The sequence below is a fragment of the Streptomyces sp. NPDC048606 genome, assembly GCF_040650855.1.
Classification (GTDB): Bacteria; Actinomycetota; Actinomycetes; order Streptomycetales; family Streptomycetaceae; genus Streptomyces.
The window spans coordinates 55,234-107,665 of sequence record NZ_JBEZIB010000033.1 but is presented as its reverse complement, the minus strand read 5'-3'; the positions used below and the strand labels follow the sequence as shown (position 1 = coordinate 107,665).

General features: G+C 73.8%; 52 protein-coding genes (1 of these 52 cut by a window edge). 29 read left to right on the top strand and 23 right to left on the bottom strand.

Annotation, left to right across the window (positions count from 1 at the left end):
* Positions 1-369: carbohydrate-binding protein (locus AB0D01_RS30220; RefSeq protein WP_363060775.1), on the top strand; the 369-nt coding region annotated here is incomplete at its 5' end.
* Between the two features lie 140 nt (positions 370-509).
* On the top strand, positions 510-1,637 hold the full coding sequence (locus AB0D01_RS30215) for a C40 family peptidase (RefSeq protein ID WP_363060773.1): 1,128 nt from the start codon (positions 510-512) through the stop codon (positions 1,635-1,637).
* On the opposite strand, the gene AB0D01_RS30210 is transcribed toward AB0D01_RS30215, so the two are convergent.
* Positions 1,627-2,223: an SMI1/KNR4 family protein gene (locus AB0D01_RS30210; RefSeq protein WP_363060771.1), complete on the bottom strand. Its 597-nt coding sequence runs from the start codon at positions 2,221-2,223 to the stop codon at positions 1,627-1,629. The two genes, AB0D01_RS30215 and AB0D01_RS30210, sit on opposite strands and share 11 nt — an antisense overlap.
* Positions 2,224-2,457: 234 nt before the next feature.
* On the opposite strand from AB0D01_RS30210, the gene AB0D01_RS30205 reads away from it, so the two are divergent.
* Positions 2,458-3,009, top strand: coding sequence for a hypothetical protein (locus tag AB0D01_RS30205; protein WP_363060769.1), 552 nt, complete (start codon positions 2,458-2,460; stop codon positions 3,007-3,009).
* A 166-nt stretch (positions 3,010-3,175) separates the two neighbouring features.
* Complete coding sequence (locus AB0D01_RS30200) at positions 3,176-4,639, top strand: M1 family metallopeptidase (RefSeq protein ID WP_363060767.1); 1,464 nt, start codon at positions 3,176-3,178, stop codon at positions 4,637-4,639.
* A 66-nt stretch (positions 4,640-4,705) separates the two neighbouring features.
* On the opposite strand, the gene AB0D01_RS30195 is transcribed toward AB0D01_RS30200, so the two are convergent.
* Complete coding sequence (locus AB0D01_RS30195) at positions 4,706-5,398, bottom strand: peptidoglycan recognition family protein (RefSeq protein WP_363060765.1); 693 nt, start codon at positions 5,396-5,398, stop codon at positions 4,706-4,708.
* Positions 5,399-5,615: 217 nt separating this feature from the next.
* Between AB0D01_RS30195 and AB0D01_RS30190 the strand changes: the two genes are divergently transcribed.
* Both AB0D01_RS30190 and AB0D01_RS30185 read left to right on the top strand, forming a co-directional pair.
* Complete coding sequence (locus AB0D01_RS30190) at positions 5,616-6,197, top strand: hypothetical protein (RefSeq protein ID WP_363060763.1); 582 nt, start codon at positions 5,616-5,618, stop codon at positions 6,195-6,197.
* Positions 6,198-6,325: 128 nt separating this feature from the next.
* Positions 6,326-6,859 (top strand): EF-hand domain-containing protein, encoded by a 534-nt coding sequence (locus AB0D01_RS30185; RefSeq protein ID WP_363060762.1) that lies wholly within the window; start codon positions 6,326-6,328, stop codon positions 6,857-6,859.
* A 61-nt stretch (positions 6,860-6,920) separates the two neighbouring features.
* Here the strand turns inward: AB0D01_RS30185 and AB0D01_RS30180 are convergent, their stop codons facing one another.
* Positions 6,921-7,769 (bottom strand): MurR/RpiR family transcriptional regulator, encoded by an 849-nt coding sequence (locus AB0D01_RS30180; protein WP_363060760.1) that lies wholly within the window; start codon positions 7,767-7,769, stop codon positions 6,921-6,923.
* A gap of 54 nt (positions 7,770-7,823) precedes the next feature.
* On the opposite strand from AB0D01_RS30180, the gene AB0D01_RS30175 reads away from it, so the two are divergent.
* A complete protein-coding gene (locus AB0D01_RS30175; RefSeq protein ID WP_363060758.1) occupies positions 7,824-8,702 on the top strand; it encodes a DMT family transporter in 879 nt (292 codons plus the stop codon).
* Between the two features lie 17 nt (positions 8,703-8,719).
* On the opposite strand, the gene AB0D01_RS30170 is transcribed toward AB0D01_RS30175, so the two are convergent.
* The gene (locus AB0D01_RS30170; RefSeq protein WP_363060756.1) at positions 8,720-9,358 is read right to left on the bottom strand and encodes a PadR family transcriptional regulator; all 639 of its coding nucleotides are present in this window, start codon (positions 9,356-9,358) and stop codon (positions 8,720-8,722) included.
* A gap of 143 nt (positions 9,359-9,501) precedes the next feature.
* On the opposite strand from AB0D01_RS30170, the gene AB0D01_RS30165 reads away from it, so the two are divergent.
* The 7 genes from AB0D01_RS30165 to AB0D01_RS30135 all read left to right on the top strand — a co-directional run bounded on the left by AB0D01_RS30165 (position 9,502) and on the right by AB0D01_RS30135 (position 16,690).
* Positions 9,502-10,443 carry an ATP-binding cassette domain-containing protein gene (locus tag AB0D01_RS30165; RefSeq protein WP_363060754.1) on the top strand — a complete coding sequence of 314 codons (942 nt, stop codon included), beginning with the start codon at positions 9,502-9,504 and terminating at the stop codon, positions 10,441-10,443.
* A gap of 74 nt (positions 10,444-10,517) precedes the next feature.
* Positions 10,518-11,264, top strand: a complete 747-nt coding sequence (locus AB0D01_RS30160) for an ABC transporter permease (RefSeq protein ID WP_363060787.1) — start codon at positions 10,518-10,520, stop codon at positions 11,262-11,264.
* Between the two features lie 122 nt (positions 11,265-11,386).
* Positions 11,387-12,070 (top strand): DUF5701 family protein, encoded by a 684-nt coding sequence (locus AB0D01_RS30155; RefSeq protein WP_363060752.1) that lies wholly within the window; start codon positions 11,387-11,389, stop codon positions 12,068-12,070.
* Positions 12,071-12,121: 51 nt separating this feature from the next.
* Positions 12,122-13,495 (top strand): mycothione reductase, encoded by a 1,374-nt coding sequence (locus tag AB0D01_RS30150; RefSeq protein ID WP_363060750.1) that lies wholly within the window; start codon positions 12,122-12,124, stop codon positions 13,493-13,495.
* Between the two features lie 196 nt (positions 13,496-13,691).
* Positions 13,692-14,504: a DUF4328 domain-containing protein gene (locus AB0D01_RS30145; RefSeq protein WP_363060748.1), complete on the top strand. Its 813-nt coding sequence runs from the start codon at positions 13,692-13,694 to the stop codon at positions 14,502-14,504.
* Between the two features lie 181 nt (positions 14,505-14,685).
* The gene (locus tag AB0D01_RS30140; protein ID WP_363060746.1) at positions 14,686-15,918 is read left to right on the top strand and encodes a hypothetical protein; all 1,233 of its coding nucleotides are present in this window, start codon (positions 14,686-14,688) and stop codon (positions 15,916-15,918) included.
* Positions 15,902-16,690: a hypothetical protein gene (locus AB0D01_RS30135; RefSeq protein WP_363060744.1), complete on the top strand. Its 789-nt coding sequence runs from the start codon at positions 15,902-15,904 to the stop codon at positions 16,688-16,690. The genes AB0D01_RS30140 and AB0D01_RS30135 overlap by 17 nt, the downstream gene beginning before the upstream one ends.
* Positions 16,691-16,767: 77 nt before the next feature.
* Here AB0D01_RS30135 and AB0D01_RS30130 read toward each other — a convergent pair whose 3' ends face one another.
* From AB0D01_RS30130 to AB0D01_RS30115, 4 genes are all read right to left on the bottom strand, one after another.
* A complete protein-coding gene (locus AB0D01_RS30130) occupies positions 16,768-17,751 on the bottom strand; it encodes a hypothetical protein (protein ID WP_363060742.1) in 984 nt (327 codons plus the stop codon).
* Positions 17,748-19,067 (bottom strand): MFS transporter, encoded by a 1,320-nt coding sequence (locus tag AB0D01_RS30125; protein WP_363060740.1) that lies wholly within the window; start codon positions 19,065-19,067, stop codon positions 17,748-17,750. The genes AB0D01_RS30130 and AB0D01_RS30125 overlap by 4 nt, the downstream gene beginning before the upstream one ends.
* A complete protein-coding gene (locus AB0D01_RS30120; protein WP_363060738.1) occupies positions 19,067-20,416 on the bottom strand; it encodes a discoidin domain-containing protein in 1,350 nt (449 codons plus the stop codon). The genes AB0D01_RS30125 and AB0D01_RS30120 overlap by 1 nt, the downstream gene beginning before the upstream one ends.
* 272 nt (positions 20,417-20,688) lie before the next feature.
* Complete coding sequence (locus AB0D01_RS30115; RefSeq protein WP_363060736.1) at positions 20,689-21,807, bottom strand: serine hydrolase domain-containing protein; 1,119 nt, start codon at positions 21,805-21,807, stop codon at positions 20,689-20,691.
* A gap of 177 nt (positions 21,808-21,984) precedes the next feature.
* Between AB0D01_RS30115 and AB0D01_RS30110 the strand changes: the two genes are divergently transcribed.
* The gene (locus AB0D01_RS30110) at positions 21,985-22,644 is read left to right on the top strand and encodes a TetR/AcrR family transcriptional regulator (RefSeq protein WP_363060734.1); all 660 of its coding nucleotides are present in this window, start codon (positions 21,985-21,987) and stop codon (positions 22,642-22,644) included.
* Between the two features lie 245 nt (positions 22,645-22,889).
* Here the strand turns inward: AB0D01_RS30110 and AB0D01_RS30105 are convergent, their stop codons facing one another.
* Complete coding sequence (locus tag AB0D01_RS30105) at positions 22,890-23,102, bottom strand: hypothetical protein (protein ID WP_363060732.1); 213 nt, start codon at positions 23,100-23,102, stop codon at positions 22,890-22,892.
* Between the two features lie 416 nt (positions 23,103-23,518).
* Here AB0D01_RS30105 and AB0D01_RS30100 point away from each other — a divergent pair, with 416 nt between their 5' ends.
* The 3 genes from AB0D01_RS30100 to AB0D01_RS30090 all read left to right on the top strand — a co-directional run bounded on the left by AB0D01_RS30100 (position 23,519) and on the right by AB0D01_RS30090 (position 27,010).
* Complete coding sequence (locus AB0D01_RS30100) at positions 23,519-24,973, top strand: basic amino acid/polyamine antiporter (RefSeq protein WP_363060730.1); 1,455 nt, start codon at positions 23,519-23,521, stop codon at positions 24,971-24,973.
* Between the two features lie 50 nt (positions 24,974-25,023).
* The gene (locus tag AB0D01_RS30095) at positions 25,024-26,283 is read left to right on the top strand and encodes an arginine deiminase (RefSeq protein WP_363060728.1); all 1,260 of its coding nucleotides are present in this window, start codon (positions 25,024-25,026) and stop codon (positions 26,281-26,283) included.
* 97 nt (positions 26,284-26,380) lie between these two features.
* The gene (locus AB0D01_RS30090) at positions 26,381-27,010 is read left to right on the top strand and encodes a class I SAM-dependent methyltransferase (RefSeq protein ID WP_363060726.1); all 630 of its coding nucleotides are present in this window, start codon (positions 26,381-26,383) and stop codon (positions 27,008-27,010) included.
* A gap of 22 nt (positions 27,011-27,032) precedes the next feature.
* Here AB0D01_RS30090 and AB0D01_RS30085 read toward each other — a convergent pair whose 3' ends face one another.
* From AB0D01_RS30085 to AB0D01_RS30070, 4 genes are all read right to left on the bottom strand, one after another.
* Positions 27,033-28,760, bottom strand: coding sequence for a BCCT family transporter (locus AB0D01_RS30085; RefSeq protein ID WP_363060785.1), 1,728 nt, complete (start codon positions 28,758-28,760; stop codon positions 27,033-27,035).
* Positions 28,761-28,901: 141 nt separating this feature from the next.
* The gene (locus AB0D01_RS30080; protein ID WP_363060724.1) at positions 28,902-29,201 is read right to left on the bottom strand and encodes a DUF3253 domain-containing protein; all 300 of its coding nucleotides are present in this window, start codon (positions 29,199-29,201) and stop codon (positions 28,902-28,904) included.
* 72 nt (positions 29,202-29,273) lie between these two features.
* The gene (locus tag AB0D01_RS30075) at positions 29,274-29,702 is read right to left on the bottom strand and encodes an ATP-binding protein (protein WP_363060722.1); all 429 of its coding nucleotides are present in this window, start codon (positions 29,700-29,702) and stop codon (positions 29,274-29,276) included.
* Positions 29,703-29,769: 67 nt separating this feature from the next.
* The gene (locus tag AB0D01_RS30070; RefSeq protein WP_363060720.1) at positions 29,770-30,117 is read right to left on the bottom strand and encodes an STAS domain-containing protein; all 348 of its coding nucleotides are present in this window, start codon (positions 30,115-30,117) and stop codon (positions 29,770-29,772) included.
* 314 nt (positions 30,118-30,431) lie between these two features.
* Here AB0D01_RS30070 and AB0D01_RS30065 point away from each other — a divergent pair, with 314 nt between their 5' ends.
* From AB0D01_RS30065 to AB0D01_RS30055, 3 genes are all read left to right on the top strand, one after another.
* Positions 30,432-32,009, top strand: coding sequence for a PP2C family protein-serine/threonine phosphatase (locus AB0D01_RS30065; RefSeq protein ID WP_363060783.1), 1,578 nt, complete (start codon positions 30,432-30,434; stop codon positions 32,007-32,009).
* A 125-nt stretch (positions 32,010-32,134) separates the two neighbouring features.
* Positions 32,135-33,220, top strand: coding sequence for a cobalamin-dependent protein (locus tag AB0D01_RS30060; protein WP_363060781.1), 1,086 nt, complete (start codon positions 32,135-32,137; stop codon positions 33,218-33,220).
* A complete protein-coding gene (locus tag AB0D01_RS30055; protein WP_363060718.1) occupies positions 33,217-33,594 on the top strand; it encodes an STAS domain-containing protein in 378 nt (125 codons plus the stop codon). The genes AB0D01_RS30060 and AB0D01_RS30055 overlap by 4 nt, the downstream gene beginning before the upstream one ends.
* A 76-nt stretch (positions 33,595-33,670) precedes the next feature.
* Here AB0D01_RS30055 and AB0D01_RS30050 read toward each other — a convergent pair whose 3' ends face one another.
* The 3 genes from AB0D01_RS30050 to AB0D01_RS30040 all read right to left on the bottom strand — a co-directional run bounded on the left by AB0D01_RS30050 (position 33,671) and on the right by AB0D01_RS30040 (position 37,940).
* Complete coding sequence (locus AB0D01_RS30050) at positions 33,671-36,058, bottom strand: bifunctional serine/threonine-protein kinase/ABC transporter substrate-binding protein (RefSeq protein WP_363060716.1); 2,388 nt, start codon at positions 36,056-36,058, stop codon at positions 33,671-33,673.
* A 118-nt stretch (positions 36,059-36,176) separates the two neighbouring features.
* On the bottom strand, positions 36,177-36,950 hold the full coding sequence (locus AB0D01_RS30045; protein WP_363060714.1) for an ATP-grasp domain-containing protein: 774 nt from the start codon (positions 36,948-36,950) through the stop codon (positions 36,177-36,179).
* A gap of 192 nt (positions 36,951-37,142) precedes the next feature.
* Positions 37,143-37,940, bottom strand: coding sequence for a helix-turn-helix transcriptional regulator (locus AB0D01_RS30040; protein WP_363060712.1), 798 nt, complete (start codon positions 37,938-37,940; stop codon positions 37,143-37,145).
* Positions 37,941-38,059: 119 nt separating this feature from the next.
* Here AB0D01_RS30040 and AB0D01_RS30035 point away from each other — a divergent pair, with 119 nt between their 5' ends.
* Positions 38,060-38,797, top strand: coding sequence for an SDR family oxidoreductase (locus AB0D01_RS30035; RefSeq protein ID WP_363060710.1), 738 nt, complete (start codon positions 38,060-38,062; stop codon positions 38,795-38,797).
* 51 nt (positions 38,798-38,848) lie between these two features.
* On the opposite strand, the gene AB0D01_RS30030 is transcribed toward AB0D01_RS30035, so the two are convergent.
* Entirely contained in the window at positions 38,849-39,400 is a 552-nt protein-coding gene (locus AB0D01_RS30030; RefSeq protein WP_363060708.1) for a winged helix-turn-helix domain-containing protein, read from the bottom strand.
* Positions 39,401-39,457: 57 nt separating this feature from the next.
* Between AB0D01_RS30030 and AB0D01_RS30025 the strand changes: the two genes are divergently transcribed.
* Positions 39,458-40,363 carry a S41 family peptidase gene (locus AB0D01_RS30025; protein ID WP_363060706.1) on the top strand — a complete coding sequence of 302 codons (906 nt, stop codon included), beginning with the start codon at positions 39,458-39,460 and terminating at the stop codon, positions 40,361-40,363.
* A 44-nt stretch (positions 40,364-40,407) separates the two neighbouring features.
* On the opposite strand, the gene AB0D01_RS30020 is transcribed toward AB0D01_RS30025, so the two are convergent.
* The 3 genes from AB0D01_RS30020 to AB0D01_RS30010 all read right to left on the bottom strand — a co-directional run bounded on the left by AB0D01_RS30020 (position 40,408) and on the right by AB0D01_RS30010 (position 42,702).
* Positions 40,408-40,848, bottom strand: coding sequence for a VOC family protein (locus AB0D01_RS30020; protein ID WP_363060704.1), 441 nt, complete (start codon positions 40,846-40,848; stop codon positions 40,408-40,410).
* 103 nt (positions 40,849-40,951) lie between these two features.
* Positions 40,952-41,554, bottom strand: coding sequence for a TetR family transcriptional regulator (locus AB0D01_RS30015; protein WP_363060702.1), 603 nt, complete (start codon positions 41,552-41,554; stop codon positions 40,952-40,954).
* The gene (locus tag AB0D01_RS30010) at positions 41,551-42,702 is read right to left on the bottom strand and encodes a saccharopine dehydrogenase (RefSeq protein WP_363060700.1); all 1,152 of its coding nucleotides are present in this window, start codon (positions 42,700-42,702) and stop codon (positions 41,551-41,553) included. The genes AB0D01_RS30015 and AB0D01_RS30010 overlap by 4 nt, the downstream gene beginning before the upstream one ends.
* Positions 42,703-43,479: 777 nt before the next feature.
* Here AB0D01_RS30010 and lanL point away from each other — a divergent pair.
* The 4 genes from lanL to AB0D01_RS29990 all read left to right on the top strand — a co-directional run bounded on the left by lanL (position 43,480) and on the right by AB0D01_RS29990 (position 48,529).
* The gene (lanL, locus tag AB0D01_RS30005) at positions 43,480-46,158 is read left to right on the top strand and encodes a class IV lanthionine synthetase LanL (protein ID WP_363060698.1); all 2,679 of its coding nucleotides are present in this window, start codon (positions 43,480-43,482) and stop codon (positions 46,156-46,158) included.
* A gap of 49 nt (positions 46,159-46,207) precedes the next feature.
* A complete protein-coding gene (locus AB0D01_RS30000) occupies positions 46,208-46,363 on the top strand; it encodes a VenA family class IV lanthipeptide (protein WP_363060696.1) in 156 nt (51 codons plus the stop codon).
* A 184-nt stretch (positions 46,364-46,547) separates the two neighbouring features.
* Positions 46,548-47,651 carry an ATP-binding cassette domain-containing protein gene (locus AB0D01_RS29995; protein ID WP_363060694.1) on the top strand — a complete coding sequence of 368 codons (1,104 nt, stop codon included), beginning with the start codon at positions 46,548-46,550 and terminating at the stop codon, positions 47,649-47,651.
* Positions 47,652-47,731: 80 nt separating this feature from the next.
* Positions 47,732-48,529, top strand: coding sequence for an ABC transporter permease (locus tag AB0D01_RS29990; protein ID WP_363060779.1), 798 nt, complete (start codon positions 47,732-47,734; stop codon positions 48,527-48,529).
* Positions 48,530-48,584: 55 nt separating this feature from the next.
* Here the strand turns inward: AB0D01_RS29990 and AB0D01_RS29985 are convergent, their stop codons facing one another.
* Positions 48,585-49,094, bottom strand: coding sequence for a GNAT family N-acetyltransferase (locus AB0D01_RS29985; RefSeq protein ID WP_363060692.1), 510 nt, complete (start codon positions 49,092-49,094; stop codon positions 48,585-48,587).
* 52 nt (positions 49,095-49,146) lie between these two features.
* Positions 49,147-49,668: a GNAT family N-acetyltransferase gene (locus AB0D01_RS29980; RefSeq protein WP_363060690.1), complete on the bottom strand. Its 522-nt coding sequence runs from the start codon at positions 49,666-49,668 to the stop codon at positions 49,147-49,149.
* A 148-nt stretch (positions 49,669-49,816) separates the two neighbouring features.
* Between AB0D01_RS29980 and AB0D01_RS29975 the strand changes: the two genes are divergently transcribed.
* Entirely contained in the window at positions 49,817-51,319 is a 1,503-nt protein-coding gene (locus AB0D01_RS29975; protein ID WP_363060688.1) for a cryptochrome/photolyase family protein, read from the top strand.
* 45 nt (positions 51,320-51,364) lie between these two features.
* Here AB0D01_RS29975 and AB0D01_RS29970 read toward each other — a convergent pair whose 3' ends face one another.
* Positions 51,365-51,496 (bottom strand): hypothetical protein, encoded by a 132-nt coding sequence (locus AB0D01_RS29970; protein ID WP_363060686.1) that lies wholly within the window; start codon positions 51,494-51,496, stop codon positions 51,365-51,367.
* A 128-nt stretch (positions 51,497-51,624) separates the two neighbouring features.
* On the opposite strand from AB0D01_RS29970, the gene AB0D01_RS29965 reads away from it, so the two are divergent.
* Positions 51,625-52,432, top strand: partial view of an NAD(P)-dependent oxidoreductase gene (locus tag AB0D01_RS29965; RefSeq protein WP_363060684.1) — the 5' portion only. Its footprint extends 98 nt past the window's final position; only the first 808 of its 906 coding nucleotides appear in the window; the start codon lies at positions 51,625-51,627; its stop codon lies beyond the right edge, outside the window.

Below are 52,432 nucleotides of genomic sequence, written 5' to 3'. Positions count from 1 at the left end.
GTCAAACTCCAGGCACCCGGGCGCCGGGTGGTCACCACCCAGCTGTACTTCCCGGGCGAACCGCGCAACAACACCGACTCCCTCTTCGACAGCCGGCTGCTGATGAACGTCCGCCAGTCCGGACCCGGCCACGAAGGCACCTTCGACTTCGTCCTGGACGTGCCCCAGGACCCGACCACCCCGCCCACCACTCCCCCGCCGACGCCTTCGCCGACGACCCCGCCCACGGGCACCTGGACCCCCGGACGGGCGTACCGCGCCGGCGAAGGGGTGACGTACGCGGGATCCTCCTACCGGTGCCTCCAGGCACACACCGCGGTCGCGGGCTGGGAGCCGCCGAACGTGCCGGCGCTCTGGCAGCGCGGGTGAGGACCGCCCGGCCCGCACCCGACCGGGGCGGGCCGGGGCGTCCGTCGCCACCGGGAACCCACGCGCACCACCGCCCCCGGGGCCCGGGCCGGCCGGATCGGAGGGGTTCGCCGGGGCGCCGTCCTGGACAGGATCGACGCATGTATTCCGTGAAGACCGTCCTGGCGGCCACCGCCGCAGCGCTCCTCGCCCTCACCGCCCCGACCCTCACCGCTCCGGCCGTCGCCGCCCCCGCGGCGCCCGCCGCCGCGCCACGCTCCGCCTCGTCCGCCGCGCCACGCCCGTGCGAAGGCTCCCCGACCTGTTGGGTCGACGTGACGGTCGCCCAGGTCTGGGTCAGTCCCGACCAGGTCCGCCCGGTGGACGCTCCGGCGACCACCAACCCCGCCGACGTACGCGGCTGGCTGGCCGGCATGTCCCTGGACGAGCGGCGCGAGGTCGCCGGGGAGACCCAGGCCCTGCACGGCGTCCGGGTGACCGTCGACCGCAGCGAGTGGCGCGACGGTGTGCTCTGGGACCACGTGTGGGTGCACGGCCAGCCCACCCCCAGGGACCAGGCCGGGCGGGGCGCCTACCCCGGCTGGATCCCCGACCGGCAACTGACCTCGGAGCGGCGCCGCCCGCCCGCCGGCACGCACGAGGAACGGGTCGCCCGCACCACGGCCCGGGGCTTCTCCACCGCCCGGGCGGCGCTCGCCGGCGGCGGATCCGGGCAGATCGCCGAGTACTCGTACAACACCTCGTTCCCCGTGGAGGCCGGGCCGGTGCCCGGAGTCGTCACCGCGCACTCCACCGGCGGCGGCCGGGTGTACTTCCGGGCCGACGACCTGGCGAGGGTGCCGTCCACCCGCGGCGGCGCGGACGTGGTCGCCGCGGCACGCGCCTTCCTGGGCCTGCCCTACCTGTGGTCGGGCACCTCCGGATTCGGCTACGACTGCTCCGGTCTCACCAGCCAGGTCTACTCCGCGCTCGGCGTGACCATCCCCCGGGACGCCCAACCGCAGTTCGACGCGGGCGGCGTACAGGTCCCCGCGGGATCGGCCGCGGGGGTGCGGATCACCGGTACGGCGGACCTCCGCCCCGGTGACATCGTCGCCTTCCGCCCCGCGACCGGCACCGGGGTCACCCACGTCGGCATCTATTCGGGGACGCGGAACGGCGAACCCATGATGATCAATTCGCCTCGAACGGGCGACCCGGTCACGGAGGAGCCCATCGCCTCCAGCGGCCGCGTCTACGTCGGCGCCACCCGCTTCCTCACCCGCTGACCCGCGCACCGGGACCGTCCGCCGCGGTGCGGGCGCCGGCGGACGACAGTCGGGCCGCGGCCTGCTCCCAGGGTCGCGGTTCGGCCACGTCGTCCCGGTCGTACGCGTCCTCCTCGAACCAACCGGTTCCGGCCAGCCAGGTCTCCAGCCACTCCGCCAGGCCGACGGAGTCGAGGAACCAGCACCCGTCCCACGCTCCGCCGTCGTGGGCGTTCGGCTCGAAGAGGAGGACCCGGCCCCGGGGGTCGAGGCAGTCGACGCCCGCGTACATGCCGCAACCCCAGTGGAGGATCGGCACGACGCCTTCGGGCCACACCGGGTGCTCCGCCTCCGGCGACTCCGCGCGCGACGCGAGGTAGTCGGCGACGACGCCGCCCGGTCCCAGCAGCGGCAACAGGTGGTAATCGGGGCCGAATCCGCCGTCGGCGACCTCGCGGTAGAGGCGTCCGAGCAAGGGGTGCAGGGTGAGTCCCAGCAGGGACTGCGCCCGCGCGATCCGCTCGTCGTCCACGGGGGCCGGAAGGTTCCCGTTGTCGGCCGCCGCCCGGATGGCGACGCGTCGGAGGAGGTCGTCGAATTCGTTCATGGCGTGATGGTGCCAGGGCCCGCTGACACGTCGACGCGGTCGACGGGCCGGGCCCCCGCGCGGCGCGAGGCGGCCACGCCGGCCCGTCCCCTGACGCACCCTCCGCCGCGATCGTCCGAATCTGAGACGCGTGTGCAACTTTGACACGGATATGCCAACATGACGGCGCCCCTGCCGCACCGCGCCGCATCGCCGTGCCCCGGGGCTCCCCCTGTTCGCGAGGATCTCCCTGCCATGTCCGACTTTCAGCCCCAGCAGCCCTACGGTCAGCAGCCCCCGCAGTACCCCGCCCCGAAGCAGGGCATGAGCACCGGTACGAAGATCGCGCTGGGCTGCGGCATCCCCACGCTCCTCGGCCTGCTCGTCCTCGGCGGCTGCGCCCTCGTCGTGGGCAAGGCCGCCGACGAGGTCGGCAAGGAACTCGACAAGTCCTACGACTCCGCGCAGGTCGGCGGCGACGTGAAGGCCGGGCAGCCGGACATCACCAAGGACGCCCGGATCACCGCCTGTTCCGTGAAGACCGGCGACTACGACATCAAGGAGATGGAGGTGAAGGTGGAGTACACGAACAGCGGTGACCGCCGGTACTCCTACCTCGTCGAGGGCGAGATCCTGGTCAACGGCGCCAAGAAGGAGGACCTCACCTCGACGGCGCAGAACCTCTCCGCCGGTCAGACCTACACCGACGAGAACGCCGGCGCGCTGGGCTACAACGTCGCCAAGGACGCCAAGCCGTCCGACAAGATCGAGTGCAAGATCGTCAAGATCTCCCGCAACGCCCTCTGATCCGACCGCGATCGACGTCGCACCCCCGCCCCGTCGCACCCCTGCCCCGGCCGTCGGCCGGCCCGTGTTCGGCACCGGCCGGCGGGCGGGGCCGTGCCACCCGGAGGGGCCACGCGCACGGCGTGGCGGGAACGGGGCGCCCGGGGGCTGGGTCATGATCGGCCGCGTGAAGACTTCCGGACGTCTGACCGCCCTGGCGGTCGCGCTCCTGCTCGCCGCGCTGCCCGCGTGCTCGCGGTCCGGCGAACGCGCCGCCGGCGGTACGGGTGGGAGCGCCGGCCCACAGACCGCCCGGACGGGAGCCGCCGGCCCGGCGTTCCGGGGCGGGCACCCCGCGGCCGCGGGCGCCGGTGACCCGTACTTCCCCGAGCTCGGCAACGGCGGGTACGACGTGTCGCACTACGCCCTGACCCTGGCCTACGACCCCGACAGCGGCCGCCTCGAAGGGACCGCGGAGATCACCGCGAAGGCCACCGAGGACCTCAGCGCCTTCCACCTCGACCTGCTCGGCATGGAGGTGTCCGGCGCCACCGTCGACGGCCACGCGGCCCGGGTCGACCAGGACGGGCAGGAGCTGACGCTGTGGCCGCGCGACCACATCGGGAAGGGCGCCGCCTTCCGCGGCGTCGTGCGCTACGCGGGCACGCCGGAGTCGATCGTCCACGACCACGGGTGGCGCGAGGGCTGGCTGAGGACGGACCGGGGGGCGGTCGCGTTCGGTGAGCCGACGGGCTCGATGACCTGGTTCCCGGGCAACCACCACCCCTCGGACAAGGCCTCGTACGACATCACCGTCACGGTCCCCGAGGGACTCCAGGCGATCTCCAACGGACAGCTGCGCGCACGGCGCACGAGCGGCGACCGGGCCACGTTCCACTGGCACCAGGCCGAGCCCATGGCCAGTTACGTGGCGACCGTGGCCATCGGCAGCTACGACATCAAGACCTCGAAGACCCGCTCCGGCGTCCCGGTCCTGTCGGCGGTCGACACGACCGCGCGGGTGGACGAGGACGGAACGGTCCTCGGCCGGTTCCCCGAGATCATGGAGTGGGCCGAGGGCCGGTTCGGCCCCTACCCCTTCGCCACCGCCGGGCTGATCGTCGATCAGGCGGCCGGCATTCCGTACGCCCTGGAGACCCAGACGAGGCCGACCATTCCGGCGGACGCCTTCCACACCACCAACGTGGTGCACGAGATGGCCCACCAGTGGTTCGGCAACTCCGTCACCCCGCGGACCTGGCGGGACATGTGGCTCAACGAGGGGTTCGCGACCTACGCGGAGTGGCTGTGGACCGAGGACCACGGCGGTGCCACCGCCCAGGAGCACTTCGACCGCAACCACGCCAAGGCCGCCGACGACCACGCCTGGGACTTCCCGCCCGCCGAGCCGCCGAGCGCCTCGGACATCTCCCGCCAGCCCGTGTACGTACGGGGCGCGATGGTCCTCCACCGGGTCCGCCAGGCCGTCGGGGACGAGGGGTTCCGGGACCTGGTGCGGGGCTGGGCCCTGCGCCACCGCCACGGCCACGCCTCCACGAAGGACTTCACGGCGTACGCGGAGGCCAGGGCCGGCCGGGACCTCGACCCGATCTGGGACGCGTGGCTCCACGGCGACGGCAAACCCGCGTGACCGGGGCGGCGGGGCGTCCCGGCGGCGGTGGCGGCGGCGCGCGGCGGGGCGGGACGGGGCTGGGCGTCAGACCTTGACGCGCCGTCGGGCGGTCTCGACGAGCTCCATGTACCGGTCCCAGTCCCACACGGTGCCGGGGTCGTCGTGCGTGGACAGCGGGACCTCGACGTGGCCCAGGATGTGGTCGCGGTCGATCGGGACGTCGTACTTCGCGCAGATCGTGGCGGTGAGCACGGCGGAGGCCTCGTACATCTCGTCGGTGTAGACGGGCTGATCGGTCCAGCCCTCGTGTTCGATGCCGATGCTCCGGTGGTTGTACCAGACGCTTCCGGAGTGCCAGGCCACGTCGCGCTCGCGCACGCACTGGGCGATCCGCGTGCCGGTCGCGCTGATCACGTAGTGCGCGGACACCCTCTCCGCGGGGTCCTTGAACTTGGCGAACATGATCGGCATGATGTCCGTTGTGAGGTGGATGACGACGTATTGGATGGGATACTCCTCGGGACGCTCCGAGGCCGTGTAGTTGTACTCGGAGGCCTCGACCCAGACGGCGGGGGCGTAGTCCACCGAGGCGTCACCCTTGCGTTTCGCGGGCGGACCGGCGGCGCCGTCGGTCCTGCGTACGGGACCCGCGGGCGCGGCCTTCGTCTTCGCCTCGGGCACCATCAGCCGGGGCAACCCCACGGCGGCCAGCGCCGTACCCGCCGCGACGGCACCACCCCACACGAGCCGTCGGCGGCTAAGCGGGCTGTCTTCCATGGCCACTCCTCATGAGGTCGAGCAGGCGGGCAGGGGTCGACGCACCGCGCATCGTGACATCACGAAAGATGGCGGTTCGTCCCGTATTCCGATGCTTCACCAGTGCCCACATCCCGGCAAGCCGGTCCTCCACCACTCGGCGCACACCCGGTGACGGGCCGACGGGCCCCCGGCCCTCGGTGTCCTGAGGGAGTGTGACGGCAGATAGCGTGCGGGCATGGCGATGACGAAGCAGAGGGTCCTGTACCGGCAGGGCAGCGGGTTCTGGCGGATGACGGCGAAGTGGGCCGTGTTCTTCGGGGTCGTGTCCGTGCTCGACGGTGCGCTGATCCGGACCTGGGGCCACGCCGTGGTCTGGCCGATGATCGGGGTCGTCCTGTGGGCGCCGATCGGGGTGGGCGCCGTCTGGTACCCGCGCAAGGACCGGCAACTCGTGGTGACGCCGCGTGAACTGCGCATACGGCGCAGGCGGCTGCCGATGGAGGACGTGAACCTGCTGCACGTGGCGCGCCTGTGGCTGGAAGGGCGGTCGACGGCGGACGACCTGCCGGCATCGCGGTGGAACCGGTCCACCCGGGTGGTGTGGGTGCCGCTGAAGGACGGAGAGGCGTACGGCGTCGAGCTCGGCGACCCGGCGGCGTTCGCCAAGGTGTTCGGGGAGTTCGCGGTCGCGGCCTGCGGCGGGCCGGACGTCGTCCGGGCGCGGGCCGCCGCGGAGACCTACCCGGAGCCGCGCCCGAGGCTGCACCGGTCCACCGCCGACGGCTCCCGACGCGGCGCCCTGGACCTCTTCGACTGACGGCCGCCGGGCGCACGCCCGCGCGTGCGCCCGCCGCTGTGACCGAGGGCGTTTGACGCCCCGCCGGGCGGATCATCCTCCCTCCGGGGGAGACCACGGGAGCGCCACCGCACAGACAGGGACGCACGATGGCCAACGAGTTCCAGCGTCACAAGATCGACCGCGCGTTCCGCATGCTCGACGTCGACGGCGACGGTTTCCTGACGGAGGAGGACTTCGCGCTCCTCGCCCGGCGGTGGACGGAGCTGCGCACCGCGGGCGACCACGTGGTGCTGCGGGAGACGATGCTCGGCTGGTGGCGGACCCTGTCGGCCGCCGCCGACGGGGCGGACCGGGTGTCGCTCGACGACGTCCTGAACGTGGTCGACCTGCTGCCCACCATGCCCGAAGCCGTCCACGGCACCGCCGAGGCGATGTTCGCGGCCGTGGACGCCAACGGCGACGACGAGGTCGATCGGGGCGAGTACAAGCAGATGGTCGAGGCCTTCAGCGGCCGGAGCACGGACACCGACACCGCCTTCGACCGGCTCGACCTCGACGGGAACGGTCGCATCAGCCGGGAGGAGTTCCGCGCCGGCTGGTACGAGTTCTGGGCCGGTACCGACGAGTCCGCGCCCGGCGGGCTGCTCTTCGGCCCCGTCGAGGTGGACCGGACCGGCTGAGCCCGTCCCGGCCGGTTCGGGACGCCCGGCCGGGACGGGCGTAACGAGCCCGCCCGGCGGGTCAGTACGAGTGGTCGACCGTGACGTCGGCCGACAGCCGCAGCGCCGCTTCGGCCGGTTCCCCGCGCAACCCCAGCAGGGTGAGGGCGAGGGCGTCGATGACGGTGAGGTGGGCGAGCCGGCTGGCGACGGTCTCAAGCCCGAACACCAGGTCCTGGCCGCCCGCGACCAGTGTGAGGCCACCGGCCTCGCTGAGCGGCGAGCGGGCGTAGCTGGTGACGGCGACGACCCGGGCCCCTGCCCGCCGGGCCCGTCGGACGGCGTCCACGGTGCTGCGCGTGGCGCCCGTGTGGCTGATGGCCAGGCAGACGCCGGTCGAGGTCAGCTGCGAGGCGGCCAGCTGGGCGGTCAGCGGGTCGGCCGGTGCGTCGACCGCGCAGCCCAGCGCGCGCAGCCGGTACGCCGTGTCGAGCGCGACCGCGCCGGAGAGTCCCGCGCCGACGACCAGGACCCGGGGGGCGGCGTCGATCAGCTCGGCCGCCGCCCGCAGGTCCTGCGGGGTCACCGTGGCCGCGACCCCCTCCAGGGCCTCCCGTCCGGCGCGGATGGTGTCCGCCAGGGCGCGGGCGGCGGGGTCGCGGTCGCGGGAGGGTTGCGGTGCGGGTGCCTGCCGGGCGGCGGCGATCTTCAGCTCCTGGTAGCCGCGGAACCCCAACCGCTGGCAGGCCCGTACGACGGTGGACGGCGCGGTGCCGGCCAGCGCCGCGACGTCGCTGACGCTGAGCCGCACCAGCTCGGCGCCCTTGTCGAGGACGACCCGGGCCACGCGCGCCTCGGTGTCGCGCAGCTCGGACAGGTGGGCGCGGATGTGGGCGGCGAGCCCACCCGAAGGAGTGGAATCGATTTCCATGGGTTTACGCTAACAGGGAATCTCATTCCACCCTCCAGCCGTGGGGAGCGCCCCTTGCCCGTACACCTGTCGGCCGCGGCGGGCACCACCGCCGTGCCCGCCGTCGTCCTCGCCTCCGCGGTGCTGCACGCCGCCTGGAACGGCCTCACCCACGGCCTGCGCGACAAGCTCGCCGGTTTCACCCTGATCAGCCTCGCCTCCGCGGGCTGCGGAGCGGTGCTCGTCTGCTTCGCCCCGCTGCCCGCGCCGGCGGCCTGGCCCTACATCGCCGCCTCCGCCGCACTGCAGGTCACGTACCAGCTCCTGCTGCTGCGGGCCTACCAGCTCGGGGACTTCGGCCAGATGTACCCGACGGCGCGCGGCACCTCGCCCGTGGTGGTGGCCCTGGTGTCGACCACCCTGCTCGGCCACTCCCTGGCCGCCGGACAGGCCCTCGGCATCGCGGTGATCGCCTGCGGACTGGCCGGCCTCGCCCTCGCCGACGGGATCCCCGGCAGCGCCCAGGTGCCGGCGCTGGCCGCCGCGGTCGGCACCGGGGTGATGATCGCCTCGTACACCCTCGTCGACGGCAGCGGGGTCCGCGTCTCGGGCAGCGTCCTCGGCTACGTCGCGTGGCTGTTCCTGTGCCAGGGGCTGGTCCTGCCCCTCATCGCAGGGGCGCGCCGGGGCCGCGCCCTGTTCACCGCGCTGCGCCCGATGTGGGGCCGGGGTCTGGTGGGCGGGCTGCTCTCGCTCGTGGCGTACGGGCTCGTCGTGTGGGCGCAGTCGCGGGGCGACCTCGCCACCATCGCCGCCCTGCGCGAGACGAGCATCGTGTTCGGTGCCCTGATCGGCGCGGTGGTGTTCCGCGAGCGCCTCGGGCACCGGCGGATCACCGCGAGCGTCGCCGTCCTGGCGGGGATAGCGGTGCTCCAGCTGACGGGCGGCGTCTGAGGGGGGCCGCGCGGGGCCTAGCTCGGGTCCTCGGGGTGGGGGCCGGTGGCGTACGGGTTGGGTTCGCCTTCCGCGAGTACGCCGACGAAGGGCTCGCCCTCCCCCGCGAACGTGTAGGCACCGCTCTCGATGCGACCGATCAGGCCGCGGGTCCATTCCGCCTCGCTGTCGGCCGAGTGCACCCACATGTTCATGATCTCGCCGATGTGGCCGAGCTGTCCGGGGCCGTTCTCGGGGGTGTAGTACTCGGTGACCGAGGCCCGCCACTGCCCGAGGGCCGCGATGCGCCGCTCCAGGAGCGCGACGGCCTCCTCGCGCGGCAGGTCGACGATGAATCCGACGGCGGCAGAGAGCACGTCCATCTTCTGGTCGTACGAGGTCAGGGCCTGGCGCAGCAGCGTGAGGTACTCCTCGGTGCCCCGGTCGGTGATCTCGTACTCGACGCGGGGCGGGCCGCCGACGGTGCTCGGCGCGACCTCGTGGGCGAGGAGGAGGTCTTCCTTGGCCATCTGCTTGAGCGCGTGGTAGATCGAGCCCGGCTTGGCGTTGGACCACTCGTGCGCGCCCCAGAACTCCAGGTCGTTGCGGACCTGGTAGCCGTGCGCCCGCCCGTGCTGGCGGACCGCGCCGAGGACCAGCAACCGGATCGCGGACATGGGGTCTCCCTTCGAGGAACTGCGGCCCAGCCTACACAAATTTGACTAGTCTCCTCGGGTGACCCGGTAATCAAGTTTGACCAGAGGCTTCGCGTGCCCTACGGTGAGCCTCGTAGTCAAGTTTGACCACTGACGGAGGGGGCATGGTGACCTCGCACGATCCGGCGATCGCCGTCGAAGGAGTCCGCAAGAGGTACGGCTCCAAGCAGGCCCTCGACGGTCTCGATCTCACCGTCGGGGCCGGGACCGTCCAGGGGATCCTCGGCCCGAACGGAGCCGGCAAGACCACCGCCGTACGCATCATGTCCACGCTCCTGCGTCCCGACGAGGGGCGCGTCGAGGTGGCCGGCGTGAACGCGCTGACCCGGGCCGGCGAGGTGCGCACGCGGATCGGGCTGCTCGGGCAGAACGCCGCCGTGGACGAGGAACTCGGCGGCCGCCAGAACCTGGAGATGTTCGGGCGCCTGCACCACCTCGGGGCGCGCCGCGCGGGCGCGCGGGCCGACGAGCTCCTCGCCCGTTTCGGGCTCGCGGACACCGGCGACAAGGCCGTCCGACAGTACAGCGGCGGCATGCGGCGCAGGCTCGACCTCGCGGCGTCCCTGATCTCCCGGCCGCTCGTGCTCTTCCTGGACGAACCCACGACCGGGCTCGACCCGCGCGGTCGCACGGAGGTGTGGAACGCGGTGCGTTCCCTGGTCGGCGGCGGTACGACCGTCCTGCTGACCACGCAGTACCTGGAGGAGGCCGACCAACTGGCCGACCGGATCGCCGTGATCGACCACGGGAGGGTGATCGCGCAGGACACGCCCGACCGGCTCAAGTCCACGACGGGCGGCGACCGCATCGACGTGGTCCTGCGCGACGCCGCCCATCTGGCGCTCGCGGCATCCCTGTTGCCCGGTGGGGCGGTGGTCGACGAGGACCGGCGCCTGGTCAGCGCCCCCGTCACCGACCGGATGCGGGCCCTGACCGAGACCGTACGGGCGCTGACGGACGCCGGGATCGAGGCGCAGGACATCGCGGTGCGCCGGCCGACGCTCGACGAGGTCTTCATGCACCTGACGAAGGAGGACGCCGCGTGAGCGCGACCCACGTCGTGGACACCACGCCCGGCACGGGGACGAGGGTGGGCCGTGCCGCCGCCGACTGCTGGACGATGACCCGGCGGGAACTGGCGCACTGGGCCCGCCGACCCGTCCAGGTGGTCGTCGGCCTGGTCTTCCCCGTGATGATGCTGTTGATGTTCGGCTACCTGATCGGCGGAGGACGCGGTGTCGACGGGGACTTCACGGCCTACCTCGTCCCCGGCATGCTGACCATGACGATGGCCTTCGGCATCGAGGCGACGATGCTCGCGGTCACCCAGGACCTGGGCAAGGGGGTCATCGACCGGTTCCGCTCGATGCCGATGGCCTCGGGCGCGATCCTGGTCGGGCGGAGCGTCGCCGACATGCTCCAGTCGGCGGTCGGTCTGACCGTGATGATCGCCGTCGGGTACGCGATCGGCTGGCGATGGGAGGGCGGAGCCGCTTCCTTCCTGGGTGCGGTGGGCCTGCTGTTGCTGCTGCGGTTCGCGATGCTCTGGATCGGCATCCACCTGGCGATGGTCGCGGGCCGGCCCGAGATGGTCCAGGCGGTGCAGATCCTGGTCTGGCCGGTCGGCTTCCTCTCCAACGCCATCGCCTCGCCCGCGTCGATGCCCGCCTGGCTGGGCGCCGTCGTGGAGTGGAACCCGATGTCGGCGACGGCCACCGCGGTACGCGCGCTGTTCGGGAATCCGGGCACGGCCGGGGGATCATGGGCCGCCACCCACGCGGAACTCCTCGCGGTGGTCTGGCCGGTGGCCCTGATCGCGGTCTTCCTCCCGCTGGCGGTGAACCGGTTCCGCAACCTGAGCCGCTGACCGTGCCCCGCGACGCCCGCCCGGACCCGCGACGCCCGCCCGACTCCGACCGCACCGACCCACGCCACCCCGCACCGGCGTGCCCCGCGCCGACCCGCACCGTTCACGCATCGAGGAGAGCCATGACCCCGCCCGAAACCCCTTCCCCGGACGCCGCTGCTCCACTGCCCCCGCTCGCCGCCCAGGCGGAGCGGCTCATCGAGCTCGGGGTGCCGGAGCTCACCGGAATCTCCGCGACCGAACTGCGGGCCTTCGCCGGCGCCTTCGGTGACGACGCCGACGGCGCCCTGCTCGCCCTCCACCCGGACCGGGCGCCCGCTTCCGTTCTCGCGCCCCTGCTGCGGCGCGCGGACAAGCCCGGTTTCGTCGTCGAGGACATGACCGACGTCGACCAGTTCGCCCCCCACGACATCGAGTTGCCCGACGCCGCCCTCTACCTGGTCACCGGGCCCGACCGCGGCGACGACCTGGCCAACCTGACCCCGGAGGAGGCGCTGCCCGCGCTCGCCCGGGCGCACCGCACCCCGCTCCTGCTCACCGAGGGCATCCTCTGGCTCCTCCAGCGGCCCTCGCTACTGGAACGCAACCACTGCTTCATGACGATCGGCTCACGGCTGCGCAAGCCCAACGGCACCCTGGACGCCCGCACCCCGGCCCTGTGGATCAGCAACGGCACCGGGCGGGACGGCCGCGAGCGCCGTGACGCGCCCAAGGTCGGCTGGTGCTGGTGGAACAACCGCCACACCTGGCTCGGCTTCGCCTCCGCCGACGGCAGGCCGCCCCGGCCCGAGGGCCGCCCCGCGTAGGCCGGCGCGGCGCGCGGGCCCGCCCGGTCCCGGGCCTCGTACGGTGTGGGCATGCGTCACCACGATCTGGTCGTCATCGGTGCGGGATCCGGCAACGCCGTCGTCGACGACTCGTTCGCCGATCTGGACGTGGCCATCGTCGAGGAACGCTGGTTCGGCGGGACCTGCCTGAACGCCGGGTGCGTCCCGAGCAAGATGCTCGCCCACACGGCGCACGTGGCGCGCACGGTCCGGGAGGCCGGGACCTTCGACGTGGACGCAGCGCCGGGCACGGTGCGCTGGCGGGCGGCGCGGGACCGGGTCTTCCGGCGGCTGGACGACGTACGGGACCGGGGCCGCGGGGGCCGCGAGCGGGAGCCCTCGGTCACCGTGTACAAGGGCCGGGCCGTCTTCACCGGGCCGAGGACGCTGCGGATCGAGCGGGCGGACGGGCCCGTGGAGGTGAGTGCCGGTCAGGTCGTCATCGCGGCGGGCGGACGCCCGTCGGTGCCCGGACCCGTCCTGGAGGCGGGCCTGCCGTACGAGACCTCCGACACCGTCATGCGGATCGACGCCCCGCCCCGACGCCTGGCGATCCTGGGCGGCGGGTACATCGCCGCCGAACTGGCCGAGGTGTTCGCCGGGGCGGGCAGCGCCGTCACCATCGTGGAGAAGGAGGCACGGCTGCTCGGCCCGCAGGACGAGACGGTCGCGCGGCGGTTCACCGAGCTGGTCCGCACGCGCTGGGACCTCAGGCTCGGCCGGGAGCTCACGGCGGTCGAGAGCGGGCCGGGCGACGCGCTGCGCCTGCTCCTGGACGACGGCTCGACGGTCGAGGCGGACATGCTGCTCGTCGCGGTGGGCCGGGTGCCGAACAGTGACCGGTTGAACCTCGCGGCGGCCGGTGTCGCCGTCCGGGAGGACGGCCGCGTGGTCGTGGACCGCCATCAACGCACCACCGCGGAAGGCGTCTTCGCGTTGGGGGACATCTGCTCTCCGGTCCCCCTCAAGCACGTGGCCAACCGGGAGGCGGAGGTCGTCGCGCACAACCTGCGCCACCCGCACGACCTGATCTCCTGCGATCACGAACACGTCCCGGCGGCGGTGTTCACCGAGCCCCCGATCGCCTCGGTCGGCGTCACCGAGCAGGAGTGCAGGGACGGGGGAATCGCGTACGCGGTGGGCTCGGCCCGGTACGCGGACATCGCCTACGGCTGGGCGATGGAGGACACCACCGGCTTCTGCAAGGTGATCGTGGAGCCCGGCACGGGGCGCATCCTCGGCGCCCACGTGATGGGCGCCGAGGCACCCGCCCTGATCCAGCCCCTGGTCCTCGCGGTGACCCTCGGCATCGACGCGAGGACCCTCGCGCGCAAGCCGTACTGGATCCATCCCGCGCTGACGGAGATCGTCGAGAACGCCCTCCTGGACCTCGACGTCCGATGAGGGGCGCCACCGGCCCGGCCGACGGGCCGCGTTGACGGCGGTCGGGGCAGCCTCGGCCGTCGCCCGCGGCCGGATGTGCTCTGACCAGCGGAAACCGTCTGGACTCCGGGCGGGGGCCCGGCATATCTTCTGCGATGGCCCCGCCCGCTCGGCGAGGCCGGCCGCATGCCATCCGTCCCGTGGGGGGTCCACCGTCATGTCCTTCAGCGCTCCCGGCTCGCCGCCTCCGGGACAGCCGTACCCGCAGCCGTACCCGCAGCCCGGTGCGCATCCGCATCCGTATCAGGGCCACCCGCAGGGGCACCCGTACCCGGGTGCGCCCGGCTACCCGGCCCCCGCGGTCCGGCAGGACGTACCGCGCTCCCCGAAGGGCCTCGCGACGGCCCTGACCTGGCTGCTCGGTGCCGGGGCGGCGGTGCACCTGTTCTCGGCCGGCGCCGGCGGGTACGAGCAGTCGTGGCTGGGCGGGTTCGCTCCGGACACCCACTTCGACGACCTCGAAATCAGCCTGTCCGCGGGGCTGACGATGCTCGCGGGCGCGCTCCAGGTCCTGACGATGGTGCCGACGATCGTCGTCTTCATCATCTGGTTCCACCGGGTGCGCGGCAACGGCGGCGTCTTCCGCCCCGACGCCTTCACCCTCGGCCGGGGGTGGGCCATCGGCGCCTGGTTCGTCCCCGTCGCCAACCTGGTCATGCCCTACCTGATCGCACGGCAGACCTGGCGCGCGAGCACCCAGCGCGGCCCCGACGGCTCCGAGCGGTCGGCGTCCATGGCGCTGCTGACGTCCTGGTGGGTGGTCTGGGTCGTCGCGGCGAGCCTGGGCCGGATCTTCAGCAAGGTCTACATGGCCGCCGACACCGTGGAGGAGCTGCTCGCCGCGGGGTCGCTCGGTATCGTCGCGGACCTCGTCACCATGGTCGCCGCCGTGCTCGCCCTCCTCTTCGTCCGCCGGCTGACGGAGATGCAGAACACGATGGCCGCGCAGGGTCCGTACGCGCGGAGCTGACGGCGCCGCCTGTGGGGCACCACTCCATCCGCGCGTCGACTGTCAGCGCCCCGTGAGAGCATCGGGGTTCAGGGTCCGCCTCCCTCTCCCCCGTGCCGCGCGGTCATGGGGAAGGGGCGCGGGCCGTCGCCGTGTACAGGGTTCGAGCAGTCCCCGGGTTCCGCGAAGGAGAGGTGCCTCCATGCACTCGACAAGGCCGACGGAAGCCCGCATCGAGGATGCGGGCAACCTCCTGGTCGCGCCCGCGACGACGCACGACGACGCCGCGGTCGGGGAGTTCTTCGGAAGCACCGTCACGCCGGAGGAGTTCGCCGCCGACGCGACCGACCTCGCGGGCAGGACCGTCTACGTGTGGGGCGACGCCTCCGGGGTCGACGCGCACCGACTGCGCACGGCGGAGCGGGTGTTCGTCGTCCGGGACCCGGCAGACGGCCGGCCCGAGGGGGGCGACGGGCCGTGGCCCGTCGTCGGCGTCGGGCGCCTTCCCCTGCGCGTCCACGGCGCCGGCGTGTACTACCGCCGCTTCTTCGACCCCGATGACGACCACTTCGGACGGATCCGCGCGGAGCACGCGTTCCAGTCGCTGACGGAGTCCACGAAGCCCGGTACGGCCCATCGCAGCGGCATCTACCTGACGCCCGTCACGAGGAGCGGTGACGAACTGCGTTTCCGCCTGCTCCGGTGCTCGACGAACCTGTCGGGGCCGACCGAGGGCTTCCGCGCGACCGACACGCAGGTCGTCGAGGCCCTGAACCGCGAGGCCGCCGCCGTCTTCCGCGACCACGCGCCCCTGAACCACGTCCTCGCGCAGATCTACCACAACACCCCGGCCACGGCGGAGCGCGGGCAGTCCAAGGCCAGGATCTCCTCCCACGCCGACAAGACGAAGGACATGCCCGCCCACGGCATCATGGCCTTCTGCACCTTCTACGAGGGTCTCGACGGGCTGGCGCCCCTGGCGCGGGACCCCTTCGACCTGGGGGTGAAGGGGACCAGCGGGCTGACCCGGCTCCACTTCCGGCTGAAGGAGCCGGGCCCGGAGGGTGACGGGGGCGCGCTGCCCGCGCGGTTCGGCGTGACCCTGTATCCCGGCTCCGTGTTCTTCATGCCGCTGTCCACCAACCGCCTGTACACGCACGAGATCAGGCCGTCGGGACTGGACGCCGGGCTGCTGCCGACCCGTCTGGGATACGTGGTGCGCTGTTCGAGCACCGAGGCCGTGCACCGAGGCGGCGACACGTACGTCGGTGTGGGTGGGGACGCGGTGAAGCTGGGGCCGCCCACGCCGGAGGGCATGGACGAGCTGCGCAGGCTGTACGCCGAGGAGAACAGGAGCGCGTCGTTCATCGACTACGGCGCCGACGAACTCCTCTTCAGCATGAACACGGGAGACTATCTTGCGCCCCGGGTCTAGGATCCGCGACGAGATCCTCACGTGCTCCCTGCCGGGCGAGGGCGACCTCTTCGCGGAGCTGGCCGCCTCGACCGTCTGGGAGGACGTGGGCAAGGGCCGGCGGGGGGCGGTGCTCACCCGGCCCGACGGCACGGGCGGCGTGCCGCTCGTCCGTACGACGACGCGGTACGGCAACCCGGCGCAGCGGTTCCGCGCGGTCCACGAACGGCTGGCTCGACGGGTCCGGGAGCTGGCGGGGATCCCGGTCGGCTTCGACAACGCCCTCGTCGAGCGCTACACGAACGCCTACACCACCATGGGCGGCCACAGCGACCAGGCCCTCGACCTCGCCGACGGGTCCTTCATCGCCGTCTTCTCCTGTTACGCGCGTCCCGACGCCGGCCCGTCGAGGAAGCTGATCGTCGAAGCGAAGGAGTCGGACGGCGAGACGGGTGAGGCGGGCGAGACGTTCGAGGTGCCCCTCACCCATCACGGCGTCGTCGCGTTCTCCGTGGACGCGAACCGGCGGATGCGGCACAGGATCGTGGCGGAGCGGCCCGTTCCGGCGGCGGACAACGAATGGCTGGGCGTGACGTTCCGGACCTCGAAGACCCTCCTGCGCTTCCACGAGGGACGGGCCCACCTCCCGCGGGGCGAGCGGCTCGTCGTCGCGGACGAGGAGCAGGCCCGCGCGTTCTACCGGCTGCGTCGCCGCGAGAACGCCGAGACGGACTTCGTCTACCCCCCGCTCACGTACACCGTCAGCGGGAGCGATCTGCTGCCGCCCGTGTGACCGCCGCGGCGGGGCCCCGCCCGGTGGGCGGGGCCCCGAACGCCGGGGTGTGAGCGTTCCGTTCGGGGTCGGTGTGGTCAGCGCACGGCGGCCGGGGAGAAGCCGCCGGGCACCAGGAGGCGGGGTGCGCCCGTGCCGTCCGCCGGGACCGACCAGACGTCCGAGACGCGTCCCCCCTCGCCCGGGAGGGCGTAGCCGATGGTGCCGTCGTCCAGCCAGGCTGCCTGGTCGTCGACGCCGCGCGGTTCCGCGAGCGGGTGCTCGCGCAGGTCCGCCAGGTCCAGGACGTACAGCCGCCAGGGTGCGGGGCCGTCGGTGACCTTCTTCTTGAAGGCGACGCGGGTGCCGTCGGGTGACAGCGACGGGCATTCGACGTTGACGCGCAGGGCCTTCGCCGACCAGGCGCGCAGGTCGCCCTCGACGAGGTGGGTGCGGCCCTTGGTCGAGACCGTGGCGTAGAAGCGGTTGTCGTCCGAGGCGAAGGTGACGCCCCAGTAGTTGACGTCGGGGGCGTGGTGGCGAGCGCCGTCGATGGTCAGCGGGATCTCCTCCATCGACTTGATGAGGTAGCCGGTGCGCAGGTCGAGGATGGAGGTCCGGGTGGAGAAGCCGGTCGTGGCGTAGGAGTCGCCGGTCGCGAAGGTCGTCCAGGACAGCACGTTGCCCGAGGCCGAGACGCGGGCCCGGTTGGGGATCCCGGGCACGGTGACGCGTTTGACCTCGCCCAGTCGTCGGTCCAGTACGAGGGCCTGGGTGCGGGCCGGGATGCCGGGCAGCTTGCGCAGGCACAGGGCGCGTTCCGGTACGGCGTGGAAGCGCTCGCAGGCGGGGCCTCCGGTGACGGGCGGGCCGGTGGCGCCGCTGCGGCGGGCGATGCGTCCGGTGGCGGAGTCCTGGTAGTAGAGCCCGGGTTCGATCGGGCCGAACGACGCGTCCGGCGCGGCCGTCGGCGGGGTCCGGTGCCGGGCGTGCAGGACGTAGCCGAGGGAACCGCCTCCGAGCAGGAGCACGGCGAGGACGACGACGGTGATGCGGCGCAGCTGTGGCGCTCGGGGGTTCACGGTGCCTCCGGGGCGTCGTGGTCGGGCGCGGGACGGGGGTCGCCGGCGGGCCCCGGCCGCGCCGCGGGCAGGATGCGCCAGGCCGCCGCGAGGGCCGCCGCGAGCGCGAGGGCCGCCGCGGCCAGGGCGGGGCCCTGTCCCCAGTAGGTCCAGGCCGCCCCGAAGCCGGCGGCTCCCAGCAGTCGGGCCAGGACCTGGCCGGTCTGGAGCACCGCGAGGCCGCCGGCGCGGCGGTGTGCGGGCAGGACGGGAGAGGCCAGCGCCATCAGCACGCCGTCGGTGGCGGCGTAGAAGACGCCGAGGAGGGCCAGGACGAGGATCACGGTCGGCCAGGCGACGGGGAGCAGCAGGACGGCGTACGCGCCGAGCAGCGCGAGGTGTCCGGCCAGGAAGGGCAGGCGGCGGCCGAAGCGGTCGGCGATCCGGCCGGCGGGGACGGCGAGGAGCAGGTATCCGGCGGCGGCGCCGAGCGGCAGCAGGGGGAACAGGGTGGGCGGCAGGTCCAGCCCGCGCTGGACGAGGAGGTAGAGGAAGGAGTCGCCGATGGTGGCGGCGCCGAGCAGTGAGGCGGCGTACAGGATCCGACGGAAGGCCGGGTCGCGCAGCGCTCCTTGGCGCGGGGCGGTGTGGCGCGGGCGGACGGGCGGGGCGGATGGGGCGGGCGCGACGGCGGGGGCCGCCGGGGGGACGGGGGCGGAGCGGGGGACGTACAGGAGGAGCAGGAGCACGCCGAGCAGGCCCGTGCAGAAACTGACGGCGAAGACCGCGTCGTAGGCGTCGGCGGTGGCCCACAGGACGGCGAAGGCGGCGAGCGGGCCGAGCAGTGCGCCGGTGGTGTCCATGGCGCGGTGCACGCCGAACGCGCGTCCGAGGTCGCGCGGCGGGACGCTGAGGGCGATGAGCGCGTCGCGCGGGGCGGTGCGCACGCCCTTGCCGAGACGGTCGGCGGCGAGGGAGGCGGCGATGCCCGTGGTGGAGCCGGCGGCGAGGAGCAGTCCGAGCCGGGACAGCGCGGACAGGAGGTAGCCCGCGGCGGCGACCCGTCGGTGCCGGCCGCCGCGGTCGGCGAGGCGGCCGCCGAGGAGCCGTACGAGCGCGGTGGCCGCGTTGAACATGCCGTCCAGGAAGCCGAACTGGAGCGGTGAGAGGCCGAGGCCCAGGACGAGGTAGAGCGGCAGGACGGCCGTGACCATCTCGGAGGAGACGTCGGTGACCAGGCTGACGGTACCCAGTGCGATGACGGTGGCGGGGACGCGCCGCCGGGCCCCGAGGGGGGCGGACGGCGCGTCCCGGCGGCCGGTGGTGGCCAGGTACATCAGTGGCAGTCGTACTTCGGGCTGGTGTCCTTGACGCCGTCGGTGGCGACGTAGGTCCAGCTGTAGCCCGAGTCCGTGAAGTCGAGCTTCAGGACCCCGTACGGGCCGCTGATCCGCTTCTGGCTGTTGGGCTGGACCTCCTCGATCGGGTAGGGGTCGGCGCCGCCCATGCCGCCGACGATCTGGACGATGCCGTCGGCGGTCGCCTTTCCGTCGGGGTTCTGCGGGGCGAACCGCTCGTAGTGGTGGTCGTGTCCGCCCAGGACGAGGTCGGCCTTGGCGGCGTAGAGGATCTTCCAGACGGGCTTGGAGACGGGGTCGTTGCCGTGGCCGCCCGAGGAGAAGAGGGGGTGGTGCCAGTAGGCGGCGACGCACTGCTTCGTGTTCGCGGCGAGGTCGGCCTTGAGCCAGTCGATCTGGGCGGCCTGGTCGAAGGCGTTGGAGTCGAGGGCGACGAAGTGCCAGTTGCCCTCGTCGAAGCTGTAGTAGCTCTTGCCCTGCGGATAGGCGATGTTCCCGAAGTACGCCTTGTATCCGGCGAGGGCCCCGGCCGGGTCGTAGGTCTCGTGGTTGCCGGGCACGGGGCGGGTCTTGGCCTTGAAGGCGCCCCAGCTCTTGTCGTAGTAGGCGCGGAAGTCGGAGAGCCGGGCGTCGTCGTACTGGTTGTCGCCCATCGTCAGGTAGAACTTCGGGTCGATCTGCCGGGCCAGGGCCGCGGTCTTCGGGTGCGCGCAGCCGCTGTCGGAGGCGGTGCACTGCGCCGCGATGTCGCCCGCGGCGACGACGGTGAAGGCTCCTCCGCCGGGGGGCGTTCCGCCGTCCGCGGTGCCGTAGACCTCGACCTCGAAGAGGGAGTAGCCGTACGCCGTGCCGCGCGCGGTGCCGTACACGCGCAGGTACCTGCCCTTGCCGGAGAGGCCGGCGAGGTCGTCGGTGCCGCCGTTGCCGGCCTTCTCCTCGGCGATCCGGGTCCAGGTGGTGCCGTCGGTGGAGACCTCGACGCGGTAGGCCTTGGCGTAGGCGGCCTCCCAGGTCAGCTTGACGCGGGAGACGGTGGCGCCGGCCCCGAGGTCGACGCGGATCCACTGCGGGTCCTTGCCCTCGGCGCTGGCCCAGCGGGTGGAGGCGGCGCCGTCGAAGGCGTTGGCGGCGCCGAGCGAGGAGCTTTCGGTGGAGGAGGCGGCGGCGGGCCTGCCGCGTGAGATGAGCGGGTCGGCGACGGCTCCCGCCCGGCCGGGCCAGGCGAGCAGGAGCCCGGCGGCGAGCGCGAGCACCACCGTCACGATGAGGAGGGCCGGTCGATGCCGGCGGCCGGAGGGGGGTAAGGGGGTGGGGGCGTACGGGTGCATGCCTGGACTCCTTGGCCTGAGTAAGGCGAGTGCGGGACACCGGTGCGGGACGCCCTTCCCGCCCGGGGGCGGGAGGGGGCGTCCCGGCGGCCGGGGCGGAGCTCTCGCCGATCACGCCATGCGCATGCCAATTTTGGGCAACGGCATGACGTCGGGCCGCCGTCCGGGAGCGTAGCGGACAGGAAAGTTTCCTACCAGTAGTCCGGCGATCTCGCCTACGAGGCCGGCGCCCGGGGTCGACGCCGCGACCCCGGGCCCGGGCCCCGCCCCCGTCAGCCGTACATCGCCAGGTGGTACAGCTTCGCGAGCGCCTCGTCGATCGGGTGGGGCTGCGGCCTGCCGGAGTCGTCGAGCCGGTTCCACCGCTGGAGGTTCACCGCGACCGCCATCTGGCGCTCCCCGTCGGCACGGGCCATGGCCAACGTTCCGCCGCCCCAGACGGTGCCGCCGTGGCCCCAGAAGACCTCCTGCCCGGGAGCCTCCATCGGGTGCAGGCCGAGGCCGTACGCGATCACCTTCCCCTCCTGGGAGACCACGGGCACCGTGCGGCGCATCCGCTCCAGCGACTCCGGAGCGACGATCTCGCCGGCCAGCAGCAGCCGGTAGAAGCGGTTGAGGTCCGCCACGGTCGATATCAGCGAGGCCGACGGCCCCACCCAGGACATGTCGTAGACGCTGTAGTCGCGCGGCGGGTCGATCATGCCGAACCAGGCCTCGTAGAGCCGCGCGTGCGGCCCCTCGACGTGCGGCCCGTCGGGGAAGGCCGTGTCCCGCAGCCCCGCGGGCTCGATGACGTGCCGGGTGATGTACCGCTCGGCGGTGGTGCCGGTCAGCCGTTCCAGCAGCCGGCCGAGGAGCAGGTAGTTGGTGTTCGAGTACACCCCCGGACCGCCGCCCGGGACGCCGACGGGGGGCGCGGCCACCCCCATCCCGATCAGCTCGACGGGGTCGAACCGCGTGTGCCGAAGGTCGTCGAGGCTCTCGGGTCCGGTCTCCGCGAGGACCGGGAACGCCTTGAGGGAGGGGTAGGCGTACGGGAGGTACTCGGCGAGGCCGCTGGTGTGGTCGAGCAGCATCCGTACCGTGATCGCCTCCCCCCGCTCCCCCGGCACCAGTTCCGGCAGGTGTCGGCCGATCGGCGCGTCGAGATCGACCCGGCCGCTCTCGACCAGGCGCAGGACGGCGACGGCGGTGAAGGTCTTGGTGACGCTGCCGACGCGGTGGCGCATGTCGGCGGTGACGGGGCGGCCGGTGGCGACGTCGGCGACCCCGGCGGCGCCGCGCCAGACCCGGTCACCGGCGCGCACCTCGGCGAACAGGCCCGGCATCCCGGCGCGGTGGACGTGGTCGAGGGCGGCGTCCAACGCCGCGTGATCCAGTGCGTTTCGCACGTCATGCGTCCTTTCACATCCCCGGGGCGGGCGGACGGGCTCCGCACCGCTCGCCCGTCCCGGACAACAGGGCACGAACGGCGCGCCGGCTCGCCGACACGCTCATGCCCTCATTATGCACGCGGTGCGTGCAACACCAAGTGCACAGCTAGGATGAGGGCCGACGAGAGGAGTTGGATGGCAGGCCGAAGGCGTTGGACGACCGAGGAGATCCTGGACGCGGCGGCGGAGATGCTGCGCTCGAGCGACGCGGATTCGTTCAGCGTGCGCAAGCTGGCGGCGGTCCTGGGGACCGATTCCTCCAGCCTCTACCGGCACTTCCGCAGCAAGACCGAACTGCTGCGCGCGGTCGCCGACCGGATCCTGCTGGCCGCGATGGACGGCCACCGACCCGAGGGCGACTGGAAGCGGCGCCTCACGGCCCTGGCCCTGCGCGTTCGGGAGGCCTTCGGGCAACAGCCCCAGCTCGCCGGGGTCTGGGGGCGCTACGCGTCGAGCGGCGCCGGTTCCCGACTGGTCATGGAGGAGGCCCTCCAGGCGCTGCGCGCGTCGGGCCTGCCCGACGCGGAGATCCCGGTGCGCTACCACCGGCTCGCGGTCCTGATCTCCGCGCTGATCGCCTCCGAGGCCGGGGCCGGCTCCGTGACCCCCGAGGAGCACGAACAGGGCATGGAGCTGTTCCGCGTGGCGGTGCTGGGCGCCGACCCCGAGCGTTTCCCGGCCCTGGCCCACTTCGCCCGCGAGGTGCGCCCGCTCGGCGAGGACCGTGACGCCGCGTTCGAGGAGATCCTCGCCGCCCACCTCGCCGTCATCGAGGCCTCGATCGGCCCGGCGTAGACGACCGACCGCGCGGGGCCGCCCTGTTCACGGCCCTGGGCGCGGTGAAGGGCGGTCCCGGCGCGGGAGGTGCGCGAGTCGCCGCGCCGGGATCCGGGAGGGGGTCGGCGGGGGGGCCGATCGACGCGGAGGGGGGGCGATGTCGGCCGTCCGTCGTTCGCCGACCCGACGACGGACGCCGAACCCGCCGCGTGGCGGCCTTCGTTCGGCGTCCGCTTCGGGGCGGGGCCCCGCCCCGGGCGGGCTCAGGCGGGTGCGTCGGAGGCGGTCGCCCGGTGCGGACCGGCGGCCCCGTCGTCGAACCAGTAGTCGCCGGCGGCGACGTAGTGGAAGGACGGCGTCGCGGCGGCGCGGGGAGGGATTGCGGGCCGCGCACGGTGGGAGCGGCCCGCGCCGCCGACCGCCCCTCGCGGAACGTCGGGGGGCAGGACGAGAGTGAGCGGCTCGCGTTCGAGCACGGTGTTCTCCAACCGTGGGAAGTGGGGGTGGGCTGGGTGGCGATGGTCGCGGGCGTCTTCGCGCCCGTGACGTCGTCCGAGAGGGGGCGGCTGCCCACGTCGCCGATCCCCCGGCGGGTCTTCGCCGAGGGTGGCGGCGGGGGTCGGCTCCGACGCGGGCTGCCGGCCGGGCTTCCTCGACCGGCCGACCCGCGCTCGTGAACCTCTCGTCGCCCTGCCACCGTGCCACGCGACGGCCCGCGCCGCCGCGCCAGGACCCCGGGCGTAGGCCGAACGGGCGACGGCCCGGGGCGAGGTGGACACCCTCGGCGGGACGCGCCCACACCCCCGGCCGGCAATATGCCCGAATAATGGCGGTTATGGATACATTGCGTCTGACTCGTGACCTGACCCACGGGGCGTAGACGAAGGAAGCCATGAGCGACGTTGAAGCCAAGGCCCCGCCGGCCGGGGGCCCGCCGGCCGTGAAGCTGACGCTGGTGACGCTGACCGCGATGGTGGTCGGCTCCATGGTCGGCGCCGGCGTCTTCTCACTGCCGCGCCGCTTCGCCCAGGAGACCGGTGTCGCGGGCGCCCTGATCGCCTGGGCGATCGCCGGCACGGGCATGCTGATGCTCGCCTTCGTCTTCCAGACCCTCGCCGTCCGCAGGCCCGACCTCGACGCCGGCGTATACGCCTACGCCAAGGCTGGCTTCGGCGAGTACCTCGGGTTCTTCTCGGCGTTCGGCTACTGGGCGAGCGCCTGCGTCGGCAACGTCACCTACTGGGTGCTCATCATGTCGACGATCGGCGCGGTATGGCCCGCGCTGGGCGACGGCGACACCCTGCTCGCCGTCGTGCTGTCCTCGGTCGGCCTGTGGTGCTTCTTCCTCCTCATCCGCCGGGGGGTCAAGGAAGCCGCGGCGATCAACAGGATCGTGACCGTCGCGAAGATCGTGCCCATCCTGGTCTTCGTCCTGATCGCGCTCTTCTACCTCGACGCGGAGGTGTTCGCGGCCAACTGGGGCGGCGCCGACTACGCGGGCTCACTGTTCAACCAGGTGCGGGGCACGATGCTGGCGACCGTCTTCGTGTTCCTCGGCGTGGAGGGGGCCAGCGTCTACTCCCGCCACGCCCGGCGCCGCGAGGACGTCGGGCGGGCCACGATCCTGGGATTCCTCAGCGTCTTCGCCGTCTTCGCCTCCGTCACCATCGTCTCCTACGGCATCATGCCGATGGCCGAGATCGCCGAACTCCGCCAACCCTCCATGGCCGGGGTCCTCCAGCACGCCGTCGGCACATGGGGGCAGGTCTTCGTCAGCGTGGGCCTGATCGTCTCGGTCCTGGGCGCCTACCTCGCCTGGACGCTCATGGCCGCGGAGGTGCTGTTCGTCGCCGCGAAGGACAACGACATGCCCCGCTTCCTGGGGCGGGCCACCGCGGCGGACGTACCGGCCAACGCGCTGCTGATGAGCACCTCGCTGAGCCAGATCGTCCTGGTCGTGACGATGTTCTCCGACGACGCCTTCACCTTCGCGCTCGACCTGACCAGCGCGCTGAGCCTGATCCCCTTCCTGCTCGCCGCCGGCTTCGCCGTGAAGATCGCCGCGGGACGGGGCGGCGCCGGGACCGTCGGACGCGGCACCCGACCGGAACTGGCGGTCGCCGTACTGGCCACCCTCTACACGGCCTTCCTGCTGTTCGCCGCCGGCCTCAAGTTCGTCCTGGTGTCCTTCCTCCTCTACGCCCCGGCCACCTTCCTGTTCGCCAAGGCCCGGCGCGAGCAGAACCGCCGGGTGTTCTCCGCCCGCGAGGCCGTCATCTGCGCCGTCTCGGTGGCCGGAGCGGCCCTGGGCGTACTCGCCCTCGCCCTCGGCTGGATCGAGCTCTGACCGGACCCGCCCCGTCTCCGCCGTACCCGACGACCGAAAGATGCGACGAGTTGAACACCGACAGCCCCGCCCCGCCCGCCTTCGGCGTCCACTCCGAGGTCGGCAGGCTCCGCAAGGTCCTGGTCTGCGCGCCCGGACTCGCGCACCGGCGGCTCACCCCGACCAACGCCGACGACCTCCTCTTCGACGACGTGATGTGGGTGGAGAACGCCCAGCGCGACCACGCGGACTTCGTCAACAAGCTCACGCAGCGCGGCGTCGAGGTCGTCGAGCTCCACGACCTGCTGGCGCGGACGATGGAGATCCCCGAGGCCCGCACCTGGCTCCTCGATCGCAAGATCACCGCCAACGAGGTGGGCCTGGGGCTGCTCGACACCACCCGGGCCTTCCTGGAAACGCTCACCTCCCGCGAGCTGGCCGACTTCCTGATCGGCGGACTGTCCACCGCCGACCTGCCCGACGACTACCGACCCCCGTACGTCGCACTCGCCCGCGAGGGCACGGGCGCACGGGAGTACCTGATGCCTCCGCTGCCCAACACCCTCTACACCCGGGACACGACCTGCTGGCTGTACGGAGGCGTCACCCTCAACCCGCTGTACTGGCCGGCCCGGCACGACGAGACCCTCCTGATGAAGGCCGTCTACACCTTCCACCCCGACTTCAAGGACTCCACCGTCTGGTGGGGGGATCCCGAGCAGTCCTGGGGCCAGGCCACCTTCGAGGGCGGCGACATCATGCCCGTCGGAAACGGCGTCGTCCTGATGGGCATGAGCGAGCGCACCTCCCGCCAGGCCATCACCCAGGTCGCCGCCTCCCTGTTCCGGGGCGGCGCGGCCGAACACGTCATCGTCGCCGGCATGCCCAAGCTCCGGGCCGCCATGCACCTCGACACCGTGTTCACCTTCGCCGACCGGGACATCGTCACCCTCTATCCCACGATCATGGACGCGGTGCACACCTTCTCGCTGCGCCCCGGTGACGCGCCGACCGGCGTCCACATCACGGACGAGGGAAGTCGTCCCTTCGTCGAGGTCGTCGCCAAGGGCCTCGGCCTCACCGGGCTGCGGGTGATCGAGACCGGCGGTGACGTCTACGCCTCCGAGCGGCAGCAGTGGGACAGCGGCAACAACGCCGTCGCCCTGGAACCCGGGGTGGTGTTCACGTACGACCGCAACACGACGACCAACACCCTGCTCCGCAAGGCGGGCGTCGAGGTCATCACCATCGTCGGAGCCGAACTCGGACGGGGACGCGGCGGCGGCCACTGCATGACCTGCCCGATCATCCGCGACGCCGTCGCCTTCTGACGGCGCGCCGCCGCCCGCGGAGGACCCGGTCGACGGCGGGCCGGAGCGCGGACCCCCAGGCGCCGGAGCGCGGACCCCCAGGCATAGAGTGCTCCCCGTGACGGATCACCAGGAGCGGACCGGGGCGGCCTACGACGGGGTCGTCGAGCTGTACGCGTCGCTGTTCGCGGACCGGCTGGAGGGGCAGCCGTTCGCGCGCGCCATGATCGGCACCTTCGCCGAGCTGGTGCGCGCCATGGGCAACCGACGGGTGGCCGACGTCGGCTGCGGACCCGGACATCTGACGGCCATGCTGTGCGAACAGGGCGTGGACGCCTTCGGGTTCGACCTGTCCCCGGGCATGGTCGACCACGCCCGACGGGCCCATCCGGCGCTGCGCTTCGGGCAGGCGCGGATGGAGTGCCTGCCGGTCGAGGACGGCGCGCTGGGCGGCGTACTGGCCCACTACTCGATGATCCACACCCCGCCGGGGGAACTGCCGCAGCTGCTGGCGGAGCAGGTCCGCGTCCTGGCGCCGGGCGGGCTGCTCCTGGTCTCCTTCTTCGGGACCGACGGCCCGGAGCCGGTCCGGTTCGACCACAAGGTCACGCCCGCGTACAGCTGGCCGGTGGACCGTCTCGCCGGCCTCCTGGCGGGCGCCGGGCTCGTCCCCTTCGCCCGGCTGGTGCACGACCCGTCCTCCGAGCGGGGCTTCCTCGACGCCCATATGCTGGCCCGCCGCCCGTAGGTCGTCAGGTCCGCAGGTCTGTTCAGGGTGCGGGCGGCGGGTTCCGCGGGTCCTCGCGGTCGCGCTCCTCGTTCCTCGGCTCCGCGGGGGGCGTGTCCCCCGCCGGGCCGATGCGCAGTTCGAAGCCTCCCGCGTACTTCTCGTGGCCCGCGATCACGGCCTCCTCCACCGCCTCCTCGGCGAGTTCGACGCGGACGATCAGCGGGTCCCGGCGCAGGTCCCTCAGGAGGGACCAGCACATGCCGATCATGACGAGGACGAACGGCGCCGCGACGAGGATCGTCAGGTGTTGCAGGCCCTCCAGGGCGTCGCCCTTGCCCTGGCCGACGAGCAGCATCACGGCCGCCACGCCACCGGTGACCACTCCCCAGAAGACGACGACCCACCGGCCCGGTTCGAACGTGCCCTTCTGGGAGAGCGTGCCCATCACGATCGAGGCCGCGTCGGCGCCGGAGACGAAGAAGACGCCGACGAGGATCATCACGAGCAGGCTCATCACACCGGCGATGGGGAACTCCTGCAGTACGCCGAAGAGTTGCGCCTCGGGCGTGGTCGCGGCGCCGAGTTCTCCCTGTTCCTTCAGGCGCATGGCCGTGCCGCCGAAGACCGCGAACCAGACCAGGCTCACGGTGCTGGGCACCAGGATGACCCCGCCGACGAACTGGCGGATCGTACGGCCCCGGCTGATGCGGGCGATGAACATGCCGACGAACGGCGTCCAGGAGATCCACCAGGCCCAGTAGAAGACCGTCCAACTGCTCAGCCAGTCGGCGACGTCACCGCCGCCCGTGGACGCCTCGGTGCGGCCGACCAGTTGGGGCAGCTCGTCGAAGTAGGCGGCGAGGGAGGTGGGGATGAGGTCGAGGATCAGGATGGTGGGGCCGACGACGAACACGAAGACGGCGAGGACGACGGCCAGCACCATGTTGATGTTGGAGAGCCACTGGATGCCCTTCTCGACACCGGACACGGCGGAGAAGACGAAGCAGACGGTCAACACCCCGATGACGGCGACGAGCAGGCCGGTGCCGGCCTTCTCCAGCCAGCCCACCTCGTGCATGCCGCTGCCGATCTGGAGCGCGCCCAGTCCCAGGGAGGTGGCGGAGCCGAACAGCGTGGCGAAGATCGCCAGGATGTCGATGACGCGGCCGGGGGCGCCCTCGGCGCGCCTCTCCCCGAGGAGCGGGACGAAGACGGCGCTGATCGTCTGCCGCCTGCGGCGGCGGAAGGTGCTGTACGCGATGGCCAGGCCGACCACGGCGTAGATGGCCCACGGGTGCAGCGTCCAGTGGAAGAGGGTGGTGGCCAGCGCCGTCTGCATGGCGTCGGCCGAGTCGGCGGGGTCGGTGCCCGGCGGCGGGTCGGCGTAGTGCGCGAGGGGTTCGCTGACGCCGTAGAACATCAGGCCGATGCCCATGCCGGCGCTGAACATCATCGCGACCCAGGAGACGGTGCTGAACTCCGGCTTCTCGTGCTCCTGGCCCAGCTCGATCCGCCCGTACCGGCTGATGGCGAGCCAGAGCGCGAACACGACGAACCCGGAGGCGACCAGGACGAACGCCCAGCCGGCGTTGTGCATCAGGCCGTTCAGCAGGGTGTCGGAGACCCGCTCCAGGCTGTCGGTGGCCGTGACGCCCCAGATGACGAAGCCCAGGGTCAGGGCGGCCGTCACGCCGAAGACGATCCGGTCGGTGACGGCCTCCTCGTCCTCGTGCGGGTGACGGCCGGGCAGGGCCGCCTTCACGGGCAGCCGCCGTCTCTGTCCCCGCTTGCGTTGCTCGTCGGACACGGGCCGCACCTCTCGCGATCACGGGCACAAACGCCTGTGCCCTCCGTATCACGGCGCGTGCGCGGGTCCCGGGACCAACAGGCCTGCGACGGTCGACCCCCGTCAGGGGTTGGGCCGCCCGGGTGACGTCGGGCGAGCGCGGCGGATGCGCACGGGGCCGCGCGCCTTCGACGGGTCGACGGGCCGGCCGCCCTGGGTGATCTCCACCTCGCCGGCCTCCACCAAGCGGCGCGCCGCGATGCGGGCCGGTTCCATCAGGGTCCGCCAGCCCTCGTCGTCGCCCGTGTACACCGCCCGCGCGGCGTCGGACGGGCAGATCGTGGCGCCGGGGGCGCGGCGGTCCAGCAGGTCCGTGATGGCCCGCTCCAGGAGCCGTCGCGTCTGCCGCCCGTGGTCGCTCACCCCTCCAGTGTGGCACCGGGACGCGCCCGGCCCGGTTCACGCTCCGCGACCGGCGCCGCGGCCCGCTCCGGGTCAGGCGAGGCGGAGGGCCGTGGTGATGGTCTTGCCGTCGGGGCGCGCGTCGCAGGCGACGTGGTCGCTCAGGCGTCGGATGAGCGGCCAGCCGAATCCGCCCGGATTCTCGGCGGTGCCGGTCCGGGGAACGGGCAGGCGGGGGTTCGCGTCACCGACCGCCAGGCGCAGGACGTCGCCGGCGACGTCGGCGCGGAAGTGGGTGATGCCGCCGCCGTGGCGGATGGCGTTGGTGACCAGTTCCGAGGTGACGAGCAGGGCGTCCGCGGCCATGACGCTGTCGAGGCCGACGCCGGCCCGCAGCAGCAGTTCGCACACCCTCTGGCGGGCGGCGGCCGCGGAGTCGGGCGGGCCGGTGGGCCGGGGGGTGTCCCCCCGCCGCGACCGCGGGTCGTGCGGGGAGTCGAAGGGCGGGCGGGGTGGGTTCATGCGTCATCGCCTGCCCATGGTCGGCGCGTCGTACCGCGCCGGCCCGTTCGGGGACGGGGGTCGGTGCTCAGCATGTCATCGCGGTCTCCAGGCTGTCCGCCATGCGGAACACGGACGCGGAGCCGGTGACCTCGAACAGTCGCCGGACGGCCGTGTGGAAGGGACCGGCGAGGACGAGCGTGGCCCCCGCGGCCGTGTGGGCGCGCTGGGCGTCGAGCAGCGCGTGCAGCACGGAGGAGTCGGCGAAGCGGGTCCGGGAGAGGTCGACCACGGTGCGCCCGGGGCCCCTGGACGCGGCCTGCGCGAGGGCGCCCGCCAGCCGGGGCGCGTGGTCCTCGTCGACCTCTCCGCGCAGGCTGATGACCGCCACGTCCCGGTCCGTCGTCGTGGCGACGACCGCTCCCTCTCCGCTCACCGGGACATCCTCCTACATCGTGCGCGGCCGGCGCGACCCCCTCCCGCGGGTGCCGCACGACCGTTCGTCACCCGCGGGAGGGACGGCTCGACACCTCGTCCCACCCGCGCGCGGTTGCCAGGGGGAGGGCGGATGGAGGATGGTTGCCGCAGGACAATGGTTTCTCCGGTCACTTTCCGACGTGACGAAACGCGATGAAGAGGTGAGGGGTTCGCGCAGCGGGCCTTCGACGATTGGTTCCTTCCACCGAGACGACGCCCGGCTCTTCCGTCGCGGGCCTGCCGTGGAGTCAGGCCCCCTACCCCGCTCTGGTGGTGGACCTCCGGGCGGTCGTCGTCCAGGTCAACGACCCGGCCCGGCTGGTGTTCCCGCGCGCCCTCCCCGGTTCGCCCCTCGCGGACGCGGTGCCCGGGTGGCTGGCGTCGGCGCACGCGCGCTACGCCGCCGTCCCGCCCGCGCGGGGGTCGCTCGCCGGGGCGCAGGAGGTCCGGGGGGCCGTCGGCGAGCGCTCGTACGAGGCGCATCCGACCCGGCGTGACGACGGCACGGTCGTGTGGTGGCTGGTCGACGACACCCACCACCGCCTGGCGCGCGAGGCCCTGCGGGCGGAGCGCGAACGCACCGCCTTCCTCGTCCGCTCCTCCAACCTGCTGCTGTCCTCGCTCAACCTCGACCGGTGCATGGACGTGACCGCGCAGATGGCGGCCGATCACCTCGCCGACGCGGCCCTGGTGATCGCCCCGGCGCACGGGGCCGAACTGCCCGTCGTCTCCTGCCTGCGCGGCGGCGGCCCGACGGTGTCCCGCGCTGCCGTCGCCCCCGAGGAGGTACCGGGTCTGGCCGAGGCGCTCCAGGGGTTCCCGCCCGTCCCCTCCCGGTGGCTGGACCCGTCCGCGGCGCCGGACTGGCTGGTGCCCGAGGGGTTCGGCGCCGTCGGATCGATCGTGATCACGCCGCTGCCCGGGCACGGGGTCCCTGCGGGCGCCCTGGTCCTGTTGCGCCGCGACGGGGCGAGCGCCTTCACGGAGGGCGAGGAGGTCTTCGCCCGGCTGTTCGCCGCCCGCGCGGGGGCGGCCATGTCGGCCGCCAGGCTCTACTCGGAGCAGGCGTCGATCACCGACACGCTGATGCGGGAGCTGCTGCCCCCGTCGCTGCACCACGTCTCCGGCGTCGAGTACGCGGGCGGCTACCGGCCGTCGAAGGACCACGAGCGGGTCGGCGGGGACTTCTACGACGTCCATCCCGCCGCTCGCGAGGGCGACGCCTCCCTGGTCGTCCTCGGGGACGTCTGCGGCAAGGGGCTGGAGGCGGCGGTGATGACGGGCAAGATCCGCAACACCCTGCACGCCCTGCTGCCCATGGCCGACGACCACCACCGGATGCTGAGCCTGCTGAACACCTCGCTGCTGAACTCCGACAGCACCCGCTTCGCCACCATGGTGCTGGCCTCCGCGACGCGCGACGGCAACGCGGTGCGCCTGCGCCTGACGAGCGCCGGGCACCCCGCCCCGCTGATCCTGCGCTCCGACGGCCGGGTGGAGGAGGCCCCCACGAAGGGCACGCTCGTCGGCGCGCTGCCCGAGATCTCCACGGAGACGGCCTCGGTGACCCTGTCCCCCGGCGACACCTGCGTGCTCTACACCGACGGCATCAGCGAGGCGCGGGGCGGACCGATGGGTGGCGCGATGTTCGGGGAGGAACGGCTTCGCCGCGCCCTGTCGCAGTGCGCGGCGATGCCCGCGGAGGCGGTGGTGGAGCACGTGCAGATGCTGACCTCGCGGTGGGTGGGCACGGGTCGGCACGACGACATGGCGCTCGTGGTGATCGCCGCGCCCCGCACCAACCACCTCAGTGCCGTCGACGGCCACACCCGCGGGCGGTTCACCGCGTGAGCGCTCACGACACGGCGCGGGGCACGGTGGACGGTACGGACCACGACACGGCCCACGGCACGACCCCCGGCGCCGGGCACGACACCGCACGCGACACCGCACGCGCCCCGGCGCACGACGGCGCGGTGTCCTCGCACGCGCCCCGTCCCGCTCCCGGCACGGAACGGCTCCTCGCGCGCGTGTGGGAGTCGGTGACGGCCCTCGACGAGGCCGCCACGGTCGCCACGCTGCTGCGCGCGTTGGACGAGGGCGCGCGGGCGGAGGACCTCCTGCTCGACGTCATCGCCGCCGTCCAGGGCCGCGTCGGCGGCGAGTGGGCGGCGAACCGGCTCACCGTCGCCCAGGAGCACGCCGCGACGGCCATCAACGACCGGGCCGTCGCCGCCCTCGCGCTGCGCGCCGCGGCCCGCCCGGCGGCGGGGCGCGGCCGAGTCACGGTGGCCTGCGTGGACGGCGAATGGCACGCCCTGCCGGCCCGGCTACTGGCCGAGGTACTGCGGCTGCGGGGCTGGCACGTCGACTACCTCGGCGCACAGGTCCCCGCCCCGCACCTCGTCGCGCACCTGCACCGCACCGGCCCGGACGCGGTGGCGCTGTCCGGGTCCCTCGCGACCCGGCTGCCGGCCGCGCACGCGACCATCACCGCCTGCCAGGCCGTCGGCACCCCCGTGATCGTCGGCGGCGCCGCCTTCGGTGCCGACGGCCGCTACGCCCGGCTGTTGGGCGCCGACGCGTGGGCCCCGGACGCCCGGTCCGCCGCGGACGCGCTCGCCGCCGGACCGCTGCCCCGTCCCCGACCCGGCCACCAGGCCATCGACGACCTGCCCCACCTGAAGGACCAGGAGTACACGCTGGTCGCCCGCAACCGGCCCCGGCTGGTGCGCGCCGTGTTCGGGCGGCTGGAGGAGGCCTTCCCGGCGATGCGCGCGTACACGGAGGCGCAGCGCGAGCGGACCGCCGAGGACCTCGCGCACATCGTCGAGTTCCTGGCCACCGCGCTGTACACCGGTGACGAGGAACTGTTCTGCGGGTTCCTGCTGTGGACCGCCGAAGTCCTGCGCTCCCGGGGCGTCCCGGCCGGATCCCTCCTGCCGGCCCTGGACCTGCTCGGACGCGAACTCCACGACTTCCCCCGCGCCCGCTCCGCCCTGCGGGCCGGCAGCGCCCGCCTGACCCGTACCCCCCACACCGCCGCCGGGATCCCAGAATGACGAGCCTTCCCCACTCCTCCCCGCTCAGCCTCACGTGCTCCGCCTCGCAGGGCACCGTGCGCGTCGAGCTGCGCGGCGACCTCGACCACCTCTTCACGGACCGGCTCCTCGACGTGGTGGACCGGGTGCTCGCCGAGCACCGACCGCTGCGGCACCTGCGGCTGGACTTCACCGGGCTGACCGGTGTCGACTCCAGCGGTCTGGCCGCGCTGCTGATGGTCCGGCGCCGCACCGACGCGGTCGGTACGGGGCTTCACCTCGACGGCCGGACCGTGCAGTTGAACCGGCTCCTGGAGGTCACCGGGACCCTGGAACACCTGACGGCGCCGGGCGTGCGGTCCGCCCGTTCCCGGGGGCCGGAGACGTCCGTCTGACGTCGATACGGTCACCGGTCGGGGCCTGGCGGGCGGCTGTCGGGGCCTGGCGAGCGGCCGGGTGGCGGCCCGGTCGTCAGCGGGCGGGGCGCGCGTTCGGCACGGCGGCCCAGCTCCCGCCCTTGACCGTGTACACCGTCAGCCGGCGATCGAGCGTGTCCCCGCTGCCGTCGAAGGCGACGCGTCCCGTGACCCCGTCGAAGCCCAGGCGGGCCACGGCGGCGGGCAGTCGCCCGCGGGCGTCGTCGGGAAGGGTGCCGCCGTTCGCCGCCACGACCGCCTTGACCGCTTCGATGAGGCTCCAGGTCGCGTCGTAGGCGTACGGCCCGTACCAGCCGGCCGCTTCCGGGAAGCCCGCCCCGCCGTAGCGGGCCAGGAAGTCCCGCCCGGCCGCCGAATCCTCGGCGGGCACGCCGATGTTGGTCGCGAGGTCCCCTTCGGCGCTCGGGTTCGCCGTGAGGTACTGCTGGTCGAAGATGCCGTCGCCGCCCATCAAGGGGGCCGTCACGCCCGCCTGCTCCAGCTGCCGGGAGAGCGGCGCGGCGGTGTCGTGGTAGCCGCCGAAGTAGACGGCGTCGGCCTGCGAGGAGCGCACCCGCTCCGCGAGGCCCGCGAAGGCGCGCTCGGCGGGGTCGACCTGCTCGGTGCCGACGACGGTCCCGCCGAGCTTCGTGAACTCGGCCGTGAGGCCGGAGGTGAGGGCGGTGCCATGGGCGCTCGCGTCGTCCACCACGTACAGCTTGGTCCTCTTCGCCTGGCCGTGCAGGTAGCGGGCGGCGAAGGGGCCCTGGTCGACGTCGGTCGCGACGGTGCGGAAGTAGGTGGGGTAGGGGCGCGAGGTGGTGCCCGCGGCCCAGTCGGGTCCCAGGGTGAGCACGGGGTCGGTGTTGCCGGGCGAGACGACGGCCATGTCCGCCCGCGCGAGCGGCGCGAGGAAGGTCTTGGCGACCCCGGAGTTCAGGGGGCCGACGACCCCGAGCACCTTCTCGTCGGACACGAAGCGGGCGGCGTTGGAGGCGCCCTTCGCGGGGTCCGCGGCGTCGTCCAGGGCCTTGATCTCGAACTTCACGCCAGGGACGTGCCCGGCCTCGTTGGCGGTGCGGGCCGCGAGCTCGGCGGAGTTCCTCATGCCGGCGCCCAGGGCGGACAGGCCGCCGCTGAGCGGTGCGTCCACCCCGATCACCACGGTGACGGCGGAGGCCGCCGAGCCGCTGCCGGCCGCCCGGCCGTGGGGCGCGTCCTCGTCACGGGTGAGGGTCCAGGTCAGGAGGGAGCCCGTCGCGAGGGTGGCGAGCACCGCGGCCAGGACCACGGAGCGTCGGGCCGGGGGCCGCCGCCGGGCGGGGAGGCTCTCGCCGTCCGCCGTCCCGTTCGACACCACCGGGGTGGCTCCGGCGGGGTCGAGGACGGTCGGCGTCCGGGTCGGCGCAGCCGTCGGCGCCGGCGTCGATCGGGGCCGGGGCTCCGGCTGCCGCCGCGGGGGTGTGGGTGTGGGGTCCGGGGTGGGCGGCGCGGCGTCCGGAGTCGCCCCGGGGTGGCTCACGCGCGGGTCCGGGGTGCGGGGGGAGGCGGGCGCGGGGTCGGACTCCGGTCCGGCGGACGGACCGTGGGCGGGGGCGGGGGTGGTGGCGGTGGGGGCGGTGGACCGCAGGACCGATGCCAGCATCTCGGCCGCCCGGTCGGCGTCGACGCGCCGGTCCGGGTCCTTGGTGAGCAGCGCGTCCAGCACCGGTGCGAGCGGGCCGGCGTGGACCGCCGGCCGGTGCGGGCGGGTGAAGACGGCCACGGCCAGGGCGTGGAGCCCTTCCGCGTCGAAGGGCGGGCGTCCTTCCACGGCGTGGTAGAGCGTCGCGCCGAGTGCCCAGAGGTCGTTGGCGGGGGTGGGCCGCTTGCCCTCCAGTTGCTCCGGCGGCATGTAGTGGGGCGTGCCGATGACGGTCCCGCTGTGGCTCAGCCGGGTCGTGGCGTCCGCGAGGTGGGCGATGCCGAAGTCGGTCAGGACGACGCGGTCCTTGGTGAGGAGCACGTTGTCCGGCTTGATGTCGCGGTGGACGATCCGTGCCCGGTGCGCCTCGGCCAACGCGTCGAGCACGGCGGCGCCGATCTCGGCGACCCGGCGCACGGGCAGGGGGCCGTCATCGCGGATGGCGGCGGCCAGGGAGCGGCCCCGGACCAGTTCCATGACGATGACGGGGGCGCCGTCGTGCTCGACGACGTCGTGGATGGCGATGATCCCGGGGTGGCTGAGCGTGACCGCGGCGCGGGCCTCGCCGGTGAACCGCCGCAGCAGCGCGGCGCGGTCGGCGTCGTCCAGTCCCGGCGGGAAGAGGATCTCCTTGATCGCGACCTCGCGCCCGAAGAGGTGCTGGTCGAGGCCGCGCCACACGCGGCCCATACCGCCCTGGCCGATGCGTTCGACCAGCTGGTATCGGCCGGCGATGAGTTCGGGGTTCTGCTCGGTCACGCGCACACTCTAGGGGCTGCCGAGCCGATCGGGTGCGGAATCCGTGGCGTGATCCCACCCCTCGGAACACCCGCTTCCGGACCGCCCGTCACCGCCGTGGTTCCGGGCGGGCCCCAGGTCATCGCGGTCGGGGTCGCTGCGGGGCGAGGTGGGTCCGGTCCCGCTCGGCGACCGCGCCGATCGGGCCGGCGGCGCGGAGCACCACGTCGAGGACGCGGTCCGGTTCGGCGGCGTAGCAGTGGGCGAACCAGGCCATGTTGGCCTCCACGACGGCCCACCCGCCGTCGGCGAGCCGGCCGACGTCCAGGCACACCGCGCTGGGCAGGCGGGCGGCCTCGGCGTCCAGCACGGTGCGGCCGAAGGCGAGGCTCTCGGCATCCGGCGGGGCCGGGTCCAGGCGTCCGTGGACGGCGTAGCGGCTCGCGGTGACGACCTCGCCGTCGAGGACGAACAGCCGGTACTCGGCGGTGAACTCGACCACCCCGCTCACCAGGACCGGCGTGGATCCGTCGAGCCCGGCGGGCAGGTCGCCGCCGTCCTCGTAGACCTGCGCGGGCAGCGGGTCGATCTTGGCCGAGGGCGGCTTCACGAAGGCCCGCTCCCGGGAGGTCCGGGCCTCGGCGAGGGTGGTGAGCCGCACGGGGCGCCGCAGGAGCCGGTGCGGCAGGTGCGTCAGCCAGTCGTCGGCGGGTTCGAGGAGCCCGAGGCCGAGGGGACCGGCGAGGCGCGCGGCCGCGCGGGGACCTCCGTACCAGTGGACCCGGCGTCCTTCGAGGCCTGCCGCGCGGTCGGCCACGTCGTGGCCCCGCCAGACCGCCGCCCGGGCGAGGAGTTCGGCGGTCGAGGTGCGGGGCGCGGACAGGAGGAGGACGGGTGGGGTACGGGTTTCCATCCGGGCGACCCTAGCGGAGCGGGCGTGCGGCCCGAACGGGCGGTCGGCCGTCCGGCCTTGGCCTCGACCCGTACGACCCTTGGCGCCGGCCCGTACGGCCTTGGCGCCGGCCCGTCCGGCCTTGACGTCGGCCCGTACGACCCTGGCGTCGGCCGCCGCATCGGCCCCCGTGCGGGGCCGGCGCGCGCCCGCTCAGGGGGCCGGGGCCGGGGCGTAGACGACGAGGGTCTGCTCGGGGCTCCCCGCCACGTGGAAGGCGGTGTAGGCATAGGTGACCACGGCCCCGTCCGGCGACCGGAGCCGCTTGCGGCCGCCGCCGCGCGCCTCGACCTCGAAGTGCGGCCACCACGCGCGGACTTCGGGGCTGCCCTCGCGCAGCTCGTCGACCAGCCGCGCGAGCCGGGGGTCCTCGGGGCGGGCCCCGGTCAGGGTGCGCACCCGCGCGAGGAGTCCGCGCGCCTCCGGTTCCCAGTCGACGAGGACCTCGCGCGCCCGCGGCTCCAGGAACGTCCAGCGCGCGAGGTTCGGCCGCCGCCCGTCCGCGGGGACGAGTCCCGGGAACGCCCCTTCGGTGGCCGGGTTGTGGCTCAGCACCTCGTAGGTGCCGTCGATGACGTACGCGGGATGCGGCTGGAGCAGCAGCGGGACGGCGGCCACGTCCGGGTCGAGGGGCGCGGGCGGCGTCTCCCCGTCGGCCGGCGCGCGGCCGGCGAGTCGGAAGAGGTGGTCGCGTTCGGGAGGGCCCAGGCGCAGCGCGCCGGCGAGGGCCTCCAGGACCTGTTCCGAGGCGCGGACGTCCCGGCCCTGCTCCAGGTACGTGTACCAGGTGGCGCTCATCCCGGCGAGCAACGCCAGTTCCTCGCGCCGCAGGCCCGGGGTCCTGCGCCGGCCCGTCGGCGGCAGGCCGGCCTCGCGGGGGGTGATGCGCTCGCGGCGGCTGCGCAGGAAGGCCCCCAGCTCGCGCCGTTGTTCCCGCCGGGGGTCGGACATGCGGCTACCACCTCTGGTTCCAGGATAAGTCGGCTCTGGATACCAGGCTAAACCCCTCGCACACTGGCCTTGCCGCCGGTCGAAGGGCGACGGCGGGTCAGCGGTACGGGAGGAACACGGTGTCGGGCATCAGGGGCAAGGTCGTGGCCATCACGGGGGCGAGCAGTGGGATAGGCGAGGCGACCGCCTTGCTGTTGGCCGAGCGGGGCGCCCGCCTGGTGCTGGGCGCGCGCCGCACCGAGCGGCTGGAGCGGTTGACCGCGCGGATCGAGGAGGCGGGCGGTGAGGCGGTCCACCTCCGTACGGACGTGACGCTCATCGGCGATCTGCGCGCGCTGGTCGCGCTGGCGGGCGAGCGCTTCGGGCGGTTGGACGTCCTCGTCGGCAACGCCGGGGTGGGCACGATCTCGCCGCTCGACGATCTGCGGATCGAGGAGTGGCACCACATGGTCGACGTCAACATCAAGGGCGTCCTCAACGGCATCGGCGCGGCCCTCCCGGTGTTCCGCGCCCAGGGCGGCGGTCACTTCGTCACGACCGCGTCCACGGCCGCCCACCGCGTCGTGCCGACGATGGCCGTCTACGCCGGCACGAAGGTCGCCGTACGGGCCGTCTGCGAGGGCCTGCGGCAGGAGGCGGGGCCGACCCTGCGGGTCACCACCGTCTCGCCGGGCGTGATCTCCACCGACTTCGCCGAGGCGTCGAACAACGAACGGGTCCGCGCCGACATCACACGCCTGCGGGAGGAGGTCGGCATCGCACCCTCGGCGGTGGCGCGGGCCGTCGCGTACGCGATCGAACAGCCCGCGGACGTGGACGTGAACGAGATCGTGGTGCGACCGACGGCCCAGAGCTGACCGCGAGTCCGGTGAACCCTCCCGGTCGGAGCACCAGGCTGTCCAGCCGGATCAGCCGGACCAGCCGGACGGGGTGGTGTCGGTCGGCGGGCCCTGTTGGTAGAGCGCCACCAGCACGCCGTGCAGGGGCTGTTCCTCCGCGTCATCCTCGGCCTCGTCGACCAGTCGGGCGAGGGTCTCTCCGAGTTCCCTCGCCCGGTCGGGGCTCAGGCGCAGGTGGCGCAGCGTCAGGTGGGTCTCCGTGGGCGAGAGGTCCAGCTCCTGGGCGAAGGCGGCGAGCATCGCCGCGGTGCCCGCCGCCTGCGGTTCGGCGACGACCATGCGGCGGGCCGTGCGCTGGTGGTACTGCTCGGTGCCGCCGCGGACCTGGCGGGTCTCGGTGATGTGGACGAGCCCGGCGTCGCGGAGCACTTTGAGGTGGTGGGCGACATTGCCCTTCCCCGCGCCCAGCCGCGCCGCCAACTGCCGCGCGGTGGCGGGCCTGTGGCCCAGGGCGAAGAGCAGGCGCTGGCGCAACGGGTGGGCGAGCGCCGCGAACTGCTCGGGCGCGCCGATCTCCAGGACGTCCTCGGGAGGCTGCGGGTGGGAAGACTCATCACGCATGCCGAAAGTGTCCAAAGTCTTTGACGCTTTCGCAAGGGCCGTGCTCTACTCCCTGCCATGACGACTCCAACGAAGCTCTCCACGACCCCTGTTGTCGACGAGACGGTCCGACTGCTGACCGAGCACTACGTGTTCCCCGAGACGGCCGAGCAACTCGCCGGCCTGCTCCGCGAACGCCTCGCCGAGGGCGCCTACGACGTCGACGACGCCGCGGAACTCGCCCGACTGGTCACCGCGGACCTGCAGTCCGTCAACGGCGACCGGCACCTGCGGCTGAAGCACCACGCCACCCCGGTACCCCCGAAGGAGGGGGCGGCCACCCTGGCGGCCATACGCCGGGACTTCGACACCTCGCTGGGCGGTGCGCCCCGGGTGCAGCTGCTCGACGGCGGGGTCGCCGTGCTGGAACTGGCGCCGATGCTGTTCCCGCTGGAGTGGGCCGCCGAACCGCTCGGCGCCGCGCTGACCCTGGTCTCCCGCGCCCCGGCGCTGATCATCGACCTGCGCTCCAACCGGGGCGGCGACCCGGACACGGTGGCGTTCGTCTGCAGCCACCTGCTCGACGAGCGCACCCACCTCAACACCATGCACTGGCGCGGCGGCGACCGCGTCGAGCAGTCCTGGAGCCAGCCGCACGTCCCCGGCCCGCGCTTCGGCGGCAGCAAGCCCCTGTACGTGCTGACCAGCGCCGGTACGTTCTCCGCCGCCGAGGAGCTGGCGTACGACCTCCAGCAGCTCGGCCGCGCCGAGGTCGTCGGCGAGACCACCCGCGGCGGCGCCCACCCGTGCCAGGGCTGGACCGTGCACCCCCACCTGGAGGTCACCGTCCCCCTGGCCCGCGCCGTCAACCCCGTCTCCGGCACGAACTGGGAGGGCGTCGGCGTACGGCCGGACGTCCCCTGCGCCGCCGCCGAGTCCCTCGACCGCGCTCACGCGCTGGCGCTCGCCCGACTGACGGACTGACCCGGCGGCCGCCGGGGGCGGGGGCGTCGTTCAGCGTCCAGCGTTCAGCCGAGTTCCTCGGCCAGCGCGAGGATGATTCCGCCCGGCCCGCGGAGGTAGCACAGCAGGTAGGCGTCCTCGTAGCGCGTCACCTCGCCGACGAGTTCGGCGCCGTGCGGCCGCAGGCGCGCGAGGGTGTCCTGGAGGTCGTCGACGGCGAACATGACGCGGTGCAGGCCGAGCGTGTTCGCCGGGGTGGTCTTCGGCTCGGGGGTGATCGCCTTCGGGTGGTGGTACCGCGCCAGTTCGAGCCGGCCCGGTGCGTCCGGGATCCGCATCATCGCGATCTCGCACCGCATGTCGTCGAGGCCGACGACCTTCCCCGCCCAGCCCCCTTCGATCGGCATCCTGCCCTCCAGCTCCATGCCGAGTGCGGTGAAGAAGGCGACGGCGGCGTCGAGGTCGTCGACGACGATGCCGACGTTGTCCATGCGCTGAATGGTCATGGGCCCGAGGATAGGAGCCGCGTCCGACACCGCCGGTCCGACGGGCCGACCCGACGGACGCCGGTCGCCCCGGTGGGTCCGCCCGATCGGGCGGGCGTGGTGATCAGGGGCGTTCGGCGGCCCCGAGCAGGGTGAGGGCGGTCTCGCGCAGGCGGGCGTCGGAGCCGGCGGTGCGCCGGCCGGTGATGCCCGAGCGGAAGAGGGCGGAGCCCTCCATCAGCATGACGAACACCTCGGCCCGGTGGTGCGCCTCGGCGGCGCTCAGCCCGGGCGCCCGGTCCCGTACGAACGCGGCCACGTGCTCGGCGTAGCGGTCGTAGAAGGCGCGGACGGCCGCGGCCGCCTCCCCGTCGTGCGCGGCCAGGGCCCACACCTCGGTGAACAGCCGGACCAGGCGGGGGTCGTCGTGGTCGGACAGGACGCCGTCGAGCAGGGCCTCGCGGTCGGTGCCGTCCGTGTGCGCGGCGGTGAGGGCGGTGACCCGCTCCAGGGACGCGGCGAGGACGCGGTCGAGGAGCGCGGCCAGGAGGGCGGCGCGGGTGGGGAAGTAGTACTGGAGGTGGCCGAGGCGGACGCCGGCGTGCTCCGCGACCGCCCTCAGGGTCAGTTCGGACCCTCCGGAGGAGGTGAGGACGTGCGCGGCGGCGTCGAGGAGGGCCTCGCGCCGCTGCCGGCCCTTGGGGGTCGGTTCGGGCGCGGCGCTCACGCGGCGGCCCGCGTTCCGGCCCGGCCGGGGCCCGTGCCGCGGGCGCCGGCGTCGTCGGCGGCGTCCTCGTCGGGGTATTCGTCGAAGGAGAGGTCGACGCCGTGCGCGGAGAGGAGTGCGAGCGCGCGGGCGGGGTCCGGGTGTTGTTCGGGGAAGACCACGCCCTCGGAGGCGGGCGATCCGTCGGTGCCCAGGACGCGGTGCAGGCCCGCGACGGCCCCGACCGCCGTCAGGTGGTGCTGGCCGAGCGGGTCGGTGACGGTCGTGGTGCGGGTGCGGCCGCAGTGGGTGACGTCCACGCGCAGGCGGGCCGTTCCGCCGTCGCCCGGCGAGTGCAGCAGGGCGCGGCGGGCGGGGGCCCAGCGCTCCCCTCCGGCCCAGCGGAAGAACCCCGTGCCCCGCAGCGCGAGCAGGGCCCTGGTCGCGGCCGGGGAGCTGAACCCGATGCGGGTGACGGCGGTGGTGGTGCCGAGGGTCAGGGGCAGGGTGAACTGTTCGGGGGTGTCGATGCGGGCGACGCGTACGGGCGTTCCGCCGACGGCCACCGTACGGGCCTCGGTCATCGGCGCGGCGAGCCGGCGGCTACCGCCGTCGACCACCTCGAAGGACACCCCCAGGCGGTCCATGAACTCCACGGAGTCCGCCCCGGCCCGGTCGGCCATGTCCCAGCGGACGGCGATCTCGACGCGTTCGGCGCCGCCGAGTTCCGCGGCCGACGCGGCGGCCACCAGGCTGGTGACCCCGCCCATCCAGGCGGACGACAGAAGTACGGGGGCGGCGGGCCGCAGCAGGGTGGCGACGGTGACCGCCCGTTGCAGGCGGCCCGTCCAGCGGGTGATGTCGACGTAGGGCACGCCGGCGGTCGCGGCGGCGCGCAGTACCCGGTCGTCGGGGTCGTTGACGGAGCCGATGACGGCGCGGACGCCCGCCCGGAAGGGGGTGGGGTCCGTCAGGTCCCAGGCGCGCGCCTCGCCCCCGACCTCGGCGGCCAGCGCGGCGCCCCGGTCGGGGTTGCGGCCGGTGAGGAGGGTCGGGGTGTCCGCCCCGAGGACGCGGGCGATCTCGGCGCCCACGGTGCCGTACCCGCCGGTGATGAGGACGGGGCCGGAGGGGTCCGGGCGCAGTTCGTCGCGCAGTTCGGTGATCATGCCCCAGATTTTAGGTCAGGCGACCTAAAAATGCGATACGGGCCGGTGCACGATCCCGATTGCCCGACGAGACTCCCGGCCTCCCGAGCCGACACGACTCTCGGCCCCCGCCGATCCCACGGGCCGGGGGGGCGCCGCCGGATCCGGCACGGACGCATGACGCCGGGGGCAGGCCTCGGAACCGGAGACAGGGTCGCCATCGGCGACGGCGGCGCCGGCCGCTCTGACGCAGTCCCACCCGGCGCACACGCCCCGCCCGCCCCCGTCGGACCCGATGATTTCGGTCGTCGATTCGAGTCGCGTTCGGGGGCACCGCTTAGTTCATTTCCCCTTCAATTTCCTTGGCGACATACGACACGCCCCCCGAATGTCGAATCCCTCGCGGATCGAACCGAAAAGACGCAGACAACAACACCTGCCGGCCTGCCGTGCGCGTCCTTTCCACCCGAAACGAAAACGCGCTCCCCCTCTCGGCCGCCGCGCGCCCGGCCTCCGCGCGGCGGGGAACACGGAGCGGGCCGGGCCGGCCCCACCCCGTCCCATGCGCGCCACGGGCACCCGGTACCCCACCGGCCACGATTTCGCCCCGCCGCCCGGTGCATCACCACCGCGCACACCCTCCCCGCGCTTCCTTTCCGCGCCGGCCCACACCATCCGGACGCACAACAACACCGTGCGCTCACCGGAACAAGTGACGCCCGCGGCGGCCCGGTTGTACGTTCTTGCTTACCGAAGGCATATTCCAACCCGCGGTATTCGCCGTTGAGGGGGACGGGCATGACGAGCCACGCCATCGAAGTCGAACTCGAAGAACTCCTCCGCCGGACCCTGGACTCGACCGGTACGGCCGCGCGGTGGACCACCGACACGGACGACATGTGGTGCCGGCTCACCCCCCGGTCCGCGACACCGCGCGAGCAGGGTTGGAAGCTGCACGTCTCGGCGACGTCCGCCTCCGCTCCGACGGTCCTCGCGAGGGCCCTGGAGGTACTGCTGCGGGACGCGTCGATGTTCAAGTTCGCCCGGTCCCTGGAGCAGGTGGGCGCGCTCAACTCCCGCGCCACGCCCCGGGGCGGCTCGGGCAAGTTCCTCACCGTCTACCCCCGCTCCGACGCGGACGCCGCCCGGATCGCACTCGAACTGCACACCGCCACGGCCGGCCTGGCCGGCCCCCGGATCCTCTCGGACCAGCCGTACGCCGCGAACAGCCTGGTGCACTACCGCTACGGCGCCTTCGTCGGCCGGCGGCACCTGTCCGACGCCGGACTGCTGGTCTGGTACATCGAGGACCCCGACGGCAACCCCGTCGAGGACGAGCGCACCGGCCGGTACGCGCCCCCCGCCTGGGCGGTCAGCCCCTTCCCCGCGTCGGTTCCGGTGGCGCCCCCGCCCCGGGATGCCGGGACACAGCCGGTGCTGCTGGGCGGCCGGTTCTCCGTCCGGGAGGCGATCCGCCACACCAACAAGGGCGGCGTCTACCGGGGCACGGACGTCACCACGGGCGCGCCGGTGGTCATCAAGGAGGCCCGGCCGCACGTGGAGGCCGACGCCTCGGGGCGCGACGTGCGCGACTGGCTGCGGGCCGAGGCGCGGACGTTGGAGAACCTGCGCGGCACCGGCCTCGCGCCGGAGCCCCTCGCCCTGTTCGAGCACGGCGGACACCTCTTCCTCGCCCAGGAGGAGATCCCCGGCGTCCCCCTGCGCAACTGGGTCGCCGAACACTTCCGCGACACCGGCGCCGCGCGCTACCGCGCCGACGCCCTCGTCCAGGCCGGCCGACTGATCGACCTCGTCGCCGCGACCCACGCCCGCGGCTGCGTCCTGCGCGATTTCACCCCCGGCAACATCATGGTGCGCCCGGACGGCGAACTGCGCCTCATCGACCTCGAACTCGCCGTCCTGGAGAACGACGACGCCCTGCCCACGACGGTGGGGACCCCCGGCTTCAGCGCGCCCGAGCGCCTGGCGGACGCGCCCGTCTCCCCGACGGCCGACTACTACAGTCTCGGCGCCACCCTGTGCTTCGTCCTCGCCGGCAAGGTGCCCAACCTGCTGCCCGAGGAGCCCGCCGAGCGGTCCCCGGACCGGCGGCTCGCCGAGTGGCTGGACGCCGCCTGCGCCGCGTTCCCCCTGCCCGACGGCCTGCCCGAGCTCATCCTCGGGCTGATGCGGGACGAGCCGGGCGAGCGCGGGGACCCGGCCGGGGCGGGCGAGGCCCTGCGCCGGGCGATCGCTCCGCCCCGGCGGCGGGAAGGCCCGCCGGCCGGCCCGGCCCGTGGACGGCCGGCGCCCGACGCGGTGTCCGCCGCCCTGGAGGGGATCGTCGACCACCTCGTCGACTCGATGACGCCGAAGGACGCGCGGCGCCTGTGGCCCGTGTCCACCAAGGCGGGCGAGACGGACCCCTGCACGGTGCAGCAGGGAGCGGCCGGCGTACTGGCCGTGCTGACCCGCTGCTTCGAACTCACCGGCGATCCGCGCCTGCCGGAGGTGATCTCCACCGCGGGGCGCTGGATCACGGAGCGGACCGACACCCGCTCCATACGTCCGGGGCTGCACTTCGGAGGGTCGGGCATCGCCTGGGCCCTGTACGACGCGGCGCGCGCCGTCGACGACCCCGGCCTCGCGGAGCACGCGACGGCCCTGGCCCTCGCACCGCAGGAGACGACACCGAGCCACGACATCACCCACGGCCGCGCCGGCAGCGGAATGGCCGCCGCCCACCTGTGGCAGCGCACCGGCGACCCGCGCCTGGCCGCGCTCGTGGTCGGCGCCGCCGATCGGCTGGCCGCCGCCGCGCGGCCCGAGCCCTCCGGGGTGAGCTGGCCGATCCCGGCGGAAGCCGCCTCCGCGGAAGCCGGGAAACGCTATCTCGGCTTCGCCCACGGGGCGTCCGGCATCGGCTGCTTCCTCCTCGCCGCCGCCGAGGTCTCCGGGCACCGGCGGTACCTCGACCTGGCCGTGACGACCGGCGAGGAGCTGGTGGCAGGCGCGGTACGGATCGGGGACACCGTCCAGTGGCCGGCGCAGGCCGGCGACGTGCCCACGGCCCCGTACTGGTGCCACGGTTCGGCGGGCATCGGCACCTTCCTGATCCGGCTGTGGCGGACCACCGGGGACGACCGCTACGGCGAACTCGCCCACGGCGCCGCCCGGGCCGTGGTCGAACGCGCCTCCCGCGCCCCCCTGACCCAGTGCCACGGGTTGGCCGGCAACGGGGACTTCCTCCTCGACATGGCCGCGGCCACCGGGGACACCACCTACCACGCGATGGCCGAGGACCTGGCCCACCTCATCGCGACCGAACGGGCCCACCGCGCCGGCCACGTCGTCTTCCCCACCGAGTACGGGGACGTCTCGACGAGCTGGAGCGACGGATCGGCGGGGATCCTCGCGTTCCTCCTGCGGACCCGCCACACCGACTCCCGGCTCTGGATGACCAGGCAGCCGGGCTGAGCGGCAGGGAAACCTGCCCTGCCGCCACCTCCGAGAGAAGGAGAAAGCCATGGAGAACCGCGACCTCGAACTGCTGGCTCACCTGCACGCCCTTCCCGAGACCGACCCGGTCGGCGTCGACGGGGCCCCGTTCGCCGACACCTGCGCGTGCGTCGGACTCCTGACGCTGCTCAACACCGTCTGTGTGGGCATCAGCTGCGCCTGACCGGGCAGTAGGCTCCGGCTCGCACGGGGCCGCACGACCTCCGACAGGTGACCGCCCACGGCGGTGGCCACCTGTCGGAGCACGCTCCACCGCGCGGTGGGGCCGGCGACCCTCCCCACCCGTTCCCGGCTCCACCGCCGTCCTGCCGAGTCCGCAGACCACCCCCGCAGACGAGGACCCGCCCATGCAGCCACCCGCAGGTGCCGACGCCCCCGCCCGGGCCACCCTCCCGGACGCCCTCCCCGCCACCGCCCCGGACGCCGCCCGCGAGGGCCCGGACGGCGCACGGACGGACCACGGGACGACGTACGCCATCACCACGCGGGGCCTGGTCAAGAGCTACCCGGGTCCCGACGGAACCACGACCCACGCCGTGCGCGGCCTGGACCTGGACGTACGGCAGGGCGAGACCTTCGCCTTCCTCGGCCCCAACGGCGCCGGCAAGTCCACCACCATCGCCCTGTTGTGCGCCCTGGCCCGCCCCACCGCCGGAAGCGCCACGGTGGCCGGCGCCGACGTCCTCGACCGACCGGAGCGGGTACGACGACACGTCGGGATGCTGTTCCAGCACAGCGCCCTGGACACGGACCTGACGGCCGAGCAGAACCTCCACATCCACGCCCGCCTCTACGGGCTGGGCCGCCGCCACGCCCGGCTGCGCGCCGCCGAGACCCTGGAGGCAGTCGGTCTGGGCGACCGGCGGCGCTCCCCGGTCCGCAGCCTGTCCGGCGGTATGCGACGACGCCTCGAAATCGCCCGCGGGCTGTTGCACGAGCCGCGGATCCTGTTCCTCGACGAGCCGACGACGGGACTCGACCCCCACGCCCGCGCCCAGGTCTGGGAACACCTGCGGGCCCTGCGCGACCGGCAGGGCACCACCCTCTTCGTCACCACCCACTACCTGGGCGAGGCGGAGAACTGCGACCGTCTCGCCATCATCGACCACGGCCGCCTGGTGGCCCAGGGCACGCCGCTCGCGCTGAAGGCCGCGATCGGGGACGACCGCGTGGTGCTGCGCACCGGTGACGACCGCGCGGCGCGCGAGGTCGTGCGCCGGACCGCGCCGCCGGGCACCGTCACGACCTCGGACGGCGAGGGGATCGCCCTGCGGGTACCCGACGGCGGTTCCTGGATCCCGCGCCTGTGCGGGGCCCTGGCACAGCACGGCATCGCCGTGCACGCCGCCTCCGCGACCCCGCCGACGCTCGACGACGTCTTCTTCCACCACACCGGGCGCAGCATCCACAAGGCGCCCCCGGTGGCGACGACGAGCGGGGAGGGCCCGTGAGCACCTCCGCCGTGCGGGAGCGGGGAGCCCCTCGAACCCCCCGTGTCGGGGACGCCCCGCGGCGGTCGCCGCTCGCCGCCCTGCGCCGCGAACTCCGGGCCGTCCACGCCCTCGTCCACCGCGACCTGCTGCGCCTGGCCTCCCAACGCACCCACACCGCGCTGATGCTGATCCAGCCGGTGCTCTACCTGTTCATCCTCGGCGGCGGCCTGGCGGCCCTGATCCCCGACGCGAGGCTGGGCGTCGACTACCGGACCTACCTCTTCCCCGGCATCCTGATGATGACGATCCAGTCCCCGGCGATCGTGGTGGGCATCCGGCTGATCACCGACCGGCAGAGCGGCTACCTGCGCGAACTGCTCATGGCCCCCGTACGTCGCTCCACCCTGCTCCTGGGCAGCTGCGCCGGCGGCACCGCGGTCGCCACGGTCCAGGGGGCCGTGCTGCTCTCCCTCGTCGGCACCGTCGGTCTGCCCTACGACCCGATCCTGCTGGTCCTGCTCCTGGCGGGCATGGTGCTCGCCTCGTTCACCCTCACCGCCCTGTCCCTGGCCCTGGCCGTGAGCCTGGCCCGGGCCGAGATGTTCCAGATGCTGCTCGGCCTGGTGATGATGCCGCTGCTGTTCCTGTCCGGCGGCTTCTTCCCGCTGGAGAGCCTGCCGGGCTGGGCCCGTGCGTCGGCCGCCTTCAACCCGCTCGCCCACGGCGTCGACCTGCTGCGCCGCGTCGTCGCCCTCCGGGAGCCGGACGGGGCGGCCGTGGCCGGTATCACGTGGTTCGGGCACCAACCCCCGCTCCTCCTGGAAGCGGCGGGGCTCCTGACGATCGGGGTCGTCGCCCTGCTCTGGGCCGCGCACCGCTTCGGCCGCCCCGAGTGAGACGCCCGCCCTCACGCCCCGTTCAACCGGACCCGCCCCCGCCCTCCGGCCGGGCCTAGTTCCTGACGTCGAGGTGGCGCTCGTACTCGACCTGCGGGAGGAGGTTCCCCTCGCCGAAGTCGCAGGCGCGGGCGGCGCCGCTCTCGTGGAAGCCGGTCTTCGCGTAGAAGCGGTGGGACTGGGGGGTGTCGCGCAGCGTCCACAGGTGCGCCTGCGCGAACCCGCCGGCGCGCAGCCGGCGCAGGGTCTCGGCCATCAGCGCGGCGGCGACGCCGCTGCCCCAGCCGTCGGGGTGGTTGTAGAAGCTGAGGATCTCGGCGCGGCCGGGTCGGGTCGCCGACGGGGCGTACGAGGAGAGGGCCAGGGGGCGACCGTCCAGCTCGGCGATCAGGATCTCCGGCGTCGCCCTGACGACCCTGTCGTGCCATCGGGTGCGCCGGCTCTCCACCGCCCGGGCGGCGAACTCCGCTTCGAAGAAGGGCGCGTACGTCCGCTCCCAGGCCGCGGCGTGGATCTCGCCGAGGACGCCGCCGTCGTCGGCCGTGGCGCGACGTATGTCGATCATGCGGTCACCCTACCCAACGTCCGCCCGGCGAAGCCCTGTTGATGGCCGTCGTTCAGTCGATCACCAGCCGCCACCGGACCTCGCCGTCGACCCGCTCGTCGGTGGGGGTGAGTCCGGCCGCAGCGGCGACGGCGGCGGAGGCCTCGTGGTCCGGGTGGATGTGGGCGAGGACCGTGTGCACCGGGAGCGTGCGCAGCCAGGCGACGAGCCCTCGGGTCGCCTCGCCGGCGATGCCGCGGCGCTGCCAGGGGGTTCCCACGACCCAGGCCAACTCCGTGGTGGCGCCCCGGTCGTCGGCGGTGATCGTCGCCTGGAGCGTGCCGGTCAGGGGACCGCCTTGCCCGTCGCGGAGCCGGATGGCCCAGTTGCACCAGGATTCGCCGGGGTTCGGTGAACCGGCCTCCCAGCGTGCGTACCGCGCGCGCAGGTCCGGGGCGGTTTCGGGAGTGCCGCCGATGAAGGAGTGCAGGTCGGGGTCGGACAGCACCACGGCCATCTCGTCGGCGTGCTCGACCCGCAGGGGCAGCACGGTCAACCGGTCGGTGTGGAGGGTTTCGGCTCTGAGGGGTGTCACGCGGGCTCCTTGTCGGGACGTGGGACGAGTATGCCGTGCGGTGCGGCCCTGCCGGCCGGCGCCGTTCGCGGGCCGACACGACGGCTCGGCGACCGGTTCGTCGGGCCGGCTCGGATAGCGTCGTCCCCGGCGGCGGCAAGGAGTCGAGATGCGATGGCACTGGCTGTTCGGTGACCAGTTGGGACCGCACTTCCTGGATCCCGGCGACGACGGTCCCTCCCGCGACGCGCGCGTGGTGATGATCGAGTCCCGGGCGGTCTTCCGGCGCAGGCGCTTCCACCGCGCCAAGGCGCACCTCGTCCTGTCGGCGATGCGCCACAGGGCGGCCGAGCTGGGGGACCACGTCCACTACGTGCGTGCCGAGACCTACGGGGAGGGCCTGCGCGGGCTGCCGGGAAGGGATCCCTTCACCGTCCACCATCCGACGTCCCACGCCGCGGCGGCGTTCGTACGCGGTCTCGATCGGGTCCGGGTCCTGCCGGCCAGGGGGTTCCTGATCCCGCGCGAGTCCTTCCGCGCCTGGGTCGACCTGCGCGGGGGACGTGAACTGCGGCAGGAGGACTTCTACCACTGGACGCGCCGCGAGCTGAACCTGCTCATGGACGGCGACGCCCCGGCCGGCGGTCGGTGGAACCACGACCACGCCAACCGGGAACCGCCGCCCAGGGGTTGCGCGACGCTGGGCGCCCCGCGGCCCTACCGGCCCCGGGAGGACGCCATCGACGAGGAGGTCCGCGCGGACCTGGACCGGTGGCAGCGCGAGGACGGGATCGAGTTCGTCGGTCGGGACGGGCCCCGGCTCTTCCCGGCGTCGCGCCGCGAGGCCCTGGCGGCCCTGCGCCGGTTCGTCGACAAGCGGCTGGCCGACTTCGGCCCGTACGAGGACGCCGTGCTCGCGGCGGATCCCGTCATGAGCCACAGCCTGCTGTCCTCCTCGCTCAACCTGGGCCTCCTGGACCCGCTGGAGGTGGTCGAGGAGGCCGAACGGGCCTGGCGGGACGGTCGGGCGCCGGTCAACAGCGTCGAGGGGTTCGTCCGGCAGATCGCGGGCTGGCGCGAGTACGTGTGGCAGCTCTACTGGCACTTCGGGGACGGCTACCGCGACAGCAACGCGCTGGGGCACCGTGAGCCGCTCCCCCGCTGGTTCGCCGAACTCGACGCCGACGCCGTCACGGCCCGTTGCCTGGCCACGGCCCTCGCGCAGGTCCGCGACACGGGGTGGACGCACCACATCCCACGGCTCATGGTGCTCGGCAGTCACGCCCTCCAACGGGGGTGGGACCCGCGCGAGGTGACCGACTGGTTCCACCGCTGCTTCGTCGACGGCTACGACTGGGTGATGCTGCCGAACGTCGTCGGCATGTCGCAGTACGCCGACGGCGGGCGGATGACGACCAAGCCCTACACCTCCGGGGGCGCCTACATCCACCGCATGAGCGACCTGTGCGGCGGTTGCGCCTACCGGCCGGGGGACCGCACCGGGCCCCGCGCCTGCCCCTACACGACCGGGTACTGGTCCTTCGTGCACCGCCACCGTGACGTGCTCGCGGCGAACCCGCGCACGGCCCGCGCCGTGTACGGCCTCGACCGCCTCACGGACCTGCGGGAGGTGCTGCGCGGCGAGCGCGGGCGGGGGGACCTGCCTCCCTGAGGCCGCCCCGAGGCCGTCCCGGCGTGCCGACCGTGGCTCGCCCGCTCAGCGCGCGGTCGCCCCGAGCGAGGCCAGGAAATCCCGCTGGTCGGTCAGGAAGCCCGCGGCGAACGGGGACCTCGGCGCGAACACCGCGGTCGCGGTGAGGCGCGGCCACGAGCCCTGGCCGTCGGGCACGACGGGGGACCCGGGCGACCGCGCCTGTTCCGCCTCTACGAGGACGCCGCCGCCCCGTGACCCCGCAGAGTGACGGGGGTCACTTCCGGAAGTGTCACGTTCCGGGCGGGCCGACTTGTCACATGGGCATGAACGACATCGAGAACGTGCTGCTGGCAGGGGCGAGCGGGGTCTTCGGACGCCACATCGCGAAGGAGCTCACCGGGGCGGGCCACCGCGTACTGGGGCTGGGGCGCGGGGCGGAGAACGACGTCGTCGCCGACCTGACGGACCGCGAGGGCCTGCTGCGGGCCGTCGAGGGACTGCGGGTCGACGTCGTCGTGCACGCCGCCACCGCGCTGCGCGAGGCGCCGATGAGACACCGCGACATGGCCGCCACCGACGCCCTGAGAACCACCGGCACCGCGAACCTGGTCGAGGCCGCGCGGGCGGTGGGGGCGCGGCGGATGATCGCCGAGTCGATGGTCTTCGGGTACGGGTACCGCGACTTCGGGGACCGGGTGCTGGACGAGGACGACGGGTTCGGGGCCGGCGGGCTCGACCGGGGGTCGCAGGCGCACGTGGACGCGATGCGGACCAAGGAGGAGCTGATGCTCGGCGCCGAAGGCATCGAGGGCGTCGCCCTGCGCTTCGGGCTGTTCTACGGTCCCGGCGGCACCGAGGCGCTGGTGGGACTGCTGCGCGAGCGGAAGCTGCCGGCCGTCGCCGACCGGGGTCGCGTGCTGCCGTGGGTCGAACTGCGCGATGCCGCGCGGGCGGTGGCGCTCGCGGTGGAGGGCGGGGTGGCGGGGCGGGCGTACAACGTCGTGGACGACACCCCGACGGGTTTCGGCGCCCACGTCCGCGCGGTCGCGGAGGTGTTCGGCACTCCCGCGCCGAGGACCGTGCCGGCCTGGCTGACGCGGCCGATGCCGTACGCGCACCGGATGTTCACCA

Bases quoted from the DNA above. Each gene is read 5' to 3' on its own strand.
- AB0D01_RS30110 (WP_363060734.1), top strand. From the start codon at position 21,985: ATGGCAGGCCGAAGGCGTTGGACGACCGAGGAGATCCTGGACGCGGCG.
- AB0D01_RS30150 (WP_363060750.1), top strand. From the start codon at position 12,122: ATGCGTCACCACGATCTGGTCGTCATCGGTGCGGGATCCGGCAACGCC.
- AB0D01_RS30210 (WP_363060771.1), bottom strand. From the start codon at position 2,223: ATGAACGAATTCGACGACCTCCTCCGACGCGTCGCCATCCGGGCGGCG.
- AB0D01_RS30040 (WP_363060712.1), bottom strand. From the start codon at position 37,940: ATGTCCGACCCCCGGCGGGAACAACGGCGCGAGCTGGGGGCCTTCCTG.
- AB0D01_RS29985 (WP_363060692.1), bottom strand. From the start codon at position 49,094: ATGATCGACATACGTCGCGCCACGGCCGACGACGGCGGCGTCCTCGGC.
- AB0D01_RS30155 (WP_363060752.1), top strand. From the start codon at position 11,387: ATGACCCCGCCCGAAACCCCTTCCCCGGACGCCGCTGCTCCACTGCCC.
- AB0D01_RS29975 (WP_363060688.1), top strand. From the start codon at position 49,817: ATGCGATGGCACTGGCTGTTCGGTGACCAGTTGGGACCGCACTTCCTG.
- AB0D01_RS30120 (WP_363060738.1), bottom strand. From the start codon at position 20,416: ATGCACCCGTACGCCCCCACCCCCTTACCCCCCTCCGGCCGCCGGCAT.
- AB0D01_RS30125 (WP_363060740.1), bottom strand. From the start codon at position 19,067: ATGTACCTGGCCACCACCGGCCGCCGGGACGCGCCGTCCGCCCCCCTC.
- AB0D01_RS30055 (WP_363060718.1), top strand. From the start codon at position 33,217: ATGACGAGCCTTCCCCACTCCTCCCCGCTCAGCCTCACGTGCTCCGCC.
- AB0D01_RS30195 (WP_363060765.1), bottom strand. From the start codon at position 5,398: ATGGAAGACAGCCCGCTTAGCCGCCGACGGCTCGTGTGGGGTGGTGCC.
- AB0D01_RS30180 (WP_363060760.1), bottom strand. From the start codon at position 7,769: ATGGAAATCGATTCCACTCCTTCGGGTGGGCTCGCCGCCCACATCCGC.
- AB0D01_RS30215 (WP_363060773.1), top strand. From the start codon at position 510: ATGTATTCCGTGAAGACCGTCCTGGCGGCCACCGCCGCAGCGCTCCTC.
- AB0D01_RS30170 (WP_363060756.1), bottom strand. From the start codon at position 9,358: ATGTCCGCGATCCGGTTGCTGGTCCTCGGCGCGGTCCGCCAGCACGGG.
- AB0D01_RS30010 (WP_363060700.1), bottom strand. From the start codon at position 42,702: ATGATCACCGAACTGCGCGACGAACTGCGCCCGGACCCCTCCGGCCCC.
- AB0D01_RS29995 (WP_363060694.1), top strand. From the start codon at position 46,548: ATGCAGCCACCCGCAGGTGCCGACGCCCCCGCCCGGGCCACCCTCCCG.
- AB0D01_RS30185 (WP_363060762.1), top strand. From the start codon at position 6,326: ATGGCCAACGAGTTCCAGCGTCACAAGATCGACCGCGCGTTCCGCATG.
- AB0D01_RS30075 (WP_363060722.1), bottom strand. From the start codon at position 29,702: ATGAACCCACCCCGCCCGCCCTTCGACTCCCCGCACGACCCGCGGTCG.
- AB0D01_RS30020 (WP_363060704.1), bottom strand. From the start codon at position 40,848: ATGACCATTCAGCGCATGGACAACGTCGGCATCGTCGTCGACGACCTC.
- AB0D01_RS30025 (WP_363060706.1), top strand. From the start codon at position 39,458: ATGACGACTCCAACGAAGCTCTCCACGACCCCTGTTGTCGACGAGACG.
- AB0D01_RS30165 (WP_363060754.1), top strand. From the start codon at position 9,502: ATGGTGACCTCGCACGATCCGGCGATCGCCGTCGAAGGAGTCCGCAAG.
- AB0D01_RS30045 (WP_363060714.1), bottom strand. From the start codon at position 36,950: ATGGAAACCCGTACCCCACCCGTCCTCCTCCTGTCCGCGCCCCGCACC.
- AB0D01_RS30000 (WP_363060696.1), top strand. From the start codon at position 46,208: ATGGAGAACCGCGACCTCGAACTGCTGGCTCACCTGCACGCCCTTCCC.
- AB0D01_RS30205 (WP_363060769.1), top strand. From the start codon at position 2,458: ATGTCCGACTTTCAGCCCCAGCAGCCCTACGGTCAGCAGCCCCCGCAG.
- AB0D01_RS30145 (WP_363060748.1), top strand. From the start codon at position 13,692: ATGTCCTTCAGCGCTCCCGGCTCGCCGCCTCCGGGACAGCCGTACCCG.
- AB0D01_RS30140 (WP_363060746.1), top strand. From the start codon at position 14,686: ATGCACTCGACAAGGCCGACGGAAGCCCGCATCGAGGATGCGGGCAAC.
- AB0D01_RS30190 (WP_363060763.1), top strand. From the start codon at position 5,616: ATGGCGATGACGAAGCAGAGGGTCCTGTACCGGCAGGGCAGCGGGTTC.
- AB0D01_RS30030 (WP_363060708.1), bottom strand. From the start codon at position 39,400: ATGCGTGATGAGTCTTCCCACCCGCAGCCTCCCGAGGACGTCCTGGAG.
- AB0D01_RS30100 (WP_363060730.1), top strand. From the start codon at position 23,519: ATGAGCGACGTTGAAGCCAAGGCCCCGCCGGCCGGGGGCCCGCCGGCC.
- lanL (WP_363060698.1), top strand. From the start codon at position 43,480: ATGACGAGCCACGCCATCGAAGTCGAACTCGAAGAACTCCTCCGCCGG.
- AB0D01_RS30160 (WP_363060787.1), top strand. From the start codon at position 10,518: ATGACCCGGCGGGAACTGGCGCACTGGGCCCGCCGACCCGTCCAGGTG.